This window comes from Mesorhizobium sp. C089B (genome assembly GCF_030323125.1).
Classification (GTDB): Bacteria; Pseudomonadota; Alphaproteobacteria; order Rhizobiales; family Rhizobiaceae; genus Mesorhizobium.
This window is the reverse complement of the sequence record NZ_CP100469.1, coordinates 1,739,965-1,794,867: the sequence shown is the minus strand read 5'-3', so window position 1 is coordinate 1,794,867 and position 54,903 is coordinate 1,739,965. Positions and strand designations below refer to the sequence as shown.

58 protein-coding genes and 3 pseudogenes (2 of these 61 cut by a window edge) are annotated in these 54,903 nt (G+C 62.3%); 35 read left to right on the top strand and 26 right to left on the bottom strand.

The window, feature by feature from the left end:
* Window positions 1-143: the 3' end of a hypothetical protein gene (locus tag NLY44_RS09120; protein WP_286457004.1), read on the top strand. 211 nt of this gene lie to the left of the window's left edge; 143 of the gene's 354 nt are visible here — the last part of the coding sequence; its start codon lies beyond the left edge, outside the window; it ends in the stop codon at window positions 141-143.
* A 106-nt stretch (window positions 144-249) separates the two neighbouring features.
* On the top strand, window positions 250-543 hold the full coding sequence (locus NLY44_RS09115; RefSeq protein ID WP_156940997.1) for a hypothetical protein: 294 nt from the start codon (window positions 250-252) through the stop codon (window positions 541-543).
* Here NLY44_RS09115 and NLY44_RS09110 read toward each other — a convergent pair.
* Window positions 531-1,193 (bottom strand): outer membrane protein, encoded by a 663-nt coding sequence (locus NLY44_RS09110; protein ID WP_023805279.1) that lies wholly within the window; start codon window positions 1,191-1,193, stop codon window positions 531-533. The genes NLY44_RS09115 and NLY44_RS09110 overlap by 13 nt on opposite strands.
* A 128-nt stretch (window positions 1,194-1,321) precedes the next feature.
* Entirely contained in the window at window positions 1,322-2,173 is an 852-nt protein-coding gene (locus NLY44_RS09105) for an alpha/beta fold hydrolase (protein ID WP_023805278.1), read from the bottom strand.
* A 261-nt stretch (window positions 2,174-2,434) separates the two neighbouring features.
* Here NLY44_RS09105 and ade point away from each other — a divergent pair, with 261 nt between their 5' ends.
* Window positions 2,435-4,246 carry an adenine deaminase gene (gene ade, locus NLY44_RS09100; RefSeq protein WP_023805277.1) on the top strand — a complete coding sequence of 604 codons (1,812 nt, stop codon included), beginning with the start codon at window positions 2,435-2,437 and terminating at the stop codon, window positions 4,244-4,246.
* A gap of 22 nt (window positions 4,247-4,268) precedes the next feature.
* On the opposite strand, the gene NLY44_RS09095 is transcribed toward ade, so the two are convergent.
* From NLY44_RS09095 to NLY44_RS09085, 3 genes are all read right to left on the bottom strand, one after another.
* Entirely contained in the window at window positions 4,269-5,432 is a 1,164-nt protein-coding gene (locus tag NLY44_RS09095; protein ID WP_023744838.1) for an alpha/beta hydrolase, read from the bottom strand.
* A 133-nt stretch (window positions 5,433-5,565) separates the two neighbouring features.
* The gene (locus tag NLY44_RS09090) at window positions 5,566-6,639 is read right to left on the bottom strand and encodes an alpha/beta hydrolase (RefSeq protein WP_023805276.1); all 1,074 of its coding nucleotides are present in this window, start codon (window positions 6,637-6,639) and stop codon (window positions 5,566-5,568) included.
* A 146-nt stretch (window positions 6,640-6,785) separates the two neighbouring features.
* On the bottom strand, window positions 6,786-8,189 hold the full coding sequence (locus NLY44_RS09085) for an aminopeptidase P family N-terminal domain-containing protein (RefSeq protein ID WP_023805275.1): 1,404 nt from the start codon (window positions 8,187-8,189) through the stop codon (window positions 6,786-6,788).
* A 124-nt stretch (window positions 8,190-8,313) separates the two neighbouring features.
* Here NLY44_RS09085 and ilvA point away from each other — a divergent pair, with 124 nt between their 5' ends.
* The 3 genes and pseudogenes from ilvA to NLY44_RS09070 form a co-directional block, all read left to right on the top strand.
* Window positions 8,314-9,570 (top strand): threonine ammonia-lyase IlvA, encoded by a 1,257-nt coding sequence (ilvA, locus tag NLY44_RS09080; RefSeq protein ID WP_023805274.1) that lies wholly within the window; start codon window positions 8,314-8,316, stop codon window positions 9,568-9,570.
* Complete coding sequence (locus NLY44_RS09075) at window positions 9,567-10,112, top strand: DUF1697 domain-containing protein (protein ID WP_023805273.1); 546 nt, start codon at window positions 9,567-9,569, stop codon at window positions 10,110-10,112. The genes ilvA and NLY44_RS09075 overlap by 4 nt, the downstream gene beginning before the upstream one ends.
* Window positions 10,113-10,512: 400 nt before the next feature.
* Window positions 10,513-10,965, top strand: a pseudogene (locus NLY44_RS09070) (outer membrane protein); the annotation flags it as partial.
* Between the two features lie 96 nt (window positions 10,966-11,061).
* On the opposite strand, the pseudogene NLY44_RS09065 reads toward NLY44_RS09070, so the two are convergent.
* Both NLY44_RS09065 and NLY44_RS09060 read right to left on the bottom strand, forming a co-directional pair.
* Window positions 11,062-11,356: pseudogene (locus NLY44_RS09065) on the bottom strand (DUF2218 domain-containing protein).
* Window positions 11,357-11,489: 133 nt separating this feature from the next.
* Window positions 11,490-11,930 (bottom strand): VOC family protein, encoded by a 441-nt coding sequence (locus NLY44_RS09060; protein ID WP_023805270.1) that lies wholly within the window; start codon window positions 11,928-11,930, stop codon window positions 11,490-11,492.
* Between the two features lie 307 nt (window positions 11,931-12,237).
* Here NLY44_RS09060 and NLY44_RS09055 point away from each other — a divergent pair, with 307 nt between their 5' ends.
* From NLY44_RS09055 to NLY44_RS09030, 6 genes are all read left to right on the top strand, one after another.
* Entirely contained in the window at window positions 12,238-12,879 is a 642-nt protein-coding gene (locus NLY44_RS09055) for a cold-shock protein (protein WP_286457735.1), read from the top strand.
* 113 nt (window positions 12,880-12,992) lie between these two features.
* Window positions 12,993-13,565: a DUF192 domain-containing protein gene (locus NLY44_RS09050; protein WP_023805269.1), complete on the top strand. Its 573-nt coding sequence runs from the start codon at window positions 12,993-12,995 to the stop codon at window positions 13,563-13,565.
* 10 nt (window positions 13,566-13,575) lie between these two features.
* Window positions 13,576-14,343, top strand: coding sequence for an alpha/beta fold hydrolase (locus NLY44_RS09045; RefSeq protein WP_023805268.1), 768 nt, complete (start codon window positions 13,576-13,578; stop codon window positions 14,341-14,343).
* 57 nt (window positions 14,344-14,400) lie between these two features.
* A complete protein-coding gene (locus tag NLY44_RS09040; RefSeq protein WP_023695388.1) occupies window positions 14,401-14,772 on the top strand; it encodes a hypothetical protein in 372 nt (123 codons plus the stop codon).
* Between the two features lie 70 nt (window positions 14,773-14,842).
* The gene (locus tag NLY44_RS09035) at window positions 14,843-15,157 is read left to right on the top strand and encodes a hypothetical protein (RefSeq protein ID WP_023667509.1); all 315 of its coding nucleotides are present in this window, start codon (window positions 14,843-14,845) and stop codon (window positions 15,155-15,157) included.
* A gap of 39 nt (window positions 15,158-15,196) precedes the next feature.
* On the top strand, window positions 15,197-15,697 hold the full coding sequence (locus NLY44_RS09030) for a GNAT family N-acetyltransferase (protein WP_023667508.1): 501 nt from the start codon (window positions 15,197-15,199) through the stop codon (window positions 15,695-15,697).
* Here NLY44_RS09030 and NLY44_RS09025 read toward each other — a convergent pair.
* Entirely contained in the window at window positions 15,694-16,308 is a 615-nt protein-coding gene (locus tag NLY44_RS09025) for an HD domain-containing protein (RefSeq protein ID WP_023805267.1), read from the bottom strand. The two genes, NLY44_RS09030 and NLY44_RS09025, sit on opposite strands and share 4 nt — an antisense overlap.
* Before the next feature lie 133 nt (window positions 16,309-16,441).
* On the opposite strand from NLY44_RS09025, the gene cysE reads away from it, so the two are divergent.
* Window positions 16,442-17,290, top strand: coding sequence for a serine O-acetyltransferase (gene cysE, locus NLY44_RS09020; protein WP_023667506.1), 849 nt, complete (start codon window positions 16,442-16,444; stop codon window positions 17,288-17,290).
* A gap of 255 nt (window positions 17,291-17,545) precedes the next feature.
* Window positions 17,546-17,749, top strand: a complete 204-nt coding sequence (locus NLY44_RS09015) for a DUF3126 family protein (RefSeq protein WP_006200852.1) — start codon at window positions 17,546-17,548, stop codon at window positions 17,747-17,749.
* A 288-nt stretch (window positions 17,750-18,037) separates the two neighbouring features.
* Here the strand turns inward: NLY44_RS09015 and NLY44_RS09010 are convergent, their stop codons facing one another.
* The gene (locus NLY44_RS09010) at window positions 18,038-18,763 is read right to left on the bottom strand and encodes a hypothetical protein (protein ID WP_023805266.1); all 726 of its coding nucleotides are present in this window, start codon (window positions 18,761-18,763) and stop codon (window positions 18,038-18,040) included.
* 110 nt (window positions 18,764-18,873) lie between these two features.
* Here NLY44_RS09010 and NLY44_RS09005 point away from each other — a divergent pair, with 110 nt between their 5' ends.
* A complete protein-coding gene (locus NLY44_RS09005) occupies window positions 18,874-19,242 on the top strand; it encodes a DUF6949 family protein (RefSeq protein ID WP_023805265.1) in 369 nt (122 codons plus the stop codon).
* 85 nt (window positions 19,243-19,327) lie between these two features.
* The gene (locus NLY44_RS09000; protein WP_023805264.1) at window positions 19,328-19,855 is read left to right on the top strand and encodes a gamma carbonic anhydrase family protein; all 528 of its coding nucleotides are present in this window, start codon (window positions 19,328-19,330) and stop codon (window positions 19,853-19,855) included.
* Window positions 19,856-19,898: 43 nt separating this feature from the next.
* On the opposite strand, the gene NLY44_RS08995 is transcribed toward NLY44_RS09000, so the two are convergent.
* Both NLY44_RS08995 and NLY44_RS08990 read right to left on the bottom strand, forming a co-directional pair.
* A complete protein-coding gene (locus tag NLY44_RS08995; RefSeq protein WP_286457733.1) occupies window positions 19,899-20,279 on the bottom strand; it encodes an ankyrin repeat domain-containing protein in 381 nt (126 codons plus the stop codon).
* On the bottom strand, window positions 20,276-20,398 hold the full coding sequence (locus tag NLY44_RS08990) for a hypothetical protein (RefSeq protein ID WP_286457937.1): 123 nt from the start codon (window positions 20,396-20,398) through the stop codon (window positions 20,276-20,278). Before NLY44_RS08990 ends, NLY44_RS08995 begins: the two co-directional genes overlap by 4 nt.
* A 232-nt stretch (window positions 20,399-20,630) precedes the next feature.
* On the opposite strand from NLY44_RS08990, the gene NLY44_RS32935 reads away from it, so the two are divergent.
* On the top strand, window positions 20,631-20,912 hold the full coding sequence (locus NLY44_RS32935; protein WP_032905114.1) for an HNH endonuclease: 282 nt from the start codon (window positions 20,631-20,633) through the stop codon (window positions 20,910-20,912).
* Window positions 20,913-20,995: 83 nt separating this feature from the next.
* A complete protein-coding gene (locus NLY44_RS08985) occupies window positions 20,996-21,655 on the top strand; it encodes a DUF2726 domain-containing protein (RefSeq protein WP_050587444.1) in 660 nt (219 codons plus the stop codon).
* A gap of 187 nt (window positions 21,656-21,842) precedes the next feature.
* Here NLY44_RS08985 and NLY44_RS08980 read toward each other — a convergent pair whose 3' ends face one another.
* From NLY44_RS08980 to NLY44_RS08970, 3 genes are all read right to left on the bottom strand, one after another.
* Window positions 21,843-22,451, bottom strand: a complete 609-nt coding sequence (locus NLY44_RS08980; RefSeq protein WP_023681509.1) for a transglutaminase-like cysteine peptidase — start codon at window positions 22,449-22,451, stop codon at window positions 21,843-21,845.
* Window positions 22,452-22,739: 288 nt separating this feature from the next.
* Entirely contained in the window at window positions 22,740-23,357 is a 618-nt protein-coding gene (locus NLY44_RS08975) for a PilZ domain-containing protein (RefSeq protein WP_023667501.1), read from the bottom strand.
* 124 nt (window positions 23,358-23,481) lie between these two features.
* On the bottom strand, window positions 23,482-24,117 hold the full coding sequence (locus NLY44_RS08970) for a PAS domain-containing protein (RefSeq protein ID WP_023695380.1): 636 nt from the start codon (window positions 24,115-24,117) through the stop codon (window positions 23,482-23,484).
* 404 nt (window positions 24,118-24,521) lie between these two features.
* On the opposite strand from NLY44_RS08970, the gene NLY44_RS08965 reads away from it, so the two are divergent.
* The 4 genes from NLY44_RS08965 (at window position 24,522) to NLY44_RS08950 (ending at window position 28,054) form a co-directional block, all read left to right on the top strand.
* Entirely contained in the window at window positions 24,522-25,289 is a 768-nt protein-coding gene (locus NLY44_RS08965) for a rhomboid family intramembrane serine protease (RefSeq protein ID WP_023706620.1), read from the top strand.
* A 138-nt stretch (window positions 25,290-25,427) separates the two neighbouring features.
* Window positions 25,428-25,859, top strand: a complete 432-nt coding sequence (locus NLY44_RS08960) for a CBS domain-containing protein (RefSeq protein ID WP_023667498.1) — start codon at window positions 25,428-25,430, stop codon at window positions 25,857-25,859.
* Between the two features lie 202 nt (window positions 25,860-26,061).
* Window positions 26,062-27,561 carry an Asp-tRNA(Asn)/Glu-tRNA(Gln) amidotransferase subunit GatB gene (gene gatB / locus NLY44_RS08955; protein ID WP_023688375.1) on the top strand — a complete coding sequence of 500 codons (1,500 nt, stop codon included), beginning with the start codon at window positions 26,062-26,064 and terminating at the stop codon, window positions 27,559-27,561.
* 4 nt (window positions 27,562-27,565) lie between these two features.
* Entirely contained in the window at window positions 27,566-28,054 is a 489-nt protein-coding gene (locus NLY44_RS08950; RefSeq protein WP_023738941.1) for a GNAT family N-acetyltransferase, read from the top strand.
* Window positions 28,055-28,070: 16 nt separating this feature from the next.
* Here the strand turns inward: NLY44_RS08950 and NLY44_RS08945 are convergent, their stop codons facing one another.
* From NLY44_RS08945 to panB, 4 genes are all read right to left on the bottom strand, one after another.
* Entirely contained in the window at window positions 28,071-29,471 is a 1,401-nt protein-coding gene (locus NLY44_RS08945) for an ArnT family glycosyltransferase (RefSeq protein ID WP_050588894.1), read from the bottom strand.
* A gap of 183 nt (window positions 29,472-29,654) precedes the next feature.
* The gene (locus NLY44_RS08940) at window positions 29,655-30,815 is read right to left on the bottom strand and encodes a helix-turn-helix transcriptional regulator (protein WP_023738939.1); all 1,161 of its coding nucleotides are present in this window, start codon (window positions 30,813-30,815) and stop codon (window positions 29,655-29,657) included.
* 224 nt (window positions 30,816-31,039) lie between these two features.
* A complete protein-coding gene (gene panC / locus NLY44_RS08935) occupies window positions 31,040-31,897 on the bottom strand; it encodes a pantoate--beta-alanine ligase (protein ID WP_023706622.1) in 858 nt (285 codons plus the stop codon).
* Window positions 31,898-31,908: 11 nt separating this feature from the next.
* Window positions 31,909-32,739 carry a 3-methyl-2-oxobutanoate hydroxymethyltransferase gene (gene panB / locus NLY44_RS08930; RefSeq protein ID WP_023702475.1) on the bottom strand — a complete coding sequence of 277 codons (831 nt, stop codon included), beginning with the start codon at window positions 32,737-32,739 and terminating at the stop codon, window positions 31,909-31,911.
* Between the two features lie 325 nt (window positions 32,740-33,064).
* On the opposite strand from panB, the gene NLY44_RS08925 reads away from it, so the two are divergent.
* The 3 genes from NLY44_RS08925 (at window position 33,065) to NLY44_RS08915 (ending at window position 34,589) form a co-directional block, all read left to right on the top strand.
* The gene (locus NLY44_RS08925; protein ID WP_023667491.1) at window positions 33,065-33,463 is read left to right on the top strand and encodes an NADH:ubiquinone oxidoreductase subunit NDUFA12; all 399 of its coding nucleotides are present in this window, start codon (window positions 33,065-33,067) and stop codon (window positions 33,461-33,463) included.
* 115 nt (window positions 33,464-33,578) lie between these two features.
* On the top strand, window positions 33,579-34,130 hold the full coding sequence (locus NLY44_RS08920) for a DUF2155 domain-containing protein (protein ID WP_023667490.1): 552 nt from the start codon (window positions 33,579-33,581) through the stop codon (window positions 34,128-34,130).
* Window positions 34,131-34,205: 75 nt separating this feature from the next.
* The gene (locus tag NLY44_RS08915; protein WP_023702474.1) at window positions 34,206-34,589 is read left to right on the top strand and encodes a hypothetical protein; all 384 of its coding nucleotides are present in this window, start codon (window positions 34,206-34,208) and stop codon (window positions 34,587-34,589) included.
* Window positions 34,590-34,631: 42 nt separating this feature from the next.
* On the opposite strand, the gene aat is transcribed toward NLY44_RS08915, so the two are convergent.
* From aat to NLY44_RS08885, 6 genes are all read right to left on the bottom strand, one after another.
* Window positions 34,632-35,249 (bottom strand): leucyl/phenylalanyl-tRNA--protein transferase, encoded by a 618-nt coding sequence (gene aat, locus NLY44_RS08910; RefSeq protein ID WP_023681498.1) that lies wholly within the window; start codon window positions 35,247-35,249, stop codon window positions 34,632-34,634.
* 27 nt (window positions 35,250-35,276) lie between these two features.
* Window positions 35,277-36,620 (bottom strand): acetyl-CoA carboxylase biotin carboxylase subunit, encoded by a 1,344-nt coding sequence (gene accC, locus NLY44_RS08905; protein WP_023681497.1) that lies wholly within the window; start codon window positions 36,618-36,620, stop codon window positions 35,277-35,279.
* Between the two features lie 10 nt (window positions 36,621-36,630).
* Window positions 36,631-37,095 carry an acetyl-CoA carboxylase biotin carboxyl carrier protein gene (gene accB, locus NLY44_RS08900; RefSeq protein ID WP_023681496.1) on the bottom strand — a complete coding sequence of 155 codons (465 nt, stop codon included), beginning with the start codon at window positions 37,093-37,095 and terminating at the stop codon, window positions 36,631-36,633.
* A 26-nt stretch (window positions 37,096-37,121) separates the two neighbouring features.
* Window positions 37,122-37,556 (bottom strand): type II 3-dehydroquinate dehydratase, encoded by a 435-nt coding sequence (aroQ, locus tag NLY44_RS08895; protein ID WP_023667485.1) that lies wholly within the window; start codon window positions 37,554-37,556, stop codon window positions 37,122-37,124.
* A 150-nt stretch (window positions 37,557-37,706) separates the two neighbouring features.
* Window positions 37,707-38,510 (bottom strand): DsbA family protein, encoded by an 804-nt coding sequence (locus tag NLY44_RS08890; protein WP_023667484.1) that lies wholly within the window; start codon window positions 38,508-38,510, stop codon window positions 37,707-37,709.
* Window positions 38,511-38,568: 58 nt separating this feature from the next.
* A complete protein-coding gene (locus NLY44_RS08885) occupies window positions 38,569-39,981 on the bottom strand; it encodes a M48 family metalloprotease (RefSeq protein ID WP_023691221.1) in 1,413 nt (470 codons plus the stop codon).
* A gap of 144 nt (window positions 39,982-40,125) precedes the next feature.
* Between NLY44_RS08885 and NLY44_RS08880 the strand changes: the two genes are divergently transcribed.
* Window positions 40,126-41,274: a pyridoxal phosphate-dependent aminotransferase gene (locus tag NLY44_RS08880; RefSeq protein ID WP_023805263.1), complete on the top strand. Its 1,149-nt coding sequence runs from the start codon at window positions 40,126-40,128 to the stop codon at window positions 41,272-41,274.
* Window positions 41,275-41,285: 11 nt separating this feature from the next.
* On the top strand, window positions 41,286-42,215 hold the full coding sequence (locus tag NLY44_RS08875; RefSeq protein ID WP_023805262.1) for a glutaminase: 930 nt from the start codon (window positions 41,286-41,288) through the stop codon (window positions 42,213-42,215).
* Between the two features lie 93 nt (window positions 42,216-42,308).
* Here the strand turns inward: NLY44_RS08875 and NLY44_RS08870 are convergent.
* A pseudogene (locus NLY44_RS08870) lies at window positions 42,309-45,226 on the bottom strand (Rne/Rng family ribonuclease).
* A 647-nt stretch (window positions 45,227-45,873) separates the two neighbouring features.
* Between NLY44_RS08870 and NLY44_RS08865 the strand changes: the two are divergent.
* The 5 genes from NLY44_RS08865 (at window position 45,874) to NLY44_RS08845 (ending at window position 52,289) form a co-directional block, all read left to right on the top strand.
* On the top strand, window positions 45,874-47,133 hold the full coding sequence (locus NLY44_RS08865; RefSeq protein WP_023738932.1) for an N-acetylmuramoyl-L-alanine amidase: 1,260 nt from the start codon (window positions 45,874-45,876) through the stop codon (window positions 47,131-47,133).
* A 213-nt stretch (window positions 47,134-47,346) separates the two neighbouring features.
* Window positions 47,347-49,803, top strand: a complete 2,457-nt coding sequence (locus NLY44_RS08860; protein WP_023805260.1) for a penicillin-binding protein 1A — start codon at window positions 47,347-47,349, stop codon at window positions 49,801-49,803.
* A gap of 130 nt (window positions 49,804-49,933) precedes the next feature.
* Window positions 49,934-51,065 (top strand): peptide chain release factor 2 gene (gene prfB / locus NLY44_RS08855; RefSeq protein ID WP_155922402.1). Its coding sequence is split into 2 segments (ribosomal slippage): window positions 49,934-49,999 and window positions 50,001-51,065, totalling 1,131 coding nucleotides; the frame shifts between segments, so codons are not numbered across the junction.
* Window positions 51,066-51,183: 118 nt separating this feature from the next.
* The gene (locus tag NLY44_RS08850; RefSeq protein ID WP_023805259.1) at window positions 51,184-51,603 is read left to right on the top strand and encodes a GFA family protein; all 420 of its coding nucleotides are present in this window, start codon (window positions 51,184-51,186) and stop codon (window positions 51,601-51,603) included.
* Between the two features lie 287 nt (window positions 51,604-51,890).
* A complete protein-coding gene (locus NLY44_RS08845) occupies window positions 51,891-52,289 on the top strand; it encodes a hypothetical protein (RefSeq protein ID WP_023729805.1) in 399 nt (132 codons plus the stop codon).
* 54 nt (window positions 52,290-52,343) lie between these two features.
* Here the strand turns inward: NLY44_RS08845 and NLY44_RS08840 are convergent, their stop codons facing one another.
* The gene (locus NLY44_RS08840; RefSeq protein ID WP_023741412.1) at window positions 52,344-53,213 is read right to left on the bottom strand and encodes an NmrA/HSCARG family protein; all 870 of its coding nucleotides are present in this window, start codon (window positions 53,211-53,213) and stop codon (window positions 52,344-52,346) included.
* A gap of 103 nt (window positions 53,214-53,316) precedes the next feature.
* On the opposite strand from NLY44_RS08840, the gene NLY44_RS08835 reads away from it, so the two are divergent.
* The 3 genes from NLY44_RS08835 to NLY44_RS08825 form a co-directional block, all read left to right on the top strand.
* Window positions 53,317-54,207 (top strand): LysR family transcriptional regulator, encoded by an 891-nt coding sequence (locus tag NLY44_RS08835; RefSeq protein ID WP_023681487.1) that lies wholly within the window; start codon window positions 53,317-53,319, stop codon window positions 54,205-54,207.
* Window positions 54,208-54,355: 148 nt separating this feature from the next.
* Window positions 54,356-54,724: a GFA family protein gene (locus NLY44_RS08830; protein ID WP_023667471.1), complete on the top strand. Its 369-nt coding sequence runs from the start codon at window positions 54,356-54,358 to the stop codon at window positions 54,722-54,724.
* Between the two features lie 150 nt (window positions 54,725-54,874).
* A protein-coding gene (locus tag NLY44_RS08825; protein ID WP_023667470.1) for a YiaD family glycine zipper/OmpA-like lipoprotein crosses the window boundary here: on the top strand, window positions 54,875-54,903 show its 5' end (the start). 622 nt of this gene lie beyond the right edge of the window; the window shows 29 of its 651 coding nt (coding positions 1-29); its start codon is at window positions 54,875-54,877; its stop codon lies beyond the right edge, outside the window.

Sequence of the window (54,903 nt, the reverse complement as noted above, 5' to 3'; positions counted from 1 at the left end):
AGGCGGAAATCGAACGCGGCATTACGCCAGATGAGGCTTATCGGGCTTTCGATATCACCATCATGCATGTGTCCCCGAGGTGGTTCAGCGCGTGGCCATCGAAAATGAAATGGCCGAAAAGCAGCAGTACTGACCAGCCGTAGGAAATCTAAATTATGGTGTTTCCGGTTTGATTTCGGACACCGTCGGCCACTCGTTGGCAGAGCAAATGTATTCGCATTTGCCGCACCTTATCTTGGCTCTCTCGTCATGGATATCTTCGCCCGCTTCAAGGTCGAAGCCGGGATTTCCGCACTTTGGGCAAACTCCGTAACCGATACGTTCAACAACCCTAACCCACGCCATCCCTTGCTCCAGCTGACGGCAAATTTTAAGTCCCTTGCGTCTACCAATTCCGTCCGCAGGCCAGCCCTTTTCAGACGCCAGCGAAAACCCGTCAAGCCATCTTTTGCCGAGTGTCGGACTCATGAAAGGTGGTTCGTGATTTCAAAACAATTGGTTGTTGCCAAAATCTCAGTCGCCGAGAAGGCTCAGAATTTGTAGCTGAGATTGATACCGACCGCGTTCATCTTCACATCCTGATCGCGATCGTTGAAGGGTTCCGCCACGTCATAGTGCTCGGAGCCGAAATCGTAATAGCGATATTGCGCGCCGACGATGAATTTGTCGGTCAGCGCATAGTCAACGCCGGCGCCCAAGGTCCAGCCGACATTGGTGCGTGTGCCGGCGAATGACGCGCCCGCGACTTGCGAAGTTTCGATGCCGGCAAAGGCGACGCCGCCGACGCCGTAGACCAGCACGCGGTCCATGGCGAAGCCCGCTTTGGCGTTTACAGATCCGAACCACTTGATGTCCGTGCGGAATGTGCTTCCAAGGCCTGATACCGCCGTACCGTCGACGGCGGAATAATTGAGCTCCGCCTCGGCGCCGAGCACTGCCTGGTCGAACTGCCACAGGCCGGCGACATGGCCCCCGACGAAACCGCCGTCAATGTCGGGCGAGATGGAAAACGGCGCGCCTTCCGTCACTGATATGTCGGACTGGCCCCAGCCGTAGCCGGCCTGCAGGCCGGCATAGTAGCCGGTCCAGTCGAAGCCTGGTTCGGTCATCGGCACCGCCATCGGGTCGGCGGCGAATGCCGGCCCGGCCAGAGCAATCAGAAATCCGGCACTGGCAAGCGTCAGACAGCGCATCGAGTTCTCCGAAAAGGCGGTTCAGAAGGCGCCTTGTCGGAAGGTAATCCTATTCGCCGCAAAACGGAACCCATTGTTCAACAATCGGAATGCACCCGTTGCTGTGCTGGGTGCCCTAGCTGGGGGCGCTATTTGGCGTCAATGAAGTCCAGCGCCGCCTGGCTATATTCGTCCGGCGCCTGCAGCATGGCGAAATGACTGGCGTTGGGCAGGATGATGAGCTTGGCGCCCGGAATGACGGAGGCCATGTATTCGGTGTGTTCGCGCTTGATCGCCTCGTCATGGTCGCCGGCAACGATCGCGGTCGGCGTGGTTATCTTGCCGAGCTGCTCCTTGGTCCAGGCCGGCTCCGACTCCCACATGTGGCTGATCTGCGCCACGAAGGCATCGTACTGGTCGGGAGTCTTCGACAGTTTCTTGTAGTCGCGGCCCGAGCGGTCGATATAGGCGGCAAAGGTCTTGTTGGTCAGCACACCCGGATCGACGCCATCGGTGGTGACGTTGGCGGCCTGCGCAAAGAGCCGTGTCAGCCGCTCCGGATGATGCAGCGCGATGTCGATGCCGATAATGCCGCCGTCGCTCCAGCCGACAAGAGCGGTCTTGTCGATCTTGAGATAGTCGAGCAGCGCAAGATAGTCCGACGCCATGAGGTCATAGCCGTAAGCCTGCTCGGTGCGGGTAGAGCGGCCATGGCCGCGGCTGTCGGCGATGATAACCTTGTGCATCTTGGACATCGTCGCCACCTGGCTTGCCCAGATGTCGCCATGGCCAAGGCCGCCATGGATCAGGAGAATCGGATCGCCGGCGCCGAAAACGGCATAGTACATCTGGATGCCGTTGACCGGCGCATAGCCGCTCTGATCCGGTTTGGGCATGGCCGCCGGTTCGGGCAGCGTCAGCCAGCGCTCCTCGGCGGATGCAAAGCCGGCCGAGATCAGGAACAGGGTGACGAAGGCGAGTGCTTGCAGGATCCGGGTCATGACTTACCTCAGGAGGTTTCGGCCTCATCACAACAAAAACCCGCCTCGCGGCGGGTCGTCGGCGCAAATCAGCACCATCGCCAGAATGGTAGCATAAGTGCCGGCACAAGCCAAACTGAATGACCGCACCGTTGATGCCTGCCGTCGGTGTGAACAGGTGCGGCGCATCCGCCAGGGCGAGTTCTCATCGAGCGGATTTCGTCCGTGATCGCTGGCCAAAACCTTGCCGGCTTGGCACAGTCGGGCAAACAGGAGTCTTTCATGGCCAAGCAACCGTCGGCGACGAAACCCAGGCCCTGGACCGAGATGGCGACGCATCTGGTCGACGTCGCGACGGGGCGCAAGCCTGCCGATCTCGTCATTCGCAACGGCCGCTGGGTGAACGTGCACTCCGGCGAAATCATAGCCGGCACCGACATCGCCGTTGCCGGCGGCCGCTTCGCCTATTGCGGGCCGAATGCCAGCCATGCCATCGGCCAGGGCACCAAGGTGGCCGATGCCGGCGGCCGCTATCTCGTGCCCGGCCTGTGCGACGCGCACATGCATGTCGAGAGCGGCATGGTGACGGTGACCGAGTTCTGCCGCGCTGTCATCCCGCACGGCACCACCTCCATGTTCATCGATCCGCACGAGATCGCCAATGTGCTGGGTCTGCCCGGCGTGCGGCTGATGCATGACGAGGCCGTTGCCATGCCGATCAACGTGCATGTCCAGATGCCGTCCTGCGTGCCGTCCGCGCCGGGGCTGGAGCATGCCGGGGCAGAACTGACGGTCGCCGATGTCGCGGAAGCGATGACCTGGGAAAACATCATCGGGCTCGGCGAAGTGATGAATTTTCCCGGTGTCGTCGCCAACGATCCGGTGATGTCGGGCGAGATTGCCGCCACGGTGCGAGCGGGAAAGACGGTTGGCGGCCACTATGCTTCGCGCGATCTCGGCCTGCCGTTCCATGGCTATGTCGCCGGCGGGCCGGAGGACGACCATGAAGGCACGCGCGCCGAGGACGCGATCGCCCGTGTGCGCCAGGGTATGAAGGCAATGCTGCGGCTGGGCTCGGCCTGGTACGATGTTGCCTCGCAGATTAAGGCGGTGACCGAGAGCGGGCTCGACCCGCGCAACTTCATCCTGTGCACCGACGACAGCCATTCCGGCACGCTGGTGCATGAAGGCCATATGGACCGGGTGGTGCGCCACGCCATCCAACAGGGATTGAAGCCGGTGACGGCGATCCAGATGGCGACGCTGAATACCGCCCAGCATTTCAAGCTGGAGCGCGAACTGGGCTCGATCGCGCCGGGACGGCTGGCCGATCTGCTGATCGTCTCCGATCTTGCCGCCATGACCATCGACGAGGTCTATGGCCGCGGTATCAGGCTGGCCAAGGGCGGCAAGCTCGAGATCGACATTCCGGCCTATGATTACCCCAAATCGGCGAAGAACACCGTCAAGCTCGGCAAGAAGCTGAAGCCAGGCGACTTCGACATTGCGGCGCCCAAGGGCGCCAACGAGGTGCGGGTGCGGGTCATCGGCGTGATCGAAAACCAGGCGCCGACGCGGGCGCTGGAGGCCGACCTGCCGGTCGAGGACGGGCTGGTCGCCATGGACCGCCGCAACGACATCTGCCAGATCGCGCTGGTCGAGCGCCACCGCGGCACCGGCGGCGTCACCAATGCCTTCGTCTCAGGCTTCGGCTATATGGGCGACTGCGCCATGGCGTCGAGCGTCGCACATGATGCCCACCACATCATCTGCGTCGGCACCAACAAGGAAGACATGGCGCTGGCCGTCAACCGGCTGGGCGAGGTCGGCGGGGGCGTGGTGCTGTTTTCGAAGGGCAAGGAGCTTGCGCTGGTCGAAATGCCGATCGCCGGGCTGATGTCGGACGAGCGGGCGGAAATCGTGGCGGCCAAGGCGGAGAAACTGACCGAGGCGATGCGCAAGATGGGCTGCTCGCTCAACAACGCCTACATGCAGCACTCGCTGCTGGCGCTGGTCGTCATCCCGGAACTCAGGATTTCCGATGTCGGCTTGATCGACGTGACGACGTTCCAGAAGGTAGGTTTGTTTATCTGAGATCAGCCCCGGTGCTTGGCTCTCATCCGCCGGTGGCGATGGTCAGCACCTTGAATGGCGTGGTGATGATGATCTCGGCGACGGATCCGACTGCCTTGCCGAGGCCTCGGCCGAGATTGTCGATCTGGCCCTGCGTGGGTTCGTCCGATGCCAGGCCGGCTGGAGCGCGCAGACGGTCGCCGAGCAATTGAACCAGGAACGGGTTGTCGGCGAATTTGGCGTGGTTCAGGCGGTCGCCGCCCTTGATCTGGCTGAGGTCGGCCACAACGACGCCGTAACTGGCAATGTCGGCGGCGTTGCCGTAGTCGCCGACGCGCGGCTTGTCGCCGGATAGCAGGCTGGACAGTCTCAGAGCACGGTCGTCGGCGGAAAGCAGGATGACGAACGGCCTGTCGGGCTTGCCGTAGCGGATCATCTGCTTCTTGAAGACGTCGACATCGATATCGGGCGATGCCAGGACGACACGGCCGAGCTTGCCGTCGAGATCGCGGTCGCCGGTGATGGCGAGCTGGCGCAGCGCTTCCATCGTCACCCAGGTTCCCATCGAATGCGCGATGATGTCGATGCTCTTGACCTTTGTCTTGGCGAGCATCCTGAGCGTCGCTTCGAGGTCGTCGCGCGCGGCGTTGGCGCTGTCCTTGTCGTAGATATAGCCCGTGGTCTTGCCGCTCGAAGCCCACGAAAACAAGATCGGCGTACCCGGATATTCGGTGTCGTGGGCGATCTGCGTCAGCCGGTAGACCCCATCGTCGAAGCCGTTGTTGAAGCCGTGGACGAAGACCAGCGCGCGGTCGCCATTCATGGTGATGTTGGCGCCGACGGCCTTGGCGAATTGCGAGGCGTCGCCATAGTGGACGACGTCGGTGGCGGTGAATTGCTTGGCCGGGTTCGAATTGGCCGAGCCCTTGGCGCGCTCGATGGCGCCGACCTGGTGGACCTTCGGCACGGTGACGTCGACGCGGGCGTAGCTGGTGGTCAGCGAGCGATCGCCATCGAACACCTGGCGTGGGTCCTTGGTCGCCTGCTTGCGGGTGGTGGCGACGAAGATTTCGTGGGTGGCCGCGATGTCGGAGGCAGGCACCGAAACCGTCGTCTCGTTCAACAGGTCATGGGTGTTCGGGCCGGCGCAGCCGGCGGCAGCGAGCGCGAACGCAAGGACCAGGACAGTCTTCCAACGCTCGTTCACGCGGGCTCCCGCTGGCGCATTGGCGCCGATTTCAATGTCGTAGAGGCAGAGACCGGCCCGGTCCAGTTGAAAGTGATCGGGCCGAGCGGCATTCGCGACCTCACGCGGCGACGGTCGCCGCAAGGCGACAGCCTTATTGTCCGAGCGCGCTGATACGGTCGGTCACCGTCTGGTCGCTGGCAAAGCCGTCATCCTCGCGCAGCCGCTGGCCGATCATCTTCACCAGTTCGGGATTGTCGGCGAATTTGGTGTGGTTGAAGCTGTCGCCTCCCTTGACCTTGGAGAGGTCGACCACCGTGACGCCATAAGCGGCGAGGTCGGCGGCATCCTTGTAGTCGCCGACGCGTGGCCGCGAGCCGGCGATCAGGCCTGAGAGCCGCAGCGCCCGGTCGTCGTCGGAGAGCAGCAGGATGAACGGCTTGTCCGGCTTGCCGTAGCGGCGCATCTGGCTCTTGAAGACGTCGACGTCGATGTCGGGAGAAGCCAGCACGACATCGCCGAGCTTGCCGCCGAGATCGCGGTCGCCGGTGATGGCCATCTGGCGAAGCGTTTCCATGGTCACCCAGGTTCCGAGCGAGTGGGCGACGATGTCGATGCGCCGCGCGCCGGACTGCTGCAGCATGCGCAATGTCACCTCCAGCTGATCGCGGGCGGCGCTGGCGCTTTCCTTGTCATAGACATAGTCGGTGGTTCTGGCGCCCGATGCCCAGGAAAACAGCACCGGCGTGCCGGGATAGCCGGAATCGTGGACGATCTGGGTCAGGCGGTAGACCGCGTCGTCGAAGCCGGTGTTGTAGCCATGCACGAAGACCATGACGCGGCCGCCGCGCGCGGCGATGTCGGCGTTGAGCGCGCTTGAGAATTGAGGCTGCGCATCGTAGCCGACGACCTCGGAAGCCATGAAGTATTTCGCCGGGTCGTTCGACTTGCCGCGCGAGCGGCGCTCGATCTGGCCGGTCTGGTGGACGCCGGGAACGGTGACGGTGACGCGGGCGTAGTTCAGCGTCGCCGAGCGTTCGCCGTCGAAAACTTTGTTGGGATCGGCGGATTTCTTGCGTGTGGTGGCAATGAAGATCGAGTGATTGCCCGAGATTTCGGTCACCGGCGTGGACATGACGGCGCTGCCGAGCAGTTCCTCGGTTTTGCGGCCGCCGCAGCCGGCGATCAACAGGGCAAGTGCAAGAATGCAAATTGTCTTCGAACGCACGTCAAAAATTCCAATCGAAAGATGAATTCACTTAGAATTCACTTTGAGGCCCAAAGGCCTGTCTACCCTCGGCCCGTCTACCCTCCGCGACACCTCCCGGACAGTGAGAGTGCGGCAGAAGTAAGTCGTGTCCAGCCGAAATGTGGTCAGCGTCGGGTCACGGTCATCGCACTGTTGCGCGAAAGCCAGAATGGCGGCAGGAACGCCGGAATGTTGGAGAAGGGCAATACCTCGGGTTTGAGCCTGATGCCCAGCACGTCGCGCATGAAGGCGCGGCGCGCCTCGATGCGGCGCCATGCCTCGGGATAGCGGGCCGCGATCTCCTCGCGCAGGGACTCATCGGCAAGCGCGATACCGTCTTCGATGTTGGTGGTGAAATAGCTGGTTCCGGTCGCCGGAATGATGTCGACCTGCAGCGCCATGCCCGATTGCAGCTTGGTGTCCGAGCCGGAAAACACCGGCGAATGCATCCATTCGTCGATATGGACGAGATGGCCGGGATTGAGCGAGACGCCGAAGAACGGGTCGCCTATGCGGTCATGCACGGCTTTCCAAAGCGCTCCGCCGGCAACGCCTATGCCGATGGTCTCGTACCAGTCGACGACGGCGGCGAAATAGGGCGCTACCAGCTGTTCGACATAGTCGCTTATCTCGCGCGGCAGTTCGGCCGCGCTCTCGACCAGGAAGCCGGCGCGGGCGTTGAGCGAGCCCTGGATGCCATAGGCCATGGTGACGGGATCGCCGCGCTTGATGATGTCGAGGCGCGGGCTAGGCAAGCCGTAGGGCGCACGCCTGCCGGCGGACAGCATCGGGTGGCAGCACAGGGGCAGGCCGTTGATCCCCATCAGCCGCGCGGCCTGCAATTCGCTCATGCCGGGCTCGATATTCCCAAGCACGTTGCGCAGGCCCTGCGAGGAAAAGGTCGCGGCGAATTCGAAGGACGCCAATTGGTCTGCCTCGTTGATGGCGCGTAGGCCGTCGGATGGGTTCATCAACAGGTTGGCGGCGTTGACCACCGCGCCTCTGTCGCCGGCCAGTGTGCGCAGCGTATCGGCGATGAAGGACGGCAGGTCGAGCGTCGTCTCGCCAAAGCCGCCATCGCCGGGCCCGAACGGCTTCCAGCCGATGGCGCCGATCTGCTGGCCGGCTTTCAGGCCGCAGGCGGCAAGTGTGTCGGCAAGCGAGGCGGAGCGGTCGCGTGGCTGCGCCGGCAGCGAGAAGGTCTGGTAGAGGACGCGCTCGTAAGGCCCGTCGCAGATTTCGGCATAGCCCCAACCCTCATTGCCGACGAGAAGTTTTGGCTGGCTGCCGGGAACGATGACCAGCAGCGTCTCCTCGAAACGCGGATCGTAACCACTGAGATAGGCGACATTGGCCGCGTGCTCGCGGTCGCCATAGACGGCAAAGGCGTCGAGCCCGGCCTCGGCGCCGCGCGCCAGCAGAGCCTCGATGCGCGCTTCGTAGGTCCGCCGCTGAACTAGCGGCATCACTGTTGGTTCGCCGAATTCAGGAAGGTCTACGGTCTTCAGGGCGACAGCCGAAACAGGCATGAAGATGGCTCCAATGGATTTCCTGCTGGCGCGTCAAAGCGGCCGCGCCGCATCGGTGGCTGCAAACGGCGAATTGTGCAATAGGCTTCGCCTTCGAACCATTCGATCCAGAGGTGACGGCGCCATGAACAGTTTCTCCTCCCGTGTCGCCACCGCCGCAGCCGCGATCCGCGAGATCTTTCCCGAAACGCCGCTGCAGGAAAACAACTATCTGTCGAAGAAGACGGGGGCTCGGGTGCTGTTGAAGCGCGAGGATCTTTCGCCGGTGCGCTCCTACAAGATCCGCGGCGCCTTCAACTTTTTCCGCAAGGCGCTTGCCGCCGGCAACGAGGCCGAGCTGTTCGTCTGCGCCTCGGCCGGCAACCATGCGCAGGGCTTTGCCTTCGTCTGCCGCCATTTCGGCAAGAAGGGCGTGGTCTTCATGCCGGTGACGACGCCGCAGCAAAAGATCGACAAGACGCGGCTGTTCGGCGGCGATTTCGTCGAGATCAGGCTGGTCGGCGACTTCTTCGACGACTGCTACCGCGCCGCCTTCGAATTCACCGAAAGTTCCGGCGCGCATATGGTGCCGCCCTTCGACCACAAGGATATTATCGAGGGGCAGGCGACGGTCGCCTATGAGATCGCCGACCAGATGCCAGGCGCGCGCATGCCCGACATCATCATGCTGCCGGTCGGCGGCGGTGGCCTGGCCGCGGGGGTGACGCACTATTTCGCCGATCAGCAACGTGACGCGCGCTACGTCTTTTGCGAACCGGCCGGTGCGCCGAGCCTGCATCAGAGCCTCGCCAGCGGCAAGCGCGTCCGGCTCGCCAATGTCGACAATTTCGTCGACGGCGCGGCGGTGGCCGAGATCGGCCGCGAGCCGTTGCGCCACCTCAAGGAGTTCGCCGCTCAGGCGGTGCGGCTGATCCCTGAGAACCGGCTCTGCGCCACCATGATCGAGATGCTCAACATCGAAGGTGTGGTGCTGGAGCCGGCCGGTGCCTTGGCGATCGACGCGTTGAAGGATTTTTCGCGCAGGGAAATCCGCGGCAAGACCATCGTCGCGGTGGTGTCGGGCGGCAATTTCGATTTCGAGCGGCTGCCCGACGTGAAGGAGCGGGCGCTGCGCTTCGAGGGGCTGAAGAAATATTTTATCATCCGCTTTCCGCAGCGGCCGGGCGCGCTGCGCGACTTCCTCGAACTGCTCGGTCCCGACGACGACATCGCGCGCTTCGAATATCTGAAGAAATCGGCGCGCAATTTCGGCTCTGTGCTTATTGGCATCGAAACCAAAGACCGGCGAAACTTCGATTTGCTGAGGGCGAATTTCGAGGCCGAGGGCGTGCACTATCAGGACATCACCGACAACGAGACCCTGGCCGGGTTCATCATATGAGCGGCACTGTCTTCGTCGCACTGTTTTCCGGCATCAATGTCGGCGGCAACCGCATCGTCCAGATGGCGGAGTTGCGGGCGTTATTCGAGGCGCTAGGCTTCACCGATGTCGCCAGTTATGTGCAGAGCGGCAATGTCGTGTTCCGGACCAAGAAGGGCGACACCGCCACGCTGGCGAAACAGATCGAAACGGCGTTCGAGAAAAAATGGGGCTTTCACTCGCGCATGCTGGTGCGCGATCTCGGCTGGCTCGAACGGCTGGTGAACGAAAACCCATATCCGGAGGTCGCCGGCGATTCGACCAAGCTCCATGCCTACACGCTGGAGCGCCAGCCGACGGCGGACGAGATCGCCAGGCTTGCCGAAAAATGCACCGGCCCGGAAAGCTTCGAGGTCAAGGGCGACGTGCTCTACCTCAATGCGCCGGACGGGCTCGGCAAATCGATGTTCGGCAATCTCATCCCGCGCACGTTGAAAGTGCCCGGCACCGCGCGCAACTGGCGCTCGGTGCTTGCGCTGCTGGAGATGGCGCGTTCGCTTTGAATCGCTTAGATCTGCATTGCGGTCGCGATGCTAATTAAGTCTCGGCTAAACAGTTGTTTTTCTGCAACAATTTTCGATTATCCGGCCTGGGCAGCTTAATGACTACTGCATGTCTGTGCTATGCTCCTTCCGACGCATTGGGGAGTTTCATGAAACGTCTGCTTCTCGCATCTACTTTCCTGATTTCGGCTTGCGGCGCGGCGTTCGCCGCCGACGTGATTGAGACCGTACCGGCAGGGTTTGTTTGGTCGGGTGGCTATGTCGGCATCAACGCCGGCTATGGCTGGGGACGCGGTGACGCGGTCGACCAGACGGATTCCTTCTTCATGAGGAGCTTGGTCAGACCCATGACGTCGATACCGACGGCTTCCTCGGCGGCGTTCAGGCCGGTTACAACTGGCAGTCCGGAGCATTTGTCTATGGCGTCGAAGCCGATCTGGGCTATCTCGGCCTCGACGGCGACAGGACTATCGTCGAAGAGCCGGACAATTTCGGATCGGCGAAACTGGGCGTCTATGGCGATCTGACGGCACGTCTGGGCTACGCCACCGACAGGCTGCTGATCTACGCCAAGGGCGGCGCGGCGGCGACTCACTACAAATTGAGTTATGGCGATACTTTCGATTTTGACGGGGTGCCCGACCCGGACAGCAGCGCATCGAGGAGCGGAGGCCGCTTCGGCTATACGATCGGTGGCGGTGTCGAATGGGCCTTCGCCGACAAATGGACCACGAAGCTGGAATACCAGTACTTCGACTTCGGTAAGGTCCGTTTGACAGATATCGAGGGCAACGACGCAAAGGTGAAGATCGACGCCCATACGATCAAGATCGGCCTGAACTACAAGTTCTGATCGATCCGTCGTTCCGACGGCGTCGCAACCAAGTGACGCCATAACGTCGCCCGGGGCTGGCAGCTTCCGGCGTTCGGCGTTGCGGCTGACAGCAGATCAGGTCGCCGGAGCCTGCTTCCACTCGAAAGTCAGTTCCTCGCGGAAGGCAAAGCGCTTGATGTGATCGGCAACAACGCTCTCCATGCGCTCCAGCGATCCACTTTCATCCGTCGACACCCGTGATATGCAGCGCTGCCGCATCGGCATCGAGAACCGTGCGGCCGAGCGACAGATCGATGGTGCCGTGGTTTGGATCGAACTCGACGGGAAATTTGTGCGCCCAGTGCTTGCACAGCTGCTGCAAATAGCGGCTGGCATATGCGGTGGTGACATCGGCACGGCTGGTCGGCATAAATGAATTCTCCTGGATGAGGCACTGGCTTTGTTTGGCTGGCGCGACAGGCAGGTAAATAGGTGCCGTTGCTCGAAATGGCAAAGGCGGCCGGCTTGTCGGCGCGGCCGCCTCGCTCAAGATGGCGTGATCGCTACCAGGTGCCGGTGTTCGGCATCGATGCCCACGGCTCGGCCTTGGGCTTGGCCAGGCCCTTCTGCAGCAGTTCGAAGGAGATGCCGTCCGGCGACTTGACGAAGGCCATGTTGCCGTCGCGCGGCGGCCGGTTGATGACGACGCCATTGTCCATCAGATGCTGACAGGTGGCGTAGATGTCGTCGACCTCATAGGCGAGGTGGCCGAAATTGCGTCCGCCCTTGTACTCCTCCGGGTCCCAATTGTAGGTCAGTTCGATCAGCGGCGCCTTCTCAGTGGTGCCGCTTTCTACATCCTCGGAGGCGGCGAGGAAGATCAGCGTGAAGCGGCCCTGCTCGTTTTCGTAGCGGCGCACTTCCTTAAGGCCGAGCTTGTTGCAGTAGAAATCGAGCGAGACATCGACGTCGGCGACACGGACCATTGTGTGGAGGTAGCGCATGGGATTTCCTCGGGGATGTTTGGGTTGCGAGGCAACATAAGGTCCACCCCGCCGAAGGGCAACGAGCATCGACTGAAAGTGGTCACCGGTTTTCGAAAAATCAGATTGCTCTGACAAAAGCGCCGGACACAAGTGGTTGCCGATTTCGGCGAAATCCCTTGCAAATTGCCGACCGGTTGACCGCCCTGATGGATCGTCATTGCTGTCGGCAGCGACGCCGGCAACAACAAGTCAGCTATTCCTGTATTCAACCGTGAAAAAAGGCACGGCAGGTCTTGCACACCCCGGAAGCGGCGGTGTTAATCTAATGTCAAGAATCACTTGCGGTTTTCTTGAAAAAAGGGGGCGTTCTTATGGGGATAAGGCCTCTTTCACGAGGCGGGATGAGAACCTTGACGACGCCCTGAAGAGTGACAGTGGCGGCGATAGCGCCGACCTTGTCGAAATCGCCGGCGCCATCAAATGGTTCGACGTGGCCAAGGGCTACGGTTTCATACTGCCCGATGACGGTTCTTCGGGCGACATCCTCCTCCATGTCACCTGCCTTCGAAAGGACGGTTTTCAGACGGCATTGGAGGGCGCGCGTGTCGTGTGCCTTGTCAAGCATGGCGACCGTGGTTTGCAGGCTTTCCGGGTGCTGTCCATGGACACCACCACCGCGGTCCATCCGGCCGAGATGCAGGAACAGCGCACCCATGTGGCGGTGACGCCGGAAAGCGGGCTCGAGCGGGCGCTGGTTAAGTGGTTCAACCGCACCAAGGGCTTCGGCTTTCTGACGCGCGGGGAGGGCACCGAGGATATCTTCGTCCATATGGAGACGCTGCGCCGCTATGGCATCACCGAGCTCAGGCCCGGACAGGTCGTGCTGGTGCGTTTCGGACGCGGTGACAAGGGCCTCATGGCTGCCGAGATTCACCCCGATATGGGCACCTTGCCGGTCGCGCATTAGGACGCGAGCCTTCCTGAGGAAGTCAGGACGGCTCTTTTCTTGGTTTCACCACGATCTTATCCGAATACCTGAGACCACTTTTAGGGATCATGGTCTTTGGTCGAGGATTTCCAATGGCGTACAGGAACTGGCTGACAGCGGGCGCGCTCTGCGTCATTGTTGCGGTAGCCGCAGGCGCTTACTTCTATTCCGGGCAGCCGACCGCATCCCAGCAGACGATCGCCGGCGGTCAGGCGATGATCCTTCCCGTCGATCCGACACCCTTGGTCGTGGCGACGAAAGGCGGCGATAAATCCTTTTCGATCGAAGTCGCCGACACCGACTCGGAACGCGAGGCCGGCCTGATGTATCGCCAGGATATGGCCGACAATCATGGCATGCTGTTCGTCTTCGAGATGCAGAAGCAGGTCGGCTTCTGGATGCACAACACGCCGATGCCGCTCGACCTGATCTTTGTTGGACAGGACGGCAAGGTCCGGGCCGTCAAGCACGGCACTCCATTGTCCGATGCAGTCATCTCGCCGGGTGTGCCAGTGCGCTTCGTGCTGGAGCTCAAGGCCGGCACCGCCGCCAAAAACGGCATCGACCATGGCGATCTGCTGCGCCATCCGGCCGTCGGCACGGTGTCCGGCCCCGGCATGCCGCCATCGGACAACGGCAACGCGCCCACGCCCGGCGCCGGCTGAGCCGCTCCCGATGCAATTCTTCTCCCATGACGGGTTCGACTTCGCCTTCCTCGACCGCCGGCCGGCGTCGGGGGCGGGCGATCCGGTGCTGATGATCCACGGCTTTGCCTCCAGCCACTATGTCAACTGGGTATCGCCCGGCTGGTTCAAGACGCTGAACGATGCCGGCTATCGCGCCATCGCCTTCGACAATCGCGGCCACGGCTCGTCGTCGAAAAGCTATGACGAGGCCGACTACACCCCGGCCAAAATGGCTTCGGACGCGGCGGCCCTGCTCGACCATCTCGGCATCGGCCGCGCGCATGTCATGGGCTATTCGATGGGCGCGCGCATTTCGGCGTTCCTGGCGCTGTCGGATCCGGACAAGGTGGCGACGCTGGTCTTCGGCGGGCTCGGGATCGGCATGGTCGACGGGGTCGGCGACTGGGATCCGATCGCCGAGGCGCTGCTGGCCGACGATCCGGCCGCCACCAGCCATCCGCGCGGTCGCTCCTTTCGCGCCTTTGCCGATCAGACGCGCAGCGACCGCCGGGCATTGGCTGCCTGCATCGCCACGTCGCGCGAACTGCTCAGCGAACACGACATGACGCGCATCGCCCAACCGACGCTGATTGCGGTCGGGACGACAGACGATATCGGCGGCTCGCCCGACGAGCTCGCCGCGCTGATGCCGAATGCCAAGTCATTTCACATCGACGGCCGCGACCATATGCTGGCTGTGGGCGACAAGATTTTCAAGCAGCGGGTTTTGGAGTTTTATGCCGAAAATCCGCTTTAACCGGTAAGCGATTTTTCGGGCGAAATGGATTGGGCGGCCGGCGAGGGGTGGCAAACAATGGCTCAATGGGGAAGAAGCGCCGACGCTCTGCCGGGCGCCGTCGTGACAAGCATGTTCGGCAAGCGTTCCGTCATCCTGGCGCTGCTCGCCTTCGGTGCCGGTGTGATAGCGCTGACCACAATGGTGGCGCTGCCGGCCCACGCATCCGAGCGTGCCCAGAACATCGCCACGGCTTTCTTCATGGCGGTTTTCCTGCTGGCAGGGCCGTTGGCGCATATTGCCGGATTGATTTTCGGGCTGATGGCGCTGGTGCGTTCGAACGATAGCCGCGTGCTTGGGGTCGTCGGCATCCTGCTCAACGGCGGCTCCCTGGCGGTTGGCTTCCTGCTGCTTGTGGCAATGGCATCGACGATCGGCGCTTTCACCTGATCGGGGACGAGTAATGGCCGGATGGGGAAGAAGCACGATAGCAATGCCCGGCGTGGCGGGGCGGAGCAGCTTGGGCAAACGCTCGGTGATCCTGGCCCTGCTGGCGTTCGCAATGGATTTTGCGGCGGTGGTCACGCTGGCGTTGATGCCAGGCGAGGCGTCGCTGGCCGCTCAAAACGTCCTCGGCGGGGTTTTTCTGCTGGTGTTTCTCGTTGCGGCGCCGCTGGCGCACATCACCGGCGTGGTTTTTGGCTTGATGGCACTGGGACGTTCAAACGACAATCGTGTCCTCGGCATCGTCGGTATCATCCTCAACGGGCTGTCGTTGGTGATCGGCCTGTTCTTTGTTTGGGCGGCCACCAAGTCCGTTGGCGCCTTCAGGTGATCGATCTTCGTCTGGCTTGCAGCCGGAGGCGGTGCCGCTTTGGTTGACCTTCTCGTCACCTATATGGACATGCGCGAACCCAATTCGGCGCCGGCTTTCGACTGCCCGCTATCGGGCGCCACGGTGGCGCGTGAAACACTTGATGTGGCCGACTATATCAGCCTCTACCACGCGGTCGGCGAGCCCGTGCAATGGGACCAGCGGCTGCGCATGCCGGCGGAAGACCTCGAGCGCCTGCTGGCGCTGCCCTCGACACATATCCACGTGCTGCGCGTCGAGGGCGTGGCCGCTGGCCTGTGCGAATTCAACGGCGTCGGCCAGCCTGAGGTCGAGCTGGTTCATTTCGGGCTGATCCCCGTCTTCCACCGCCGCAGGCTTGGGCCATTCCTGCTCGACCAGGCGCTTCGCGCCGTCTGGTTGCATGCGCCGCAAAGGGTCTGGCTTCACACCGACACCTTCGATCACCCTGGCGCGCAAGCGGTTTACCGGCGCGCCGGTTTCAAAGCCTATGCGCAGCGCATTGAGACCTTTCCGGATTAGGGTTTGAGCGTTTCGAGCGACCGCGCCATGTTTTGCCTGGCCTGGGGCTCGAACCTCTGGCGGAATTCCTGCGAGTGAAAAATATGCTGGCGCGCGAGGAAAGTCTTGAGAATCACGCCGCGGCCGGCGCGCCACATCGGCTCCTCGACCCAGCCATATTCGCGTCGGACCGCTTGTTCATAGGCGTCGAAAGCGCCGGGTGACGCACCCAGGATCGCCAGGTCCATGTCGAGGAAAAGCGCTGCGTCGCGGAGGGCGTTCTCATCGGCGAGGCCCCGTGGTTGAAGGCTGGGCAGTTCATGCGTGGCGGTGGCGACGATCATCGCCGCGATGCGGCCGAGGCGCTCCGGATTGGTGCGGGCGCCAAGTTTGTCCTGCGCCAGTGCCGCACTCCTGGCCTCGTTGTCCTTGGCGCGGCTGTCATATATGGCGTCGTGGAACCAGATTGCGGCTTCGACGGCGCCGGAATCATGCAGCGATGCTCGATATTCGTCCGCCAGCGCCAGCAACGCCTCGATATGGGCGAGGTTGTGATAGTGGCGATCCGGAGCTTGATAGAGCGCGGAGAGCGCGCGTTTCAGCGGAGCGTCGATCAAGGGTTCGTTTTCCATGGCGGCTTGAATTTCCGTGAACCAAATCCATTTCACCGAGCACTAAGGAAAATTGAGTTCAATCGTGCTATGATCTGGCTTATATGTGCCGCCGGAGAATAGGCAAGCGGCCAGGACGCAGGACAAGACGTCGATGAACAGCATCAGCATTTCCCGCCCCACAATGGTCCAGCCGGTCGATCCGATCTGGCGTTCGGTCCGCGACGAGGCGATGGAAGCGGTCAACCGCGACCCGCTTCTGGCGGCGTTCCTCTATTCGACCATCCTCAACCAGGAGAGCCTGGAGGAAGCTGTCATCCATCGGCTCGCCGAGCGGCTCGCGCATCAGGACATCGGCTCCGACCTCATCCGCCAGACGTTCAAGTCGATGCTGGCCGACGACAAGGAATGGTCGTCGATCGTGCGTGTCGACATCCAGGCCTATTACGACCGCGATCCGGCCTGCGACCGCTTCATCATGCCGGTGCTCTATTTCAAAGGTTTCCATGCGATCCAGACGCACAGGCTGGCACATTGGCTGTGGAATCAGGGCCGCAAGGATTTCGCGCTCTATCTGCAGAGCCGCTCGTCCTCGGTGTTCCAGACCGACATCAACCCGGCCGCCCGCATCGGCAAGGGCATCTTCATCGACCACGCCACCGGCCTCGTCGTGGGCGAGACGGCGGTGATCGAGGACGATGTGTCGATCCTGCACGGCGTGACGCTGGGCGGCACGGGCAAGGCCGGCGGCGACCGCCACCCCAAGATCCGTTACGGCGTACTGATCGGCGCCGGCGCCAAGATTCTCGGCAATATCGAGATCGGCCATTGCTCGAAGATCGCGGCAGGCTCGGTCGTGCTGTCGCCGGTGCCGCACAACAAGACGGTTGCCGGCGTACCGGCCCGCGTCGTCGGCGAGACCGGCTGCGACCAGCCTTCGCGGCAGATGGACCAGCTTTTGCCGTCGCAGTCGATGGACCAGGTCGTCAGCTTCGACATCTGATTTGCAACACCCGGCGTGCCGGACTGAGTCCGGTTGCCGGCGCCGTTGCCTCTGGAGCATGATGCCGAAAAGTGTGAAGCGGTTTTCGGACGACATCATGCTCTACCTCCTTGATTTAGAGGCGGATTTGGATTCGACCTGAAATCATCCGGCTCCAGGGTTCGCGTTCTATCCAACCGGCTTGCCTTTACATCGCCATTGTCGACGTGCCAGAAGCGCGTTCCAACGAGCAAGCCCGACGATCGGAGAAGACTTTTGAAGCCGGACGAAATCAGAAAGCTGGACGCCTATTTCAAGCGCGTCTTCCAGAATCCCAAACTCGAGGTGAAGGCGCGGCCGCGCAAGGAAGATTCGGCCGAGGTCTATGTCGGCGACGAGTTCCTCGGCATCGTCTTCAAGGACGAGGACGACGGCGACTATAATTTCTCGATGGCGATCCTCGACATCGATCTGGCCTGATCGCGGAACTGGGGATCGGAGTTGCCTATCTCCAACGAAGTGGGGAGATGAAGAGCAAGCCTCGGCGATCCTTCCCACCCCCCTCTGTCCTGCCGGACATCTCCCCGCAAGGGGGGAGATCGGCAGTTCCTCGGCTCTTCTTCTGCAACCTCGATAATTGGCGAAAGCAGTGATGGGGGCGTAATCTCCCCCCTTGCGAGGGAGATGTCCGGCAGGACAGAGGGGGGTGCTGTCCCGCCAACGTTCGTAAACTTCTGCGCCGCTTCGCTTCGCCCGAACAGAGGCAGGCTAGCGCCCCGTCTTCAGGACGCGCGTGGCCTCGGCGACGATAGCGGCGTCAAGCGCCGGCCAGTTGCCCAGCAACTCCCGGGGAAAGCGGTAGGTCAGGCTGAGGCTGTCGCCGACCTGGATGTCGCGCTCGCAGGGCGCCAGCGATTCCTCAGCGCTCGGTCCGCTCAGGCAGCGGGCGACGAACGGGTCCTTGCCGGCCCGGCCGGCGACCGCGAGCACCTCGTTGAGATAGCCTGATTTTTCCGTAAAACCGTAAATCGTCGTGCCGCCGGGGCCGGGCGCGCCGGGCTGGCTGATGAGCGCGCTATAGATCGGCGCGAAACGGCCGCTCATGTCGCGCGACATCATCTGCGGTTCAAACGACAGGAAGATGATGTTTTTGGCGGCCCCCGTGTGGTTGAAATCGTCGCGGGCGGCTTCGCTGTAGCCGTCCATCTGGGGATAGCGCAGATAGAGGTCGAGGCGCGAAGCGATGCCGTCGCGCCGCGCCTGCAGGAAGCGGATGGCGTTGGCCGGCACGGCAATGACATTGTTGCCGATCACTACCCTGTGGACCGTGATGTCGTCGGTGTAGCCGGCCATGGCGATCGAGCGGCCGAACCATTTTCCGCCAAGGCTGATCGCCAGCGACAGCAGCGCCAGTGCGGCAAAAGCATAGAACACCCGCTTCATCAGCACGGAATCGACGACGTTGAACTCTTCTGCGGTCGCTGCCTGCTTCATCGCAATCCCCATAGTCGCCGCCCTCTGTCCCTGGGCGGCACACATGCCGCGGCATGGCTCTTGCTGCGCTGGACGCGACTGTGCGATTTCATGGTAAACGGAAGGTAAAGATGAGCCTGCTGCTACCCGTTCTCTTCGCTTTTGCCGTCGGGCTCACCGCCTGCGGGCTCGCTGGGTCCGTGATGGTACTGGCGGCGGGCCGCCGGCTTGCCTTTGCCGAGCCTTATGTGTCGCCGGCGTACATCCTGCGCTCGCTGGCCACGACCGCTTGCGCCGGGCCGTTCATGCTCGCCAACGATGCGCTCGATGCGCGGCGCGAAGGCCGCATTTCCACGCTCATGCTGATGTCCTGCGGCTGCACGGTGATCGCCTGGGCGCTGGTGCTGGGCATCGTGCTGATCGCCATTGCCTCCTGGGGCATCAACTCTCCTGGTGCGCTTCTGCTTTTGGTGGAATCGCTGGCGCGGTATTTGCCTTGAGGCAAATGCGGGAGAAAACCGGCACGCGGTTTTCCTCGGATTGTTCTAGGGTTTGTCCCGGCCTGCGACGAATCGGAGACTGCAAATGCCGACCTACGCAATCGACGGAAAAGCGCCCCGTTTCGAGGATGCCGACAGCAACTGGATCGCGCCCGATGCGACGTTGATCGGCGACATCAGCGTCGGCCGCAATGCCGGCTTCTGGTTTGGCGTGGTCATCCGCGGCGACAACGAGGCGATCATCATCGGCGCCGACAGCAATGTCCAGGAACACACGGTGATGCACACCGATCCCGGTTTTTCCCTGACGATCGGGCAGGGCTGCACGATCGGCCACCGCGCCTTGCTGCATGGCTGCACGATCGGCGACAACAGCCTGATCGGCATGGGCGTCATAGTCCTCAACGGCGCCAGGATCGGCAAGAATTGCCTGGTCGGCGCCGGCGCGCTGGTCACCGAAGGCAAGGAGTTCCCCGACAATTGCCTGATCGTCGGCTCGCCCGCGCGGGTGATCAGGACGCTGGACGACGCCGCGGTCGCCAGGCTGCGCGCCTCGGCCGCGCACTACGTCGCGAACGGCAAGCGCTTCAAGGCGGGGCTGAAAGAGACGTAAGGCCAGCCGGCCAATCTTGTCCCGACGGTTCATTGCGCCCAACTCACTGTCCGTCGGAGCCGCGCCCGGCCATCGCATCGCGCAACAATGAAGCGCCGTCCTCAAAGCCGGCATTGTCGGCTTCCTTGAGGGCTGTCGTATAGTCATCAATGCGGGTTTCGAGTGCCGGGTCGGCACCCACCGCCAAAAGCAGGCGGATCGCATCGACACTGCGGATGGCCACAGCATAGTGAAGCGGCGTCCAGTCGTTCACGCCCCGCATGTCGGGGTCGGCGCCACCGTTGACCAGCACCTGGGCGATTTCCAGTCTGTCGGTTCGGTCGGTGGACAGAGCAGCAATGATTGCCGGAAACCCGCCATGATCCGGATAATTCGGATTCGACCGGCATCGAGCAAGGTCAAGATGAACCCGACGGGGCTTCAATAGATCGCATACTCCAGCGGGTGCCCGAGGCCGATCTCGAACGGCATGTGCTCGTCGAACCAGCGGGGCGTGCCGCAATGCCACGCCGAGCCCCGCGAAATCGCCGGTCTTGAAGGCACCGTCGATCGCCTCGAACAGGCGATGGCGCTCGCAGTGATCTTCGGGGATTTCCAACATCGCCGCGATCCAGAAGGCGAAACTAACGGCCTATAGTGCCTCGATCTCCTGCGTGGAAAGGCGGTCGTTAGATGCGCTTGGCGGGGGCGATAGGGAGGTGTCGACTGTGCACGGTCCCTTACAAGAGACGGATTGACGTTTGGCCGCTGCCATAGTTCCCTGTTGCGGGGGGATATGACGGATCTAAGAAACCTTCAGTATCGTGCGTGGGTGCGCCGACATTTGGCTAAGAGCCAAGGCGGGAAATGTTGCTATTGCAAGCGCCAGTTCACGAAGAGCGGCTCGACCCGTTTCACCATTGAACACAAGAAAGCTCGAATGGACGGCGGCTCTGACGATCTGAGCAACCTTGCAGCCGCTTGCTTCCATTGCAATCAACATCGCGGCCTACAAAAGAACCGTGCCCGGCAAAAAGCGCAGCGACAAGTTCAAACTGACCCCACTACCCAAAATTGACATCGCTGCCCCTTGGCCGCTTATTGTTGCAACTGGAACTAGGCCGTCAATGAATAATCTAGTCGTGGAGGTAGCTTACTTGCATGCCACCGGATTACGTTGAGCTAATCGCGAAACCTCTTCTGCCAACCGCTATTTTCCTTGCGGGCGTTTTCGCTGGCATGGCCCTAGAGCGTTTCGTGTCAAGAATTCGAAGGCAGGCATGGAGGAAGAGAAACCGCTGGCGGTGGGCGAGAGAGCGCAGTAGTGGTGACATCCTTAGTGGCCTGTGGACCGCCTCGAAGCCTGTTTCCGCGCCACCGAAACCAATTGATCCAGCTGACCAGTTGCGAATTGTCATGGATGCGAACTTCACCGTTCAACCGCTTCTCAACAAGAGTGAAGCGCGCGTCTTCAAGGAACTCGACCGTATGGTTATTGGCTGTAATCCAGCATGGCAGGTTATGGCACAAGTGTCTTTGGGGGAGATCCTGCGCAGCAAGGACGCGGACGCCTACAGCTGTATCAACTCGAAACGCGTTGACCTCCTCCTTGTGGACGAGAATTGTTTGCCTCGACATGCCTTGGAATACCAAGGTCACGCGCATCATCAGGGTTCGGCTGCGGCGCGTGATGCGGTTAAGAGGGAAGCCTTGCGAATAGCGGGTATCAGTTACCACGAGATCGTCGGTGGCCACACTACACCTTCCGAACTCAAGCGGCTGGTTGAGAAACTCGTGGACAAGCCCCTAGCAGCTCAATAGCTGGCCTGTGCCAGCTTCGGGAGCTTGGCTGATCTTCTAGCCATCCTCCAGAAATGGTGGAGCCGGCCCGGGACGGGGCCGGCTCCTTAAAACCCGGTCGTTGGGGACGGGGAGGGTGGGGACTCGACCGGGCTTTCTCGTTAGGCACGTCGCATTATTCGATGTGCTTGACCTCTGTGATGGCGTCCTAGCGGACGCTGGCAACCGCGTCGGCGCGACCGTCATTGATCGTCACCCACACGCCGGAATTCTGGTCGGACTGGCGCTTCAGGTATGTATAGTCGGTGTCGGTCCAGGACAGCACCTTGGACTCCAGATTGTCGAGGATGAACTCGCCGAGGCTGGTGCGCACGGTCAGCACCGCATGGCCGTCGCCATTTTGTTGGCGCGCCACGGTCATCAAGAGATTGCCGGCGGGAACGCCGAGCGCCATCAATTCGCGGCGCTTCTCCAGCGCATAGTCCTCGCAGTCGCCGAAGCCGCTGTCGGGATAGGACCAGACCTCTTCCTTACCCCACATTTCCATATCGGTGCGCGGCACGATCCGGGTGTTGACCGAATTGTTGACGTCGACGATCGCCGCCCACAGCTTGCGGGTCAGTTCGACCGGTGCCTGCTTCGGCGTGCGCTGAGCGCACTCCTGCGGCAGCTTCTGGCAGAATTCGTAGTGACCGACCGGCTGTGTCGTGCGGCCGCCAGTGTGCATGTAGGCCGGTCCTGCTGCTTGCGCCGTTCCCCAAGCGGAAAGCTGCATCGCCATTGCCAAGAGCAACAGCTTGCCCCAAATCTTCGCCATTGGTCAGTCTCCCCGTTTGAGGAGACAATGACAGCGCTGGATTTATTTGACGCAAAAACCCGAAGTAGACATTGAGTAAAAGCTCAATAGAATACGCGTAAAATTTGACCTATTTTAAAATAAAATCGTTCAGGTCTCGGCGTAAAAGCGCGGTGTCGGGGCGCGGATTTCCGGGTGGAGCCGTGGATTTGCTGCGTGCCGCTACAAGCTGGAGAGGCAGGCGGAACGCCGGCAACAAAAAACCGGCCGCGCAGGGCCGGTTCGTTTTTGCTGCCTGTTGCCGATCGTTCAGGCGCGCGGGGCGTTGAACTCGGAATCGAGCGTTTCCGGGCGCTGGATGACGGCGAATTCGATGGCGACGCCATCCTCGAAATGACGCACCACCTGGCCACGCATGGTGCCCAGCATCACCTGGATGCCGAGCGCCGGCTTGACGTCGATCTCGACCGCCGCGCCCGACAGCGACAGGTCGATGATGCGGCACTGATACTGGCGCCCGTCGGTGAGCTGCAGCACGCTTGTCGGATTGCGCGGCGCCACGCGTTCGTGGCGGCGGTCTTCCGGCAGGTCGAGTTCATGCTTGTTGGCGAGCCAGGTCAACTGCGCGGCAAGCTTGTCCTTCTTGCGATCCGAAGCAATGACGGTCATGGCGAAGCCGTCCTGCGAGGTGCGCGTCACCACGCCCTCGATGCGGCCGATATGATCGATATAGGCAATGATTTTTTCGCCCGGCATGCCGACGCGCTCGGTGCGCAACGCGACATTGCCCGGCGACATATCGACGACCTGGCAGGGGTGCTCGGTGCGGTCCTCCAGCATGAAGCGCCCGTAGATCTTGACCCGGACGCGCTGAAAATTACGCCTTTCGGCGCGGGACGGTGCGTATTCGACCGCCGCTGACCTCATGACTGCCTACACCCCGTTGGCATTCCCGCGTCGTGCGTGGAATCTCGGCAAAAACTACAGCCAAGCAGGTTAACAAAGGGGAAAAGTGGGCCCCCGATAGTTAAGATTAGCGCCGGCTTGGAGACTATTGCTCGCGCCCGCCGTCGAACACGACGAGGTGGCGGATACGGCGCGACCGACCGAGCGCCGAGATGGTCTCCGGCGCTTCGAGTTCGGGAGCCAACGACGGAACGGATATTTCCGGCCGGTTTTTCAGGAACATCGGGTCCTTGTCGGGATCGATGACGCGGATGGCATCGATCAGCGCGTCGGTGATCGGGTCGGCGCCCAGCCAGAACGGCTTTTCCACGGCGCTGATGACGCCGAGGCAGCGCGGGTTCTCGACGCCGCCATCGAGCGGCAGCGCAAGCAGTTCGAAGTGGTTGGAACGGCCGTTGCGGCTGAATCCCTCATAAGTGATCGACACCACGGATTTCTGCTCGAAAACGCCGTGAATGAGGCGCGACACCAGCCGCTGGTCCTTCTCACGCCATAGCGAGGGGAACGAAAACCCCTTGAGCTCGCGGCCGTAGCCGGCGCAAAGCCTGGTGCCGGCAAGCCGGAACACCGCTTCGCCGCGCGTATCCCTTTCCAGGATGAAGGTGTCGGCCAAAAGCGCCTTGATGTCGGCCGGTTCGACCTCCGAACGCTTTGGGGCAGGACGTCCACCACGCAGGCGATTCCAATAATGGAACAGCGCGATTGATCCGTTCTGGTTCATGCTATGAAACTCCGCGCATTCTGCCGTCTGATGGTCCCATCGGTGAACAGAAAGGGCGCCCTCCGATGACCTACATGCGTTCCGGAGCAGGATGCGTGCCAGCGTCGTTAAGACTTGTTCACGGGTCGGGGACGTTAAGGTTAACAAGTGGTTTACGTTGCGCGCACAGGCTCGCCATGGCACACCAAAACCACTCCAGAAGCGGTCGTTTCGCGACGACCAACAGCACTTCGGTCAATAGTTTTAGGGGAGCAGGGGGCTCGACCAGCCGTTCAAGGGAAACCTTGGACGGCTTCTTTTTGATTCGCGCCCCTGGTGATTCGCGGTTGTGATTCGTAGTTTGTGATTTGTCCGGGCATGGCCTAGATGCTCGCGACGACACGCAAATCCCTGGATCAGAGCATATGAGCGAACCGGCCGGCCCCTTGGAGACCGAACAGACCGCGGAGGCGCCGCCGCCGCGCCGCGAGCCGGTGTTCAACCTGCCACCGGCGGTGCTGGCGGTGATCGGCATCTGCGTTGCCGTCTTCCTGCTGCAGCAATATGTGCTGACCGAAGAGCAGCAGATAACATTGCTCACCGACGGCGCCTTCATTCCGGTCCTCTACACCGGCCAATACGGTTTCGACTGGTTCCTTTTCACCCGTCCTTTCACCTATGCCTTCATGCATGGTGGCGTTGCCCACATTGCCATCAACATGGTTGCGCTGGCCGCCTTCGGGTCGCCGCTGGCCAACCGTCTCGGCTGGTTCTGGTTCGCCTTGTTTTTCGCCGCCACCGGGCTGGCCGCGGTGGTGCTGTTCTGGGCGGTCCATCCATACGGCGAAGCACCGCTGGTCGGCGCTTCCGGGGCGATATCGGGCATGATGGGTGCGGCGGCTCGCTTCGGGTTCCGTACCGACCGCTCCTCCGGCAGGGCGGCCTTTGCCGGTCCCGTGCTGCCGATCGCAGTCGTTTTGCGCATGCGCGGCGTCGTCAATTTTCTCGGCGCCTGGATGGTCATCAATCTCGCCACCGGCCTTTACGGTCTCGGGCTCGGAGAACCCGGCCAGATCGCCTGGGAAGCGCACATTGGCGGCCTCGTCGCAGGCTTCTTCGGATTGCGCTGGTTCGACCGGCGCTGGCGGGCGCCTGAATGGGAGATCCCCGACGACCAGCGCACCCCCCACTAGCGCACTCTATTGGCGCACCCCACTGGCACACCCCACTGGCACACTTGAAAAGCAACCGATCACGGCGCACGATGTTCACTCTTATGTGAAGCCGGTCAGGGCGGGAGCTGGCTAGCCAAGCAGGAGGAGGAGGACGCCATGACGGTTAAGGCAATTCTCGAGAGAAAAGGCCATGACGTGTTCACGCTCGGGCCGAATGTAAAGCTCAGCGAAGCCATTCGAATCCTGGCCGACCACAAGATCGGTGCACTGGTCATCACCAACGGCGATCGCAAGATCGTCGGCATCCTTTCCGAGCGTGACATCGTGCGGGTCGTTGCCAGGGAAGGCGCTGCCGCACTTGATATAACGGTACGCTCGGCGATGACGCCGAAAGTGAAGATCTGCAACGAGAACCACACGGTCAACGAGGTGATGGAGATCATGACCAAAGGCCGTTTCCGCCATCTGCCGGTGGAAAAGGATGGGCTGCTCGACGGGATCGTGTCGATCGGCGACGTGGTCAAGCGCCGCATCGAGGATGTCGAGCGCGAGGCCGACGAAATCAGGGCCTATATCGCAACGGCCTGACCTGACGAAGAAACCGCCGTCCGAATACCGGCCGGCGGCGTTCATTCTATCGGTTGCCGAGCGGCCGAAAGGGGCTGAAAAGGCCAGCCCACTGCTCTGCGCTGCTTTGGGCGCTTGTCTCGCGAAGCGGTTTGCACTAGCGAAGACCGATACCCAAATTCGCGAAAATCGCAGTTTTCGCGAGCCAAAAGCGCAGGCCACCATGACCCTTATCGATACCCGCACGCCCGATGCCAAACGTTTTATTCCCGGCGCTACCGGCGATTGGGAGATCATCATCGGCCTCGAGGTCCATGCGCAGGTAACCTCGGAAGCAAAGCTGTTTTCCGGGGCGTCGACGACTTTCGGCGCGGCGCCCAACGCCAATGTCAGCCTGGTCGACGCGGCCATGCCCGGCATGCTGCCGGTCATCAATGAGGAATGCGTCAAGCAGGCGATCCGCACCGGCCTCGGATTGAAGGCGCAGATCAACCACAAGTCGGTTTTCGACCGGAAAAACTATTTCTATCCCGACCTGCCGCAGGGCTACCAGATATCGCAGTTCAAGCAGCCGATCGTTGGCGAAGGCACGATCGTCATTTCGGTCGGTCCCGACCGGCAGGGCGAGTTCGAGGATATCGAGATCGGCATCGAGCGCCTGCACCTGGAGCAGGACGCCGGCAAGTCGATGCACGATCAGCATCCCACCATGTCCTATGTCGATCTCAACCGCTCCGGCGTGGCGCTGATGGAGATTGTCTCCAAGCCCGACATGCGCTCCGCCGACGAGGCCAAGGCGTATGTCACCAAGCTGCGCACCATCGTGCGCTATCTCGGCACTTGCGACGGCAACATGGACGAAGGTTCGATGCGCGCCGACGTCAACGTCTCCGTTCGCAAGCCCGGCGGCGAATTCGGTACGCGCTGTGAGATCAAGAACGTCAACTCGATCCGCTTCATCGGCCAGGCCATCGAGTTCGAGGCGCGCCGCCAGATCGCCATCCTCGAGGATGGCGGCAAGATCGACCAGGAAACCAGGCTGTTCGACGCCGTCAAAGGCGAGACGCGCTCGATGCGCAGCAAGGAAGAGGCGCATGACTACCGCTACTTCCCCGATCCCGACCTTTTGCCGCTGGAGTTCGACCAGGCCTATGTCGACGCGCTGGCCAAGGAGTTGCCGGAACTGCCCGACGACAAGAAGGCGCGCCTGATCTCCTCACTTGGCCTGTCGACATACGACGCCTCGATCCTGGTGTCGGAAAAGCCGATCGCCGACTATTTCGAGCAGGTGGCCTCGGGCCGCGACGGCAAGCTTGCCGCCAACTGGGTCATCAATGACCTGCTCGGCCAGCTTAACAAGGCCGGCAAGGGCATTGAAAATGCTCCTGTAACACCGGAGCAGCTCGGTGCCGTGATCGACCTGATCAAGGAAGGCACCATCTCCGGCAAGATCGCCAAGGATCTGTTCGAGATCGTCTGGAACGAGGGCGGCGATCCGCGCCAGTTGGTCGAAAGCCGCGGCATGAAGCAGGTCACCGACACCGGCGCCATCGAGAAAGCGGTCGACGAGGTGATCGCCGCCAACCCCGACAAGGTCGAGCAGGCTCGCGCCAAGCCGACCATGGCCGGCTGGTTCGTCGGCCAGGTGATGAAAGCCACCGGCGGCAAGGCCAACCCGCAGGCGGTCAACGATCTGGTCAAGGCCAAGCTCGGTATCGAATAGAACAATGTTCGTCCGCACCGCCAGCGAACGTGACCTTGCCGCTGTCCGCGCGCTGCTGGTCGAAACCTGGCACGCAACCTACGACGCGATCTATGGCGCCCAGCGGGTGATCGAAATTACCGACGACTGGCATTCGATCGCCTCGCTCAAGGCGCGGCTGACAAGGCCGAACTCGGAATTCCTGGTCGCCGATGACGGCAAGCGTATCGGCGGCATGGCTTTTGCCGCCGCAACGACGGATGCGAAGATCGTGCTGCTGAACCAGCTCTATGTACTGCCGGCCTGCCAGCGGCAAGGCATCGGCCAGGCCTTGCTGGACGAGGTCGAAGCCAGCTTTCCCGAGACGAACAGGTTGCGCGTCGAGGTGGAAGAGGCCAACGTGCCGGCCATCGCCTTCTACCGTTCGAAGGGATTTTTGCCGGTCGGCAGCACCGCCGATTGCGGCGGCGGTTCGGGGTTGCCGGCGCTGATCTTCGAGAAACCGCTGGGATAGGCGCCCGACGAAACGCTCAGTGCTGTCCTTTCAGCACGACCAGATAGCCGCGTTCCACCGGCTGCCGGAAGGCGATCTGTTCGGATGTGCCCGGATCTTTCGATTGCTTTTCGATGACGTAGCCGCCGGGGTGAGACTTGAGCCATTCCTCAGGCTTGTCGGCGTTCTCGAATGGCTTCTCTATTCGCCCAAGGAAACCGACCTCGCCCTGATAGTCGTAAGCGACGGCCCAGTCGGCGTCCTTTCGTTCGTCGATGAAGCTCGCCAGCTGCGTGAGATCGTAGCGTTTGAACACGGTCGCAGAGGCGGCGGCGTGGCCGATGGCGAAAAGGGCAAGCATGACAAAGGCCGTCGCCCTCAGCCTGGCGACTGAAATCTCGGCCATGAAATAGCCCAGCAGAATGGTCGCGAACGGTAGTGCCGGCACGACATAGTGCGGCTGCTTGCCGGATATGGCGCTGAAGACCAGCAGCACCGCAATGAACGAGAACGACAGCAGGCGCAGGGCACGCAGATCCGGGGATTTGGTGTCGATCAGGCTGCGTATCCGGGCAACCGGCCTCAGCCGCCACACCGGGGGGATAAAGGCCCAGGGCACGAACATGAGCGGCAACAGCATCAGGTAAAAGTAAAACGGCCGGCCATGCGAATTGTGCAGGCTTCCGGTAACCCGACCTGCCGACTGGTTCCAGACGAGATCGTAGACGAAACTGCCCTTGGTCAGGATGGTCGCGGGCGCCAGCCATATAGCGACCGGGGCAAGGGCGGCGAGAATTGCCAGGCCGGCTCCGGCAAAGAACTGCAAAGGGGCAAGGCCGGCTCGCCGGTCACGCCAGAGGGGATAGAGCAGGACGGGCGCGCCGATGTGAATGAGCACGACCGGGCCTTTGGCCAGCACGCCGAGCCCGATGAAGAGACCCGCCAGCACCGCCTGCCAGCGGTTGCCGGTCCTGGCGAAGCCCAGCAACGCCAGCAGTGCGGCGACCACACAGGCCGTCAAAAGCATGTCGAACAGGATCAGGGTCGAATAGATGACAAAGACGGTGCTGCCGGCCACCAGCCAGGGGATGCGACTGGCGATTTCCGGGCGCTCGGGAAACAGGGTTTTGGCCAGAAGTGTCGTCAGCCAGATGACCAGCGACGAGGCAGCGAAGATGACGAGCATCGCCGCCGCGCGGCTCACACCGAAGATGTTCCAGACGAGATCGATGAGCCAGAACAACAGCGGCGGCTTCTGCAGATAGGGCGCAAAGTTCATCGTCGGTACGAAGACATGTCCACCGAGATACATCTCCCAGGCGACGCTGAGATAACGCGTCTCGTCGACCGGCAGTAGCGGACGGAAAGCGAGCGCGATGCAAAGCAGGGCCAGCAGGAAGAGGTAAGGCAGCAGCCGTTCAATTCGTGTCGGTATCAAGTTCGGGGACCGCCCAGGAAATGGTTTTCCACGTCCGGTCGTGCACGATGCACCGTCTCCGGACCGGAGCAGAACCGCACCATGATTTTGGCCGAATTGCAACGATGCCGGCTTGGTATTGTGGATTACGCCTGCGTACCGGCAAATAGTTGAAAAATTTGATGATTGGCTCCGAGTATGGCTTCAGGCCGAGCGCAGCGGCGGCGTCAATTCGCGCATCAGGAGTTCCAGCTCTCGCTGGTCGCCGGTGGCGGTCTTGTCGAAGATGGTTGCCAGCTGTGATTTGACGGTGCCGTCCGAGACGCCGCTGGCAGCCGCGATTTCACGCCGTGTCAGCCCGGCGGCGACATGGCCGGCGACACGCTTTTCCGCTGCGGTCAGTCCGAACAGCGCAGCGATCGCTTCCAGCGCCGGCACTGATGCGGCGCCGGCGGCGGCAATGAAGATGGCCGCGGCGGCGCGCGGCGACATGCGGGCCGAAATGTCGCGTCGCGCCAGAGGCATGACATGCGCCACCGCCGGAGACATGGCCTTCACCAGCGGAATGTTGATGCCGGACGGTCCGAGCGCGAATTCGTCGCGCGTGCCGAGCTGGACGGCGCGGCCGATGGCGGTGTTGGCGTTGGCATAAGCGAAGGACAGCTGGCCGCGCACCGAGGACACTGAGGCGGTTTCGGTGAGCAGGGCTTCGGCTGCCGGATTGGCGAAAATGATCTGCATATCGTCGGCGACGATCAGCACTGGATGGTCGAGGCTCTCAAGGATCGAGCGAAAGATGTCGGCCTTGCGCCGCTCGGCCTCGAACAGGTCGCCGATGGTCACCGCACGCCGGACATGGGGGGCGAGCCTGGACATCAGGTCGATATCCCTGGCTGAAATCTGGGGCCTGTCCTTGTCGGTAACCACCATCAGCGTGCCGGTGCGCGCCGGCTGCTTCATCAGCGCTACCCAGAAGAAATCGTCGAGACGGTTGGGTTCCACCCACTCGCGCACGATGCGGCTTTCGAGCCAGTTCTGGCGGGCGTCAGGGCCTTGCAGGGCGTAGACGCTGTCGACGGTCAACGGTATGTCGACTTCCATCTTCGGCACCGCCTTGAAAAAGGGCACCTCGCAGGCGTAGTCGCGCTGCAGCGGCTCAAGCAGAACCGGATCGCCGCAGGAAGTCGAAAACCGGGCCGAGTTTCTCGCCGTATCGACGACCGCCAGCATGGCAAGCCGGCCGAGCGCCAATTTGCAGATTGATTCAAGCGTCGATGGCCAACGGCCGACATCGACAATCGAATCGTAGATTGCCTCGACGATCTGCGGCAGGGCGCGACCGACTATGTTGGCCTGGACAGACACGTAGAGCCTCGTAAGGATTGCAGCGTAGTGGCAGGTCACACACTGTCTCTGCCTGGGGTCGCACACAACATAGCCGGCTTGGTTACGTCTGTGAAACGTCTCACAGCGGCGTTCGGTGTATCGTGAGCGCTTACGGGCTGGCCAGAACGTACCTGATGAGCCGTTGTCTAAGAGCGCTCGGGCCGCTCTGCGATACAAATCAAAGTGAACGGAATTGGAATTTTTCAGGGAATAAATGAGTAAACTTCCACATTGTCGATCAACCTGGTTCTGCCAAGCCACGCCGCGGCAAGCAGGCGGCCATCGCCGTCACGCCGCCACGAGGTGAGCGTCAGGCTCTCGCGCGCGGCGACATAGTCGACGCTGTCGAAGCCTGCCTCGAGAAGCGCGGCAGTGGCTTTACCGGTCACGCCGTTTTCATCGGCACCGGCCGCGAGCGCTGCCGCCGTCTGGCGCAAGATGACATTGAGCTGTCGCGCGACGTCGAGCTCGGCGGCGTCGAGATAGGCGTTGCGCGACGACATTGCCAGGCCATGCGCATCGCGCACGGTTGGCGCGCCGACGATTTCCACCGGAAGGTCAAGATCGCGGCAGAGCTTTCGGACGACGCAAAGCTGCTGGTAGTCTTTTTCGCCGAAGATGGCGTAGTCGGGCAGGGCTTGCAGAAAGAGCTTGGCCACGACCGTGGCGACGCCCTCGAAGAAGGTCGGCCTGAAATCCGATTCCAGGCCAGAAGACGGGCCGCCGACCGAAATCTTCGTCGCAAAGCCTGCCGGATACATCTCGGAAACCGTAGGCGTGAAGGCAAGCTGTGCGCCGGCCTCGGTCAGCCGGTCGAGATCGCGGGCCAGCTGACGCGGATACTTGTCGAGATCTTCAGTGGGGGCGAACTGGGCCGGGTTGACGAAGATCGAGACGACGCAGCGATCGGCCGTTGCGAGCGCGGCCCCGACCAGCGAGATATGGCCGTCATGCAAAGCGCCCATGGTCGGCACCATGGCGACGCTCAGGCCTTCGCGCCGCCATTCGCGGATCTGCGCGCGAAGGCCGGGCACGGTGTCGACGACGAGCGGCTGGCTTATGGGGGGCCGGTTCATGCCTTGTCCTTGTCGCTCGCGGCTGAAAAGACGTGGCCCGGCCCGGGGAAGGTGCGGCTGCGCACCTCCGCCGCATAACGCGCCGCGGCATCGGCGACCGCGCTGCGCAAATCGGCGTATTCCTTGACGAATTTCGGCACCCGGTCGACCGTCAGGCCGACCATGTCGTCGATGACCAGGATCTGGCCGTCGCAATCGCGGCTGGCGCCGATGCCGATGGTGGGAATGGCAATGCGCCGGGTGAGGTCGGCGGCAACGGTCTCGACCGTGCCTTCGATGACCAGCGAAAACGCGCCGGCCTTTGCGACCGCGTCGGCGTCGCGCATGAGCGCGGCCACATTCTCCGGCGTGCGGCCCTTGATCTTGTAGCCACCGTCCTTTTCCACCGATTGCGGCTGCAAGCCGATATGGCCCATCACTGGAATGCCGGCCGCGACGATTGCGGCGATCTGGAGGGCGACGTCGACGCCGCCTTCCAGCTTCACCGCCTGGCAGCCGGTTTCCTCAGAGATGCGGCGCGCCGAGGCAAGGGCTTGCGCGGCCGAAGTCTCGTAGCTGCCGGCCGGCATGTCGACCACCACGCAGGCCTTTGCCGAGCCGCGCATCACGGCCTGGCCATGGACGATCATCATTTCCAGCGACGCGCCAAGCGTGGTCTTGTGGCCATGCAGCACCATGGCAACGCTGTCGCCGACCAGGAGAAGGTCGACATGATCGTCGAGCAGGCGGGCGACGGGATAGGTGTAAGCGGTAAGGCATACGACCGGCACGCCGCCCTTGCGGGCGCGTATTGTCTCCGCACTGATCCTGGCGACAGCTGGGGCCATTCCTCACCTCCCGCAGCCGGCGTTGACTACAGCGCCGCGCGTCCCGTGGACGCGCAAAGGACGCTGTAGCACTTTGGTTTGCGCATGATCCTTTCCGAAAATCGATTTCGATTTTCGGGGTCATGCGGCAGCGCCGACGATGAGAGCTTTAGGAACACACAGCCGGCTTGGCAAGCGTCGGTTCGCAGGTGCGAAATGGATCGGCCAATCACTGAGCGTTTCGGCATGCCGTCAGTGCCGCAGGCACCGCAAAACCCTTGCCTTCGCGGAGTCCTGACGCCATAAGCAGGAAGCTGGCACCGCCGTGCGCCCCGCGAGGATCTGAATGAAAACTTTCCTTCTGCAGTTTTTCACCTGGTGGAACCGCCAGACGCTGGGAACCCGTTTTCACACCTGGCGCCACGGCAACAAGGTCGGCCAGGATGGGGCCGGCAACGTCTACTACGAAGGCGGCGTCGATTCGGAAGGCCGCACCCGCCGCTGGGTCATCTACGCCAATTATTCGGAGGCGTCGGCGATCCCTCCGGGCTGGCACGGCTGGATGCATCACCGCGTCGATGTGGCGCCGCCAAGCGATGACTATCGGCCGCGCGAATGGGAAAAGGCGCATGAGCCGAACCTCACGGGAACACCGGCGGCTTATCGCCCGAAGGGTTCCGTGCTCACCAATCAGCACCGTCCGCAGGTGACGGGCGACTACGATGCGTGGACGCCTGGTTCTTGACCGCCGGCCGGTCCTTTGTCGCCACAATTGGCGTTTAGCTGCTTGCTGATATGACAACGGCGAATAGCCTTGGGCGTGACAGAATCACCCGGGCCCAAACCACCGGTATCTCCGCATGAACATTTTCAGCCTGACATCGATGGCCGGACTGGCGGCAATTGGCGCTATCGCCATGTTCCCGACAGCGTTTGCCGCGGCGCAGGCGCCTGCGGCAGCACCCGCAATCTCCGATCGCATCACCAATCCGGTCGCCGAATTTGCCGGCATCGACAAGATCACCGGCCGTATCATCACCTTCGATGTCTACATCGACGAAACCGTGCAGTTCGGCGCTTTGCAGGTGACGCCGCGCATCTGCTATTCGCGGCCGGAGAATGAAGAGCCGAAGACCGATTCCTTCGTCGAAGTCGACGAAATCACGCTCGACCGCAAGATCCGCCGCATCTTCACCGGCTGGATGTTCGCCGAGAGCCCCGGCCTAAACGCCGTCGAGCACGCCGTCTATGACGTCTGGCTAAAGGGCTGCAAGCAGAAGTCGGATGTGCCGCCGCCCGACGCGGCCAATGCCGAGACGCCCAAGGTCGACACGTCCAAGCCAAAGCCCGCCGCTGCTCCGGCCGCCGAACAGCCAGACCCCACGGAACCTGACGCGACCAACACCAACTGATCCTCCGGAACCGTGGTGGCAACTATGCGTTGGGCCATGGACGATGACGCATTTATGCGCTTGGAGGATATTCTGATGTCGGACAGCAAACGGATAACGGCCAGCAAAGACGACCTGCTCGAACTCGAAAAGGGGTTCTGGACGGGCGACGAAGCTTACTACGCCGCCAATGTCGACACAGAATGCCTGGTGGCATTTCCTGAGATGGCACAGGCAATGGACAATGCCGATCTGGCCAAGACCGCGACCAAGCCCAACCGCTGGCGCGACCTTCAGATCGACCTCAAGGGTATCATCGAGCCCGGCAGCGACATTATCATGCTGACCTATGAGGCTCATGCGACACGGGAAAACGGCGAGCCCTACGCGGCGCTGGTCAGCACTGGCTATGTCCACCGTGTCAACGGCTGGAAGATGATGTTCCATTCGCAGACGCCGATGGAAGCCGCGAAGGGCTGACCCCTTTCACCGGTCGAGCCGGCTCGGCCGCTCGGTCTCCGATCAGGGATAAAAAACGGCTTCGCCCTTCAGCGCGTCGGCCAACATCTTCTCGTATTTGACGCGCGGCACGTCGACCGCGCCGAAGCGTTTGAGATGCTCAGTGGTGAATTGCGTGTCGAGCAGGGCAAAGCCGCGCGCCTTCAGCCGCTCGACCAGATGATACAGGCAGGTCTTGGACGCGTCGGTTTCCCGGGCGAACATGCTTTCGCCGAAGAACACGCGACCGAGCGAGACGCCATAGAGGCCGCCGACCAGCCGTTCCTCGCGCCATGCCTCGACCGAATGGCAGTGCCCCAGACGGTGCAGTTCGATATAGGCTTCGCGGATCGGCGCGTTGATCCAGGTCGAGCGGCGCTCCTCGCGTTTTTCGGCGCAGCCGTCGATCGTCGCCTCGAAATCGAAATCGAAGCGGATGTCGAACGGGTGCTTGCGGATCGTCTTCCGCAGGCTCTTCGGCGTGTGGAAGCCGTCGAGCGGGATGATGCCGCGCGTCTCCGGCCGCACCCAGAACACTTCCGGGTCGGAAGCGCTCTCCGCCATCGGGAAGACGCCCGAGGCATAGGCCTTGAGCAAGAGGTCGGTCGGAATGCGATAGCCGGGTGCGTAAGGGCGGGTCATCGCGGCATCATAGCGGCAATTCGGGCGCTATTCCTCTTTGGCCAGATACTTTTCCAGCCAGTGGATGTCGTAGTCGCCATTGGCGATATCGGCATTGCCGACCAGGTCGCGAAACAGCGGCAGCGTCGTTTTGATGCCGTCAACGACGAATTCGTCGAGCGCCCGGCGCAGCCGCATCATGCATTCGACGCGGTTGCGGCCGTGCACGATCAGCTTGCCGATCAGGCTGTCATAATAGGGCGGGATCTTGTAGCCGGAATAGACACCGGAATCGACGCGAATGCCGAGACCGCCAGGCGTGTGGAAATGCGTGATCGTGCCGGGCGAAGGCGTGAAGGTACGCGGATCCTCGGCATTGATGCGGCATTCGATGGCGTGGCCGTTGAACTTTATGTCCTCCTGGCGCACTGAAAGCCCGCCGCCGGAGGCGACGCGGATCTGTTCGTGCACGAGATCGATGCCGGTGATCGCCTCCGTCACCGGATGCTCGACCTGCAGCCGCGTGTTCATCTCGATGAAGTAGAACTCGCCATTCTCGTACAGGAATTCGATGGTGCCTGCGCCGGAGTAGCCGAGGTCGGCGATGGCCTTGGCACAGATATTGCCGATGCGGGCGCGCTCCTCGGCGTTAAGGGCCGGCGAGGGCGCCTCTTCCCAGACTTTCTGGTGGCGGCGTTGCAGCGAACAGTCGCGCTCGCCGAAATGCACGCCGCGGCCGGCGCCGTCGCCGAATACCTGCACCTCGATGTGGCGCGGCTTTTCCAAGTATTTCTCGATGTAGACGGCATCGTCGCCGAAGGCGGCTCCCGCTTCCGTGCTCGCTGTCTGCAAGGCGATCTCAAGGTCAGCCTCGGTAAGGGCGACCTTCATACCGCGCCCGCCACCGCCTGCCGATGCCTTGATGATCACGGGATAGCCGATCTCGGCGGCAATGCGCCTGGCTTCCTTCTGGTCGGTGACGGCGCCGTCGGAGCCCGGCACAACCGGAATGCCGAGCCGCTTTGCGGTGCGCTTGGCCTCGATCTTGTCGCCCATGATGCGGATGTGGTCGCCCGACGGGCCGATGAAGGTGATGTTGTGGGCGGCGAGAATGTCGGCGAACTTGGCGTTTTCCGACAGGAAGCCATAGCCCGGATGCACGGCATCGGCGCCGGTGATCTCGCAGGCTGCGACGATCTGGTGGATGTTGAGATAGCTGTCGCGCGACGGCGGCGGACCGATGCACACGCTTTCGTCGGCGAGCCTGACATGCATGGCGTCAGCGTCGGCGGTCGAATGCACGACCACGGTCTGGATGCCGAGTTCCTTGCAGGCGCGCAGCACCCGAAGCGCGATTTCGCCGCGGTTGGCGATGAGGATCTTCTGGAACATCCGGCCCGCTCTACTCGATCACGACGAGCGGCATGCCGTACTCGACCGGCTGGCCGTCCTCGAACAGGATCGCCGTCACCGTGCCGGCGCGCGGCGAAGGGATCTGGTTCATCGTCTTCATCGCTTCGATGATCAGCAGCGTCTGGCCTTCCTTGACCTTCTGGCCGACTTCGATGAAGGCCTTGGCGTCGGGCGAGGGCGCGAGATAGGCGGTGCCGACCATCGGCGAGGGGACCGCGTTCTTGGACGGGTCGGCCACTGCTGGTGCGGCAGCCGCGCCCGCCGCGGGCTGCTGCGCTGCCGGAGCATAACCGGCCTGCGGTGCGGCGATGGCGTGGACGGCCGGCGCCTGGCGCGATACGCGCACCTTCAGGTCGCCGAGCTCGACTTCGATCTCGGTGAGATTGGTGTCGTTCAGTATGCCCGCCAGATCGCGGATCAGTTGCTGGTCAACACCGGTCTTCTTTATCGACATTTTCGAGCCTTCTGTTTGTGGGCCGGTCATAGGCGTGCCGCCAGCGCCTGCAGCGCCAGCGAGTAGCCAAGCGGCCCGAACCCGCAGATCATGCCGACAGCGACCGGCGCGACCATGGAGACGTGGCGGAATGGTTCCCGCGCGTGGATGTTGGAGAGGTGAACTTCGGCGACGGGCAGCGGCGCGACAGCGCGGATGGCGTCGTGAATGGCAATCGAGGTGTGGCTGTAGGCACCCGGATTGATGACGATGCCGGCTGCCTTGTCGCCGGCTTCCTGGATCCAGTCGACGAGGTCGCCCTCATGGTTCGACTGGCGAAAATCAATCTCGAGGCCAAGCGCGGCGCCCGCCTGCTTGCAGTCGTCGGCGATCGCGGCAAGCGTCTTGCCGCCATAGATGCCCGGCTCGCGCTTGCCGAGCGCGTTCAGGTTGGGGCCGTTCAGGACGAAAATCGTTTTCAAAAATGCCGACCTTTTCCGACGCCGGCCTCAAGCCGGCGCGCAGGGCCTTCTATAATGGGCATAGCCGCCCGCGGAAAGAGCACAAGTGCGATCTTTCACTGTCCACAACAGGCGGAAATGTGCCCGTGAGAAATAGGCTCGCGTGCAAGATCAGAGCGCGGCTTTCGCCGCCTCGATCTTTTCAGCCAGCACTTCCTGGCCGAGCGCCCCGAACACCACCTCATTGCCGACCACGTAGGAAGGCGTTCCGGTGATGGCCAGCTTGTTGGCGAGGTCGAAGGTCTTGGAGAAAGCCTCGGTGATGGTCGGATCCTTCATCTTCTCGCGCAATTTCGCCTCATCGGCGCCTAGCGACAGCGCAACCTTGATGGCCGCCGCCTCGGTGGCGCGGCCCTGGCCGCCGAGCAGGGCGTTGTGGAACTCGCCGTATTTCTCCGGATGCATCAGGTGGAAAGCCATCGAGACGACGCTGGCCTTTTGCGAATCCGGCCCGAGGATCGGGAATTCCTTGAGCACGAAGCGCAGCTCCGGATCGGCCTTTGTCAGAGCCTGCATGTCGTCGATGGCGCGTTTGCAGAAGCCGCAATTGTAGTCGTAGAATTCGACGATGGTGACCTTGCCCTTCGGATTGCCGACGACGCCGTCGAAGGTCGAGTTGAAAATCTCGGACTTGGCCTTCTCGATGACGCCGAGGCTGGCTATGCGCTGCTCTTCCTTCTGCTTGGCCTCGAGCGCCTCCTGCACTTCAAGCAGCACTTCGGGGTTCTTCAGGAGATAGTCGCGGATAATGCCCTCGACCTCGGTGCGATCGATCTTGGTGTCGGCAGAGGCGGTCTGCACGGTCTGCGCCGTGCCGGCCTTGGCCACCTGCGGACTGCCGGCGACGAACCCGAAAGCGAGCATGGCAAGAGCAGCCGCCACTCCCGTCGTGCCGAGCAATATTGCCTTGTTCATCGTCTCATCCTCTTTACCGGTTCCGGTCTATCCTAGTCGCCGCGGGCGACCGGAAGGTTCATTTCTTGAGTTTGCCTGAAGGGTTGTAGTTTATGATGTCCTGCGCCCGAATCCAGCCGGGCTCGCCGCGCTTCAAGTCTTTTTGCGCGCGCATGGCGAAAATTTTCGCATTCGTGTAATCGCCGGAATAAAAGTGGCCCTCGGCGGTGGCGAGTTCCGCCGCCGGAATGTTGCCAAGCTCGCCATAGGCCTGGGCGAGATAGCGGTATCCGACCGTGTTTTCCTTGTCGCGCCCGAGACCGTTGTTGATCTGCACCACCGCCTTCTTCAGCGAGTCGGGCGTGCCGATGGCCATCAGCGCCTGGCCGAGAGAAACGGGCAACAGGCCCGACCTCACCGGATCGAGGCTGACCGCCTTGGCATAGGCGTCCGCGGCGTCCTTGGGCTTGTTGGCCTTCATCAGTATGTCGCCGCGCATTTCCTGGAAGTAGGGGTTCTTCGGCTGTTCCTTGATCAGTGCATTGGCCTTGGTCAGCGCCGCACCCAGATTGCCGTAGAGATAGGCCATCTGCGCTTCGCCATAGCGCGAGGCGAGGCTGCCCGGGGCCTTGCGGATCAGCCGCGTGGCCGCGGCTTGGCCGCCCATATAGGCGGCGATCTTGATGCGCATCATGTCGTGCCGCTGCTGCAGTGCCGGGGGATCGACCTTGTCGACGTTAGGGCTCTGCTTGACCAGCACTTCGAGATTGGCGATGCGCTCCTGCGGCATCGGGTGGCTGATGCGGTAGGGATCGACCTGCGTGCCGGAAAGCGACAGCGCGCTCTGGAAGCGGGCGAAGGTCTTCAGCATGCCCATGCCGGACTGGCCGGTGGCATTGAGATAGGTGATGGCAGAGCGGTCGGCGGTCGACTCTTCGGTGCGCTGGTAGGCAAGAATGCTGCGCTGCGCCATCTCGCCGCCGCCCGCGGCGACACCCATGCCGGCGCCGGCAAGGCCGCGGCTGTTGGTGGTGGCGCCGGCAACGATGGCGCCGGCGCCAAGCAGCGTGGCGATGATGGCCATGGTCTTGGCGCGCTCGAGCTGGTCGCGCAATTTCTGCTGATGGCCGCCTGCGATGTGGCCGGCCTCATGGGCGATGACGCCGATGATCTCGTTGGGCGTTTCTGCCTGCATCAGCGCGCCGGTGTTGATGAACAGCCGGCGCCCGGTGACGAAGGCGTTGAAGCTCTGATCGTTGACCAGAACGATATCGACACCGTCATTGGCAAGACCGGCCGCCTTGAAGATCGGCCGCGCATAGTCGCGCACCAGCGCCTCGATCTCGGCATCGCGCACGACCGGCACCGCCTGCGCGAAGGCCGTCACCGAGCCGGTGACAGCGACGGCGGCGGCAAGCAAAAGCGTCGCGAAGCCGCGCGCTGTCTTCCCGATGGAAGATTTGGACATCGTCGATTTGGGTCGGCTCAGCATGAGGTCCACTGGTAAACGAGCGGGCGAACGATGAAAAGTCACGGCACCGAAACTAGGCGAACTTGTGATCCTCACATCAATCGGGCATTTGTGCGGCGCTGCCGCCGGTTCATGGCTTCGAGCGGCGGGCCGGACGGAGGTCAAATGGTAGTTTCGCTGTCGCGCCGCGGTGAAGTCGAGCCGTTTCACGCCATGGACATTCTGGCCGAAGCCAACCGGCTGAAGGCGACGGGCGTGCCTGTCGTCTCCATGGCCGTCGGCCAGCCATCCGATCCGGCGCCCGTGGGCGCGAGGGAAGCAGCCGCAAATGCGCTGAGGATCGGACGCATCGGCTATACCGACACGCTCGGTCTGGCGGATCTGCGCAAGGCGATCGCCGCGCATTATGGCGACCACTACGGGATCGATGTCTCGCCGAACCGGATCGCCGTGACCACGGGATCGTCGGCCGCCTTCAATCTGGCCTTCCTGGCGATGTTCGATCCCGGCGACCGCGTCGCCATCGCATCACCCGGCTATCCGGCCTACCGCAACATCATGGCCGCGCTCGGCATCGAGATCGTCGAGATCGAGCTCGGCACGGACGCCTACCTGCACGCCGAGCATTTGAAATCGGCGCACCAGGAAAAACCGCTGAAGGGCGTGTTGTTCGCCAGCCCGGCCAATCCGACAGGTGCGGTCATTCCCGTCGACGAGTTGTCCGCACTGGTGAGGACAGCCGAAGAACTCGGCATCGCGGTGATATCGGACGAAATCTATCATCGGCTGGCCTATGCCGCGCCCGACACCACTGCGCTGGCCCATGGCTCAGGCGTGACGGTGATCAATTCCTTCTCGAAATATTATTGCATGACCGGCTGGCGCATTGGCTGGATGGTGCTGCCGGAAGCTCTGGTGAGGCCGATCGAGCGCATCGCCCAGAGCCTCTACATCTCGCCGCCGGAACTGTCGCAGATCGCGGCGATCGAAGCCTTCAAGGCGACGCAAGAGCTGGAAGCGGTAAAGGCGCGCTACGCCTGGAACCGCGAGCTGTTGATGCGGCGCCTGCCGGAACTCGGATTTCCCTTGGCGGCGCCGATGGACGGCGCCTTCTACGCTTTCTGCGATGTTACCCGGCATACCAATGACAGCATGGCCTTTGCGCGCAAGATGCTGGCCGAGGCGCATGTGGCGGCTACGCCCGGCCGCGATTTCGATCCACTTCAGGGCCACCGCACGATGCGCTTTTCCTATGCCGGCAGCCATGACGACATGGTCGAGGCGATGGCGCGCATCGAGCGCTGGCTGAAATAGCGGGGACGAGCATGCCGGATCTTGAACAAGCGCTGGCCGATGTCGCCGCCGAGATGGCCGAGCGCACCGATCGCGGTGACGTCGCCACCTACATTCCGCAGCTCGGCAAGGTCGATCCGAAGAAATTCGGCATTGCCGCCGTGACCAATGACGGCCGCGTGCTGGTCGCCGGCGACGCCGACCAGGCGTTTTCGATCCAGTCCATCTCCAAGGTGTTTACGCTTACGTTGGCGCTCGGCAATGTCGGCGACGCGCTGTGGCAGCGTGTCGGACGCGAGCCGTCGGGCAATCCGTTCAACTCGATCGTGCAACTCGAGCATGAGAACGGCATTCCGCGCAATCCGTTCATCAATGCCGGCGCCATCGTCGTGTCCGACATACTGCTTGCCGGCCACCAGCCGCGCGAGGCGATCGGCGAAATCCTGCGCTTCATCCAGTTCCTTGCCGATGACGAAACCATCATCATCGACCGCGAGGTCGCGGCTTCCGAACGCGCCACCGGCTATCGCAACTTCGCGCTTGCCAACTACATGAAATCCTTCGGCAATCTCAACCATGCACCGGAGCTGGCGCTGGGCGTGTACTTCCACCATTGCGCCATCGCCATGAGCTGCCGGCAATTGGCGCTGGCCGGCCGCTTCCTCGCCAATGGCGGCAGAAACCCGGCAACCGGGCACTCCGTGGTGTCTGCCGAGCGGGCGCGGCGCATCGGCGCCATGATGCTGACCTGCGGCCACTATGACGGTTCCGGCGATTTCGCCTTCCGTGTCGGCATTCCCGGCAAAAGCGGCGTCGGCGGTGGCATATTGGGGATCGTGCCGGGTGTTGCTTCGCTCGCCGTATGGTCGCCGGGCTTGAACGCCAACGGCAATTCCAAGCTGGGATCGATCGCCTTGGAAAAACTGGCCAGGATGATGAACTGGTCGATTTTCTCCCCCTGACGCCTTCCGTCATTCGCGCATGCAAAAATCCCGCGCCGTGGTTTGAACGGCGCGGGATTTTTGTCAGGAACCTATCTTAATCGGCTGAATAGCTTAGAAAAAGCCCTTCCGCTGCCACCAGCCGGCGCGCTTCGGCTTTTCCTCGGCCTTTGCCTCGTCGGCAACGCTGGAGGAAACGACCGGCACCGCGGAGGTATCCGCGGCCACGGCTTTGCGCCGTGACGGGCGAGCCTTGGCGGGCTCGTCGTCGACGGTCGTTTCCGTGGCGGCATCGGCCGCAGCGGGGGCGGCAGCTTCGACGGCAGCTTCCGGTGCAGCCTCGGCCGCCATCTCATCGGCGACTTCCACCACAGCCTTCTTTGCCCTTGAAGCGCGCTTCTTCTTCGGCTTTTCGGCTGGAGCGTCGTCGTTCGCCGCGGCGGGAGCCGCTGCTTCTTCAACCGCTACGGCTGCTACGGGCTCGCTTGCGGCCGTTCCGACTTCAGCGGCCTCGGCCACCGAGGCGGTTTCGCCGGCTTCGGTCTCCGTGCCGTCTTCGCGACGATTGCGCTTGCCGCCGCGCTTGCCGCGACGGCGCTTCTTGCCCTGGGCGTCATCTGATGCTTCCACCGTTTCGACGGCGCCAACCTGGGCTTCGTCTTGCTGTGTTGCATCGTCATCGCCTGGTTCAGCGGCAAAGTCGTCGCTTGCCGCCGAAACCGAAGCACCTTCGGCGCCATGCTCGCGATCGCCATGTTCGCGTTCGCGATCCTTGCCGCCGCGCCGCCTGCGGCGCTTGCGACGCTTGCGATCGCGGCCTTCGCCGTCCTCAGCCGATCTCGGCTGCTGCTGCTGCGATTGCGGCTGCGCCTGGCGCGGCTGCTCGGCCTGTACCACAACCTCGTCGTCTTCCTCCTCGATGACGATCTCGTCCTCGGGCTCTTCCGGCTCGACATAGCCGGGAAGGTTCGCGCTTCGACAAAGCCTTCCGGCTTTTCGGCAATGGCGCCGCGGAAGATCGCGTAGTGCTGCACACCGACCGTATCATCGGCCTCGACGGTGATGGTCAGGCCAAAGCGGCTTTCGAGTTCCACCAGCGTGCCGCGCTTGTGGTTGAGCACATAGAGAGCGGTCGCCGCCGGGGTCCGCACCGTGATGTGGCTGCGCGAATCCTTGAGCAGGAATTCCTCGATCGCCCGCACCACCATAAGCGCCACCGACGAATCGGAGCGCACATGGCCGGTGCCGCCGCAATGCGGGCAGGGCTTCATGGTTGATTCCAGCACGCTGGCGCGGATGCGCTGGCGCGACATCTCCATCAGACCGAAATGCGAGATGCGGCCGACTTGGATGCGGGCTCGGTCGTTCTTGAGGTGATCCTTCAGCCGCTTCTCGACGGAGCGGTTGTTGCGGTTCTCCTCCATGTCGATGAAGTCGATGACGATCAGGCCGGCGAGATCGCGCAGCCTTAATTGCCTGGCGACTTCTTCCGCCGCTTCAAGGTTGGTGTGGAGAGCGGTGTCCTCGATCGAGTGCTCCTTGGTGGAGCGGCCCGAATTGACGTCGATGGCGACCAGCGCCTCGGTCTGGTTGATGATGATATAGCCGCCGCTCTTCAGCGTCACCTGGGGCTGCAGCATGCGGTCGAGCTGCGCCTCGATCCCGTTGCGCACGAAGATCGGCGTCGTGTCGCGGAACGGCTGAACCACCTTGGCGTGGCTCGGCATCAGCATGCGCATGAAATCCTTGGCCTCGCGGTAGCCTTCCTCGCCGGAGACAAGAATCTCGTCAATATCCTTGTTGTAGAGGTCGCGCACCGAGCGCTTGATCAGGCTGCCTTCCTCATAGACGAGGGCAGGGGCGGTGGATTGCAGCGTCAGATTGCGGACGTTTTCCCAAAGCCGCATCAGATATTCGTAGTCGCGCTTGATTTCCGCCTTGGTGCGGCTTTCGCCGGCGGTGCGCAGGATGACGCCCATGCCCTGCGGCACTTCGAGATCGGCAACGACCTCCTTGAGGCGCTTGCGGTCGACGGCACTGGTGATCTTGCGCGAAATGCCGCCGCCGCGTGCGGTGTTGGGCATCAGCACGGAATAGCGGCCGGCAAGCGACAGATAGGTGGTGAGCGCAGCGCCCTTGTTGCCGCGCTCTTCCTTGACCACCTGCACCAGCAGGATCTGCCGGCGCTTGATGACTTCCTGAATCTTGTACTGGCGGCGCACCGGCTTGCGGCGGCTGCGCACCTCTTCCAGCGCATCCTCGGCGCCTACGGATTCGATCTCGTGGTCGTCCGGATGCGAGGACTGCACCTCTTCCAGCATGCCGCGATCATTGTCCTCGGAGGTGGCTTCGCCACTTGCCTCGCTGGACGACCTTTCGTCAGCCGGCTCCGCCGCAGGGACAGCTTCGGAGATCACATCCGCTTCGACGCTTGCCGCGATCGATGTCGGGCCGCCTTCCGACGGTTCGGTCCCGGATGTCTCGGCGTCGGAGGCTTCGCTGTCGCCATGCCCGGCATGATCGTCATGCCCGGCGGTATTGGCCGCGGCATGCTCGGAAGCAGGCGCTTCGGAGACGGCATCGCTGCCGGCATCGCCATGTTCGCCGTTCTCATCATCGGCGCCGGCGTCGCGCTTGTGTTCGCCGCGCTCACGACCCTTGCCGCCGCGCCGGCGGCCGCGCCGGCCGCGATCGCGACTCTGGCGGTCGTCGCCGTCATTGTCCTCGTTCTCCTCGTCCTCGGCTTCCTGCGCTTCAGCGCGCAGCAAAGCCTGACGATCGGCGACCGGGATCTGGTAATAGTCGGGGTGAATTTCACTGAAGGCGAGGAAACCGTGACGGTTGCCGCCATATTCGACAAAGGCTGCCTGAAGGGAAGGTTCGACACGCGTTACGCGGGCGAGATAGATGTTTCCTTTGAGCTGCTTCTTGTCCTGAGATTCAAAGTCGAATTCTTCAATACGGTTACCGCGGATAACGACAACGCGTGTTTCCTCCGGGTGGGAGGCGTCTATCAGCATTTTGTTGGGCATTATTTCGTTTCCTCCCGGCAGCCGTCAGCCGCAGCTTGCGAGGCAAAGCCCGCTGCTGCGTGTCTGGGATGTGGGTGCCGGATGTCTGAATGTCCGCCGGACGCCGCTTGAGCGCCATGGCGGTGCCGCCCGCAGCCACAATGGCGCGGTTTGATGCGGACCTTTCCATGATTGCGCTTGAAGCCATCGTCACCAGCAGAACCTTTTGAACCAAAGCCCGGACGAACCGGACCAGCTTGTTTGCTCATACAGAGCCGGCACGGGAACAAACCCGGCCGTTTTCCTCACGCAGGCGATTCCCCCGCCACGGGCGCACACCTGCGAAATTCGTCGCGATCACCTGAAGCCTTTTCGCTGGAGCGAAAGGAGCCGCCTTTCATCTGACCTGTAGCAGGAAGCTGCGGGAGAAGCGGTTCCAGGATTGCAGTGATCCACCATCGCTTTTATGATTTGACGGGGTGGAAGGCAACCCCGATTTCGGATGCCGGCAAAAAGCAGTGCCGTAACGGAAGCACAGGCCTTAATCCTCAATGAAAAGGCTTGGTTAACCTTCTCTGGATACCAATCGTTAATCGAGTCTGCGGCCTGACCGGCATTTCGACCAACCACGCGGGCGCAAGCGCCAAACCGGGAGCGACTGCAAAGAAATGGGACTGGCGGGCATCACAGACAAGGGCCATGGCCGTGCAGGCCGTTTCCTGCGCGCTGCCGGTGTGCTGTTGCTGCTGGCGCTTTGCCTTGCTTTTGCGCCGGTTTCACGCGCCGCCGATGCGCCACTCGGCGCCACCGCCTACAAGATGGCCGGCGACGCAACCAAGATGCGCATCGTCATCGATTTCGACCGCGAGCCCGACATCAAATGGTTCCTGCTGCGCGGCCCCAACCGGCTGGTCGTGGACCTGCCGCGCACCCGATTCGCCATTGGCGCGAAGGACGCCAAGGCCCGCGGCCTGGTCAAAGCGGTGCGTTATGGCGATCAGGGCGAGGGATCGCGGCTGATCCTGACCGGCAAGGGGCCGTTCTCGGTCGACAAGCTCGAGGTGCTCAAGAACGAGGACGGCGCAGGCTATCGCATCGCCATCGACATGTCGGCAGCCTCCGACCGCGAGTTCGACGAAGCCCTTGCCAACCAGGCGCTGACCACTGGCTCGACCGTCTCCACCGACAAGGGCTCCAGGGTCGGCACAGGGCCGATCTCCAATCCCGGGCATCGCTTCACCATCGTCATCGATCCCGGCCATGGCGGCATCGACGGTGGCGCCGAAGGCCTCAACGGCACCATCGAGAAGAACGTGACGCTGGCCTTCGCCACCGAATTGCGCGACAAGCTCGCCGCCGTCGCCAACTACGACGTGTTCATGACGCGCGATACCGACGAGTTCCTGCGGCTCGATGACCGCGTGCGCATCGCCCGGCAGCACGAGGCCGACCTTTTGATCTCGATCCATGCCGACACGATCAGCGTCAAGGGTATCAGAGGCGCCACCGTCTATACCGTCTCCGACAAGGCGTCCGATCCGCAAGCGCAGGCGCTTGCCGACCGTGAAAACCTCTCCGACCAGTTCGCCGGCATGGTGATCAAGGACGACAACAAGGAAGTCACCGACATACTGATCGACCTGATCCGCCGCGAGACGCATAATTTCTCGATGAGCTTTGCCCACACTCTGGTCGGCCAGTTGTCCACCAGCGTCGGCCTGATCAATAATCCGCAGCGTTCGGCCGGCTTCAAAGTGCTGAAAGCGCCCGATGTGCCGTCGGTGCTGGTGGAACTTGGCTATCTCTCCAACGCCAAGGATGAAGCGCAACTGCTCGACGCCGACTGGCGCGGCAAGGCGGCGCAGAGCATCACCAACGCCGTCGCCCTGTTTGCCTCCGCCAAGATGGGAACGGGAACCGGAGGCTGAGATGGTCGCCGCCGCCCACGACCGGAGGCAGCGTTGCACGACGACAACACCAGGCGCTTTTATTTCAGGTGGGGGATGCCTAAACCGGGCACTGCCGTATTTTGCCCACATGGTGGCGACATGGGTTTTCCATCACGGATCGGGACAGTTGCGAAGGCTTGCGCGAAAGGCGGCTTCGTCTAGGAAATTCCCGAACCTCGGACTGGAGCGGGCATGATTCGTCTTATCGGCTATTTCTTTGGTATCGGCACGACGCTGGCGCTTATGGTCGCCGCGGGCGTGGCGATATACATCAGCCATCTCTCGAAAGACCTGCCCGACTACGAGGTCCTGGCCAAGTACGAGCCGCCAGTGACGACCCGCATCCATGCTTCCGACGGCTCGCTGATGGCCGAATATGCGCGCGAACGGCGGCTCTATCTGCCGATCCAGGCGGTTCCGGACCGGGTCAAGGCGGCGTTCCTGTCGGCCGAGGACAAGAATTTCTACAACCATCCCGGCATCGACATCACCGGGCTTGGCCGCGCCATCTACGTCAACCTGCAGAATCTGGGTTCGGGCAGGCGCCAGGTCGGCGCCTCGACCATCACCCAGCAGGTGGCGAAGAACTTCCTCTTGTCCTCGGACCAGACCTACGAGCGCAAGATCAAGGAGATGATCCTGGCCTTCCGCATCGAGCAGGCTTATTCAAAGGACCGCATCCTTGAGCTCTATCTCAACGAAATCTTCTTCGGCTTCGGCGCCTATGGCGTTGCGGGCGCGGCACTGACCTATTTCGACAAGTCGGTCAACGAACTCACGGTCGCGGAAGCCGCCTATCTGGCGTCGCTGCCGAAGGGGCCCAACAACTACCATCCCTTCAAGCATGCCGACCGCGCCATCGAGCGCCGCAACTGGGTCATCGACCAGATGGTCGAGAACGGCTACGTGACGCGCGAGGAAGGCGACAAGGCCAAGGCCGAGCCGCTCGGCGTGACGCCGCGTCGTAACGGCTCCTATCTGTTTGCGGGTGAATATTTCACCGAGGAAGTGCGCCGCCAGATCATCTCGCGCTATGGCGAGAACGCGCTCTATGAGGGCGGCCTTTCGGTGCGCACGACGCTCGATCCGAAGATCCAGCTCATCGCCCGCAAGTCGATGCAGAACGGCTTGCTCAAATACGACACGCTGCGCGGCTATCGCGGACCGGTGACGCATATCGATGCTTCCGGCGACTGGGGCGTGGCGCTGGGCAACGTCAAGGGGCTGGAAGACGTGCCGGAATGGTCGCTTGCCGTCGTGCTCGACAGCTCGGCGACCGGCCTTTCCATCGGCCTGCAGCCGACGCGGCAGATTTCGGGCGATATCGTCAAGGAACGCATCGAAGGCGCCGTCAGCAAGGAAGACATGAGCTTCGCCATGCGCCATGTGGTCGATGGCAAGACGGTCAAGGCCAAGTCTCCGGCCGATGTACTGCAGCCCGGCGACGTCATCTTCGTGCAGAAGAACGAAGGGTCGGAAGGCGCCTACACGTTGCGCCAGGTGCCGGAAGTGGAGGGCGGCCTGATCGCCATGGATCCACATACCGGGCGCGTGCTGGCCATGGTCGGCGGCTTCTCCTATGCGCAGTCGGAGTTCAACCGTGCCACGCAGGCGATGCGCCAGCCGGGATCGTCCTTCAAGCCGATCGTCTATTCGGCCGCGCTCGACAATGGCTATACGCCGGCCTCGGTGATCATGGACGGACCGATCACCATCCAGAGCGGCACCACGACCTGGACGCCGAAGAACTATGACGGCACGGTGGCCGGCCCCGCGACCTTGCGCTCCGGTATCGAAAAGTCGCGCAATTTGATGACGGTGCGGCTCGCCAACGACATGGGCATGAAGCTGGTGGTGGAATATGCCGAGAGGTTCGGCGTCTACGACCATCTGGCGCCGTATCTGCCTATGGCGCTAGGCTCCGGCGAGACGACGGTGATGCGCATGGTGTCGGCCTATTCGATCATGGCCAATGGCGGCAAGTCGATCAAACCCTCGCTCATCGACCGCATCCAGGACCGCTACGGCAAGACCGTGTTCAAGCAGGACGAGCGCGGCTGCGAAGGTTGCAATGCGCCCGAATGGAACAACCAGCCCGAACCGGAACTGGTCGACAATTCCGAGCAGGTGCTCGATCCGATGACCGCCTACCAGATCACCTCGATGATGGAAGGCGTCGTCCAGCGCGGTACCGGCGCCACCATCGCCGAGCTTGGCCGCCACATCGCCGGCAAGACCGGAACGACCAATGACGAGAAGGACGCCTGGTTCATCGGCTATACGCCGAACCTCGTCGTCGGCCTCTACATGGGTTACGACACGCCGCGCGGTCTCGGCCATGGCGCCACTGGCGGCGGTCTGGCGGCACCTATCTTCAAGGACTTCATGCGCGTTGCGCTGGACGGCACGCCGAATGTCGACTTCAAGGTGCCGGAAGGCATGAACCTGGTCGCGATCAACCGCAAGACCGGCATGCGTGCCGCGTCGGGCGATCCCGGCACCATCATCGAAGCCTTCAAGCCCGGCACCGGCCCAGCCGACAGCTATTGGGTGATCGGCATGGGCGCCGACGGGTCCAACGGCGCCGGCGGACCGCTATCGCCGCAGGCAACGGAAGCCATCCAGGCACCCGGCGGCGGACTCTACTGACGACCTGATTTTTTACGTCGAATGGGCTGGCTTGTTGAGCCGGCCCATTTCGCTTTACAGGCAGCAATGCCGTGCCTATGTATCGCGCCGACCCAAGCGCCACTTCGAAAACAGGACAGAACAACCAGCCATGCGCGCGGAAACGCAGAATATTGTCGACGAGATCAGGCAGGCGATCACCCTGCTGAGGAGGCATCTTTGACTGGGATCAGGCTATAAAGCGGCTTGAATACCTGAACGTGCGCGCCGAGGATTCCAGCCTCTGGAATGATCCGCTGGAAGCGCAAAAGCTGATGCGCGAGCGCCAGGGCCTCGAAGACGGGATCGCCGGCGTCAAAAGCCTGACTCAGGCGCTGGAAGACAATATCGGCCTGATCGAACTGGGTGAGGAAGAGGGCGACCAGAGCGTGATCGCCGAGGCGGAAGCAGCCCTCCGCTCGATGCAGGGCGAGGCCAAGGCCCGCCAGGTCGAGACGCTGCTGTCGGGCGAGGCCGACGCCAACGACACCTATCTCGAAGTCCATGCCGGCGCCGGCGGCACCGAGAGCCAGGACTGGGCCTCGATGCTTCTGCGCATGTACACGCGCTGGGCCGAGCGTCGCCGTTTCAAGGTCGAAGTGCTGGAAGTCCATGACGGCGAAGAGGCCGGCATCAAGTCCGCCACGCTCCTGATCAAGGGCCACAATGCCTATGGCTGGCTGAAGACCGAGTCGGGCGTTCATCGCCTGGTCCGCATTTCACCCTATGACAGCAATGCGCGCCGCCACACGTCCTTCTCCAGCGTCTGGGTCTACCCGGTCGTCGATGACAGGATCGAGATCGACGTCTCGGAATCGGATGTACGCATCGACACCTACCGCTCATCCGGTTCGGGCGGCCAGCACGTCAACACCACGGACTCGGCGGTTCGCATCACCCATATCGCCACCGGCATCGCGGTTGCCTGCCAGGCCGAACGCTCGCAGCACAAGAACAAGGCGAAGGCCTGGGAAATGCTGCGCTCGCGCCTTTACGAGGAAGAGCTGAAGAAGCGCGAAGCGGTGGCCAATGCCACAGAAGCGTCGAAGAGCGACATCGGCTGGGGTCACCAGATCCGTTCCTATGTGCTGCAGCCCTACCAGTTGGTGAAGGACCTGCGCACCGGCGTCGAGAGCACCAGCCCGTCGAGCGTGCTCGACGGCGACCTCGACGACTTCATGGAAGCTTCGTTGTCGCAGCGCATCGAGGGCGGTGCCGGTGAAGCCGTGGCCGACCTCGACTAGGATATGTCCATATTCAGGTGAGGCCGGCCTGCGAATGGCTAATTCCTGCGCTTCCGCCACTTTCGACTCGGCTGACTTGAATAAGAACATCCCTGGGCGGGGGAGCGAAGGAGGTACCATGAGTCGCAGGCTCACCGGCAAATGCTTTTGCGGCGCGGTCCAGTATGAAGTGGCGGACGAGTTCGTCTATGCCGCCAACTGCCATTGTTCGAACTGCCGGCGCACCACAGGTTCCGCCTTCAAGCCCTTCGCCGGCATCGAGCGCGAGAAACTTGCCCTTGCCGAAGGGCATCACGGGCTCATCCATTTCGGCGATGACAGCGGCCACGATGCGCATTGCAGCCGCTGCGGCTCGTTGCTGTATTCGCTGGTCCGCGACGGCGCCTATGTCCATGTCGCCATGGGCACGCTGGTCGACGATCCGACGATCCGGCCGACCGCGCACATCTTCGTCGGCTCCAAAGCGCCATGGTTCACCATCGCCGACGACTTGCCGCAATATGAAGGGCATGTGATCGCCGGTCCAGGCGACGTATAGGCTGGAACCACATACGGCCAATCCCGTTGTTTCGTTGCCCGTCTGCCGGGATTTGAGCCTGGCCTTGGATCTCGTCAGCGGTTGCAGATAGCGGCGTAGATGTGCGGCCTCGCGCAGCAACTTCTTGCGCCGGCCAAGGAATCAGCCCAGCATCCGAGGGCTGGAAGAGAAAAAGCATTTATGGCCGGACGCGGCATATCTGCGACCTGACGATCCGGCCACTGGGAAGACACGTTCCGGGAACGGGCAAGCGAAACGCTTGATGCTCGTTTGAAAGGAACGCTTCCATGTCTGCTGCCACTCTCCGATCGGCCAGAGCCGTTCAACCGGCTGGCCGACTCCTGTTTTCAATGTTCGTGACCCCGATCTTTGCCATCGCGATGCTTGCGATGGCGGTGCTGACCGCACCCGCCTTCGCCCATGACGCCAAGCCCACGGCGGCGAAGCCGCAAGGCTGGAGTTATCCCTTCGCCTGCTGTGCAAACTACGACTGCCGCACCACCCATACCGGCGAGGTGCTGGAAAAGCCGGAGGGCTATGTCATCGCCGGAACGGGGGAGGTCGTTCCGATGAGCGACAAGCGGGTCAAGGACTCACCCGACGGCGATTTCCACTGGTGCGCGCACCAGGCCGGCCTCGACGCAGGCAAGACGATCTGCCTGTTCGTGCCACCGCGTTCCTACTGAGTTCTGTTGGCAGTTCTCATCGGAAGGCCGGCCTTGGTGCTGAAGGCGCTTGCGTCAGACGGAAGCAGCGAGTGCTGAGGCGAAGTCGCGATACGGGCGCAGTGGGCGACCCAGAAGTGCCGTCAGGCGCTCGACGTCGCCGGCCTCGGGCAGCATCCCGTCGGTGAAGAAGCGCTCGCCCATCAGGCGCATGTCGTAGGCCATCCAGGCGGGCAGGAACTGCTTGAGATTTTGCTCAAAACCCTCCGTATTGTCGCCGCTGTAGCTGATCGGGCGGGCGAGTACGTCTGACCAGATTGCGGCAATATCCGTCCCGGTCAATGTCTGCGGACCGACGAGGTTGATCCTCTCGAACGCAAGCGGCTCCTTGGACCGTTCGCGACGCAGCAGCTCAAGAGCGGCGACCTCGGCTATATCACGGGCATCGATCATGGCGAGACCCTTGGGGCCGATCGGCATTGGGTAGGTACCGTAGCCGGTGATGACGTCTTCGACCGTCAGATCGTTCTGGATGAAGTAGGCCGGGCGCAAGATCGTAGCTTTGAAGTCCATCTGCTCGATCATTCGCTCGACGCCGAACTTGCCCGCGAAATGCGGCACGTTCACATAGACGTCAGCGTGGATTACCGAGAGATAGACGATCCGCTCGATGCCGGCCGATCGGGCGACGTTCAAGGCGATCAAAGCCTGGGTGAATTCGTCCGGCACCACGGCGTTCAAGAGAAACAGCGTGGAAACGCCAGACATGGCTTTGCGCAGCGAATCGACATCGAGAAAGTCGCCTTGCACGACCGATACGCCTGCCGGAAAACTGGCTTTCGACGGATCGCGCACGAGAGCACGCACATCGGCGCCGCGCTTGGCGAGCTGTTCGACGACTTGGCGGCCGATATTGCCGGTGGCGCCGGTAACGAGAATGGTCATGGAATTTCTCCTGTTGGGTTGCTTGACAGTCCCAATATGTGTGGCTCACAAAGAGCCCAGTAGACGGCAATTTTAGACACGTCGTCTCACTGGTGGGACAGTCATGGATCTTTTAGCCCTTGCCGATTTTAACCTCGTGGCTCGCCATGGCGGCTTCGGCAAAGCGGCAAGGTCCACCGGCCGGCCCAAGGCAACGTTGTCCCGGCGCGTTGGCGAATTGGAAAGCAGTCTCGATCTGCGTCTGTTCGAACGGGGTGCGCGTAACCTGAAGCTGACCGAAGAAGGACGGGCGCTCTTCGAGCGGACGGGGGCGTTGCTTGCCGAGCTGGACGAGACGGCATCGGCGATTGCCTCGGGCGGTCAGAGACCCAAGGGCAGATTGCGGATCAGCGCGCCTTTGCATTTTTCGCAGACTGCAATGGGGAGGATCGCTGCGGGATTTGCCCTGAGGTATCCTGAGGTGAGGCTTGAAGTGACCACCGAAGACCGGCATGTCGACATGATCGAGGAAGGCTACGATCTGGTAATCCGGGTCAATCCGGATCCCGATGAAAGCCTGGTCGGACGGGCGTTTCTCCGCGACCGCCTGGTCGTCGTCGCGAGCCCGGACCTTCCTCGCCCGGCCGACGGGCTCGCCGCTCCTGGCGTTGCGCGCGGGACGGGCGAGCGGCAAACATGGCAGGTGAAGACACCAGGTGGCCGGGCAACACTTAGAATCGAGCCGGTCCTCGCCTTGTCGACGCTCATCATGGTCCGGGATGCGGTGCGAGCCGGCATCGGCGCAGGACGGCTTCCCATTTCGTTGGTGGCCCACGACCTGGCTGACGGCACACTGGTGAATTGGGGGGATATCGACGGCCCGGAGATCTCTCTATGGACGCTCTACCCGTCGCGGCGGCTGCTCAGCGCGCGCGTGTCGGCGTTCCTGGATTTTCTGAAACAGGCTTTCCCAAACGGGACGCCGGACGAACTGGCCGCCTATATCGGCAGGTGACGACGATTGGGAGGTGACGACGGGGCCTGCTTCAGCCAGATCGCCGCTCGGCTCGATCGACCGGAGCCTGCTGACAGACAGTTGTCAGGAGCCTTCCTTTATGGTGCCTTGCCGCATGGGTGGCGAGCAACGGAGAGGAAAGCTTTTCATGACCATCAAGGCCAGCTGTCATTGCAAGGCGACGACGTTCGAGGTCTCGCAGGCGCCCGAGACGGTAACACAATGCACCTGCTCGTTCTGCTCCAAGCGCGGTTCGCTGTGGGCTTACTACGTTCCGTCGCAATTCAAGCTCACCAGCTCGCCGGAAAACGTTTCCTTCTATCAATGGGGATCGAAGACCGTCAAACACGGGTTTTGCGCCATTTGCGGCTGCGGCACCTTCACCGAAACGCCGGACTGGTCAACCGGCAAACCGGACTTCGACAATCCCAAGATATCAGTCAATTCGCGGCTGTTCGACGATTTCGACCTCGATAAGGTCGAGGTGGTCGTCATTGACGGCAAGAACCTCTGGTAGGCCAGCACCAGCCACCGAAGCGGAAGAGTGGCGCGAGCAGGGAAAAGCCGCTTTCGCCGCTCGGTTTTTCGCCGCATTTCATGTTACAAGACCGGAGAAGGGCTTATGTGCGCGAGCCGCAAAGGCCGCGCTTTGGAGAGGGACGATTCTATGAAAAAGACTGTGCTCGTCGCCGTTGC

Bases quoted from the DNA above. Each gene is read 5' to 3' on its own strand.
- NLY44_RS08880 (WP_023805263.1), top strand. From the start codon at position 40,126: ATGGTAGTTTCGCTGTCGCGCCGCGGTGAAGTCGAGCCGTTTCACGCC.
- NLY44_RS09075 (WP_023805273.1), top strand. From the start codon at position 9,567: ATGAGCGGCACTGTCTTCGTCGCACTGTTTTCCGGCATCAATGTCGGC.
- NLY44_RS08975 (WP_023667501.1), bottom strand. From the start codon at position 23,357: ATGAGGTCAGCGGCGGTCGAATACGCACCGTCCCGCGCCGAAAGGCGT.
- NLY44_RS09055 (WP_286457735.1), top strand. From the start codon at position 12,238: ATGTCAAGAATCACTTGCGGTTTTCTTGAAAAAAGGGGGCGTTCTTAT.
- NLY44_RS08960 (WP_023667498.1), top strand. From the start codon at position 25,428: ATGACGGTTAAGGCAATTCTCGAGAGAAAAGGCCATGACGTGTTCACG.
- NLY44_RS08980 (WP_023681509.1), bottom strand. From the start codon at position 22,451: ATGGCGAAGATTTGGGGCAAGCTGTTGCTCTTGGCAATGGCGATGCAG.
- panB (WP_023702475.1), bottom strand. From the start codon at position 32,739: ATGGCCCCAGCTGTCGCCAGGATCAGTGCGGAGACAATACGCGCCCGC.
- NLY44_RS08920 (WP_023667490.1), top strand. From the start codon at position 33,579: ATGAACATTTTCAGCCTGACATCGATGGCCGGACTGGCGGCAATTGGC.
- NLY44_RS09105 (WP_023805278.1), bottom strand. From the start codon at position 2,173: ATGACCCGGATCCTGCAAGCACTCGCCTTCGTCACCCTGTTCCTGATC.
- NLY44_RS08890 (WP_023667484.1), bottom strand. From the start codon at position 38,510: ATGAACAAGGCAATATTGCTCGGCACGACGGGAGTGGCGGCTGCTCTT.
- NLY44_RS08965 (WP_023706620.1), top strand. From the start codon at position 24,522: ATGAGCGAACCGGCCGGCCCCTTGGAGACCGAACAGACCGCGGAGGCG.
- NLY44_RS09060 (WP_023805270.1), bottom strand. From the start codon at position 11,930: ATGCGCTACCTCCACACAATGGTCCGTGTCGCCGACGTCGATGTCTCG.
- NLY44_RS08860 (WP_023805260.1), top strand. From the start codon at position 47,347: ATGATTCGTCTTATCGGCTATTTCTTTGGTATCGGCACGACGCTGGCG.
- ilvA (WP_023805274.1), top strand. From the start codon at position 8,314: ATGAACAGTTTCTCCTCCCGTGTCGCCACCGCCGCAGCCGCGATCCGC.
- accC (WP_023681497.1), bottom strand. From the start codon at position 36,620: ATGTTCCAGAAGATCCTCATCGCCAACCGCGGCGAAATCGCGCTTCGG.
- NLY44_RS09025 (WP_023805267.1), bottom strand. From the start codon at position 16,308: ATGGAAAACGAACCCTTGATCGACGCTCCGCTGAAACGCGCGCTCTCC.
- NLY44_RS09085 (WP_023805275.1), bottom strand. From the start codon at position 8,189: ATGCCTGTTTCGGCTGTCGCCCTGAAGACCGTAGACCTTCCTGAATTC.
- NLY44_RS08970 (WP_023695380.1), bottom strand. From the start codon at position 24,117: ATGAACCAGAACGGATCAATCGCGCTGTTCCATTATTGGAATCGCCTG.
- NLY44_RS08875 (WP_023805262.1), top strand. From the start codon at position 41,286: ATGCCGGATCTTGAACAAGCGCTGGCCGATGTCGCCGCCGAGATGGCC.
- NLY44_RS09050 (WP_023805269.1), top strand. From the start codon at position 12,993: ATGGCGTACAGGAACTGGCTGACAGCGGGCGCGCTCTGCGTCATTGTT.
- NLY44_RS08830 (WP_023667471.1), top strand. From the start codon at position 54,356: ATGACCATCAAGGCCAGCTGTCATTGCAAGGCGACGACGTTCGAGGTC.
- NLY44_RS08950 (WP_023738941.1), top strand. From the start codon at position 27,566: ATGTTCGTCCGCACCGCCAGCGAACGTGACCTTGCCGCTGTCCGCGCG.
- gatB (WP_023688375.1), top strand. From the start codon at position 26,062: ATGACCCTTATCGATACCCGCACGCCCGATGCCAAACGTTTTATTCCC.
- NLY44_RS08850 (WP_023805259.1), top strand. From the start codon at position 51,184: ATGAGTCGCAGGCTCACCGGCAAATGCTTTTGCGGCGCGGTCCAGTAT.
- NLY44_RS09000 (WP_023805264.1), top strand. From the start codon at position 19,328: ATGCCGACCTACGCAATCGACGGAAAAGCGCCCCGTTTCGAGGATGCC.
- NLY44_RS08845 (WP_023729805.1), top strand. From the start codon at position 51,891: ATGTCTGCTGCCACTCTCCGATCGGCCAGAGCCGTTCAACCGGCTGGC.
- aat (WP_023681498.1), bottom strand. From the start codon at position 35,249: ATGACCCGCCCTTACGCACCCGGCTATCGCATTCCGACCGACCTCTTG.
- NLY44_RS09115 (WP_156940997.1), top strand. From the start codon at position 250: ATGGATATCTTCGCCCGCTTCAAGGTCGAAGCCGGGATTTCCGCACTT.
- NLY44_RS09010 (WP_023805266.1), bottom strand. From the start codon at position 18,763: ATGAAGCAGGCAGCGACCGCAGAAGAGTTCAACGTCGTCGATTCCGTG.
- NLY44_RS09005 (WP_023805265.1), top strand. From the start codon at position 18,874: ATGAGCCTGCTGCTACCCGTTCTCTTCGCTTTTGCCGTCGGGCTCACC.
- NLY44_RS08985 (WP_050587444.1), top strand. From the start codon at position 20,996: ATGCCACCGGATTACGTTGAGCTAATCGCGAAACCTCTTCTGCCAACC.
- NLY44_RS08840 (WP_023741412.1), bottom strand. From the start codon at position 53,213: ATGACCATTCTCGTTACCGGCGCCACCGGCAATATCGGCCGCCAAGTC.
- NLY44_RS08925 (WP_023667491.1), top strand. From the start codon at position 33,065: ATGAAAACTTTCCTTCTGCAGTTTTTCACCTGGTGGAACCGCCAGACG.
- accB (WP_023681496.1), bottom strand. From the start codon at position 37,095: ATGTCGATAAAGAAGACCGGTGTTGACCAGCAACTGATCCGCGATCTG.
- NLY44_RS32935 (WP_032905114.1), top strand. From the start codon at position 20,631: ATGACGGATCTAAGAAACCTTCAGTATCGTGCGTGGGTGCGCCGACAT.
- NLY44_RS09110 (WP_023805279.1), bottom strand. From the start codon at position 1,193: ATGCGCTGTCTGACGCTTGCCAGTGCCGGATTTCTGATTGCTCTGGCC.
- cysE (WP_023667506.1), top strand. From the start codon at position 16,442: ATGAACAGCATCAGCATTTCCCGCCCCACAATGGTCCAGCCGGTCGAT.
- NLY44_RS09040 (WP_023695388.1), top strand. From the start codon at position 14,401: ATGGCTCAATGGGGAAGAAGCGCCGACGCTCTGCCGGGCGCCGTCGTG.
- ade (WP_023805277.1), top strand. From the start codon at position 2,435: ATGGCCAAGCAACCGTCGGCGACGAAACCCAGGCCCTGGACCGAGATG.
- NLY44_RS08865 (WP_023738932.1), top strand. From the start codon at position 45,874: ATGGGACTGGCGGGCATCACAGACAAGGGCCATGGCCGTGCAGGCCGT.
- NLY44_RS08915 (WP_023702474.1), top strand. From the start codon at position 34,206: ATGTCGGACAGCAAACGGATAACGGCCAGCAAAGACGACCTGCTCGAA.
- NLY44_RS09045 (WP_023805268.1), top strand. From the start codon at position 13,576: ATGCAATTCTTCTCCCATGACGGGTTCGACTTCGCCTTCCTCGACCGC.
- NLY44_RS08885 (WP_023691221.1), bottom strand. From the start codon at position 39,981: ATGCTGAGCCGACCCAAATCGACGATGTCCAAATCTTCCATCGGGAAG.
- NLY44_RS08835 (WP_023681487.1), top strand. From the start codon at position 53,317: ATGGATCTTTTAGCCCTTGCCGATTTTAACCTCGTGGCTCGCCATGGC.